At 68.5% G+C, this 55406-nt stretch carries 50 protein-coding genes and 2 tRNA genes (1 of these 52 only partly in view); 33 read left to right on the forward strand and 19 right to left on the reverse strand.

The window, feature by feature from the left end:
* The 7 genes from xylB to infB form a co-directional block, all read left to right on the forward strand.
* Positions 1–1005, forward strand: partial view of a xylulokinase gene (gene xylB, locus ACFOES_RS02765; protein ID WP_377831634.1) — the 3' portion only. Its footprint begins 438 nt before the window's first position; 1005 of the gene's 1443 nt are visible here — the last part of the coding sequence; the start codon falls outside the window, past its left edge; it ends in the stop codon at positions 1003–1005.
* The gene (xylA, locus tag ACFOES_RS02770) at positions 1002–2306 is read left to right on the forward strand and encodes a xylose isomerase (RefSeq protein WP_377831635.1); all 1305 of its coding nucleotides are present in this window, start codon (positions 1002–1004) and stop codon (positions 2304–2306) included. The genes xylB and xylA overlap by 4 nt, the downstream gene beginning before the upstream one ends.
* A 68-nt stretch (positions 2307–2374) precedes the next feature.
* A complete protein-coding gene (gene rhuM, locus ACFOES_RS02775; RefSeq protein ID WP_377831636.1) occupies positions 2375–3400 on the forward strand; it encodes a RhuM family protein in 1026 nt (341 codons plus the stop codon).
* A gap of 149 nt (positions 3401–3549) precedes the next feature.
* Entirely contained in the window at positions 3550–4146 is a 597-nt protein-coding gene (rimP, locus tag ACFOES_RS02780) for a ribosome maturation factor RimP (RefSeq protein WP_377831637.1), read from the forward strand.
* A 3-nt stretch (positions 4147–4149) separates the two neighbouring features.
* Positions 4150–5772 carry a transcription termination factor NusA gene (gene nusA / locus ACFOES_RS02785; RefSeq protein WP_377831638.1) on the forward strand — a complete coding sequence of 541 codons (1623 nt, stop codon included), beginning with the start codon at positions 4150–4152 and terminating at the stop codon, positions 5770–5772.
* A gap of 14 nt (positions 5773–5786) precedes the next feature.
* A complete protein-coding gene (locus ACFOES_RS02790; RefSeq protein WP_377831639.1) occupies positions 5787–6416 on the forward strand; it encodes an RNA-binding protein in 630 nt (209 codons plus the stop codon).
* Positions 6413–8932 (forward strand): translation initiation factor IF-2, encoded by a 2520-nt coding sequence (gene infB, locus ACFOES_RS02795; protein ID WP_377831640.1) that lies wholly within the window; start codon positions 6413–6415, stop codon positions 8930–8932. The genes ACFOES_RS02790 and infB overlap by 4 nt, the downstream gene beginning before the upstream one ends.
* A 145-nt stretch (positions 8933–9077) precedes the next feature.
* Here the strand turns inward: infB and ACFOES_RS02800 are convergent, their stop codons facing one another.
* From ACFOES_RS02800 to ACFOES_RS02815, 4 genes are all read right to left on the reverse strand, one after another.
* A complete protein-coding gene (locus tag ACFOES_RS02800; RefSeq protein ID WP_377831641.1) occupies positions 9078–9215 on the reverse strand; it encodes a hypothetical protein in 138 nt (45 codons plus the stop codon).
* 193 nt (positions 9216–9408) lie between these two features.
* Positions 9409–9807 (reverse strand): 8-oxo-dGTP diphosphatase MutT, encoded by a 399-nt coding sequence (gene mutT / locus ACFOES_RS02805; RefSeq protein ID WP_377831642.1) that lies wholly within the window; start codon positions 9805–9807, stop codon positions 9409–9411.
* On the reverse strand, positions 9807–11156 hold the full coding sequence (gene argJ, locus ACFOES_RS02810) for a bifunctional glutamate N-acetyltransferase/amino-acid acetyltransferase ArgJ (protein WP_377831643.1): 1350 nt from the start codon (positions 11154–11156) through the stop codon (positions 9807–9809). Before argJ ends, mutT begins: the two co-directional genes overlap by 1 nt.
* An 18-nt stretch (positions 11157–11174) precedes the next feature.
* Positions 11175–12050: a peptidylprolyl isomerase gene (locus ACFOES_RS02815; protein ID WP_377831644.1), complete on the reverse strand. Its 876-nt coding sequence runs from the start codon at positions 12048–12050 to the stop codon at positions 11175–11177.
* Between the two features lie 184 nt (positions 12051–12234).
* Here ACFOES_RS02815 and secA point away from each other — a divergent pair, with 184 nt between their 5' ends.
* Positions 12235–14934, forward strand: a complete 2700-nt coding sequence (gene secA, locus ACFOES_RS02820) for a preprotein translocase subunit SecA (protein WP_377831645.1) — start codon at positions 12235–12237, stop codon at positions 14932–14934.
* A gap of 244 nt (positions 14935–15178) precedes the next feature.
* Complete coding sequence (locus ACFOES_RS02825; protein WP_377831646.1) at positions 15179–16294, forward strand: hypothetical protein; 1116 nt, start codon at positions 15179–15181, stop codon at positions 16292–16294.
* Between the two features lie 55 nt (positions 16295–16349).
* Here ACFOES_RS02825 and radC read toward each other — a convergent pair whose 3' ends face one another.
* From radC to dnaK, 3 genes are all read right to left on the reverse strand, one after another.
* Entirely contained in the window at positions 16350–17102 is a 753-nt protein-coding gene (radC, locus tag ACFOES_RS02830; RefSeq protein WP_377831647.1) for a RadC family protein, read from the reverse strand.
* A 165-nt stretch (positions 17103–17267) separates the two neighbouring features.
* A complete protein-coding gene (gene dnaJ, locus ACFOES_RS02835) occupies positions 17268–18419 on the reverse strand; it encodes a molecular chaperone DnaJ (RefSeq protein WP_377831648.1) in 1152 nt (383 codons plus the stop codon).
* 72 nt (positions 18420–18491) lie between these two features.
* Complete coding sequence (dnaK, locus tag ACFOES_RS02840; RefSeq protein WP_377831649.1) at positions 18492–20417, reverse strand: molecular chaperone DnaK; 1926 nt, start codon at positions 20415–20417, stop codon at positions 18492–18494.
* A gap of 171 nt (positions 20418–20588) precedes the next feature.
* Here dnaK and ACFOES_RS02845 point away from each other — a divergent pair, with 171 nt between their 5' ends.
* Positions 20589–21233: an alpha-ketoglutarate-dependent dioxygenase AlkB family protein gene (locus tag ACFOES_RS02845; RefSeq protein ID WP_377831650.1), complete on the forward strand. Its 645-nt coding sequence runs from the start codon at positions 20589–20591 to the stop codon at positions 21231–21233.
* A gap of 46 nt (positions 21234–21279) precedes the next feature.
* Here the strand turns inward: ACFOES_RS02845 and ACFOES_RS02850 are convergent, their stop codons facing one another.
* Genes ACFOES_RS02850 through ACFOES_RS02860 form a run of 3 tightly spaced genes read right to left on the reverse strand, consistent with a single transcriptional unit; the run spans position 21280 to position 25690 of the window.
* Positions 21280–22155 (reverse strand): dimethyl sulfoxide reductase anchor subunit family protein, encoded by an 876-nt coding sequence (locus ACFOES_RS02850; RefSeq protein WP_377831651.1) that lies wholly within the window; start codon positions 22153–22155, stop codon positions 21280–21282.
* On the reverse strand, positions 22155–22892 hold the full coding sequence (locus ACFOES_RS02855) for a 4Fe-4S dicluster domain-containing protein (protein ID WP_377831652.1): 738 nt from the start codon (positions 22890–22892) through the stop codon (positions 22155–22157). Before ACFOES_RS02855 ends, ACFOES_RS02850 begins: the two co-directional genes overlap by 1 nt.
* Entirely contained in the window at positions 22889–25690 is a 2802-nt protein-coding gene (locus tag ACFOES_RS02860) for a molybdopterin oxidoreductase family protein (protein WP_377831653.1), read from the reverse strand. Before ACFOES_RS02860 ends, ACFOES_RS02855 begins: the two co-directional genes overlap by 4 nt.
* Before the next feature lie 206 nt (positions 25691–25896).
* Here ACFOES_RS02860 and ACFOES_RS02865 point away from each other — a divergent pair, with 206 nt between their 5' ends.
* From ACFOES_RS02865 to lpxK, 3 genes are read left to right on the forward strand one after another with little or no spacing between them, the layout of a single operon-like run.
* Positions 25897–26142: a DUF4170 domain-containing protein gene (locus ACFOES_RS02865; protein WP_377831654.1), complete on the forward strand. Its 246-nt coding sequence runs from the start codon at positions 25897–25899 to the stop codon at positions 26140–26142.
* Between the two features lie 11 nt (positions 26143–26153).
* Positions 26154–27383 (forward strand): 3-deoxy-D-manno-octulosonic acid transferase, encoded by a 1230-nt coding sequence (locus ACFOES_RS02870; protein ID WP_377831655.1) that lies wholly within the window; start codon positions 26154–26156, stop codon positions 27381–27383.
* The gene (gene lpxK / locus ACFOES_RS02875; protein ID WP_377831656.1) at positions 27383–28378 is read left to right on the forward strand and encodes a tetraacyldisaccharide 4'-kinase; all 996 of its coding nucleotides are present in this window, start codon (positions 27383–27385) and stop codon (positions 28376–28378) included. Before ACFOES_RS02870 ends, lpxK begins: the two co-directional genes overlap by 1 nt.
* Positions 28379–28432: 54 nt before the next feature.
* Here the strand turns inward: lpxK and ACFOES_RS02880 are convergent, their stop codons facing one another.
* Together ACFOES_RS02880 and ACFOES_RS02885 are read right to left on the reverse strand one after the other, a co-directional pair.
* Entirely contained in the window at positions 28433–29716 is a 1284-nt protein-coding gene (locus ACFOES_RS02880) for an acetylornithine deacetylase/succinyl-diaminopimelate desuccinylase family protein (protein ID WP_377831657.1), read from the reverse strand.
* 111 nt (positions 29717–29827) lie between these two features.
* Positions 29828–30748 (reverse strand): DMT family transporter, encoded by a 921-nt coding sequence (locus ACFOES_RS02885; RefSeq protein ID WP_377831658.1) that lies wholly within the window; start codon positions 30746–30748, stop codon positions 29828–29830.
* 99 nt (positions 30749–30847) lie between these two features.
* On the opposite strand from ACFOES_RS02885, the gene ACFOES_RS02890 reads away from it, so the two are divergent.
* Positions 30848–31714: a LysR family transcriptional regulator gene (locus ACFOES_RS02890; protein ID WP_377831659.1), complete on the forward strand. Its 867-nt coding sequence runs from the start codon at positions 30848–30850 to the stop codon at positions 31712–31714.
* Between the two features lie 12 nt (positions 31715–31726).
* Here the strand turns inward: ACFOES_RS02890 and ACFOES_RS02895 are convergent, their stop codons facing one another.
* On the reverse strand, positions 31727–32194 hold the full coding sequence (locus ACFOES_RS02895) for an Lrp/AsnC family transcriptional regulator (RefSeq protein WP_377831660.1): 468 nt from the start codon (positions 32192–32194) through the stop codon (positions 31727–31729).
* Positions 32195–32350: 156 nt separating this feature from the next.
* Here ACFOES_RS02895 and ACFOES_RS02900 point away from each other — a divergent pair, with 156 nt between their 5' ends.
* The 3 genes from ACFOES_RS02900 to ACFOES_RS02910 all read left to right on the forward strand — a co-directional run bounded on the left by ACFOES_RS02900 (position 32351) and on the right by ACFOES_RS02910 (position 33807).
* On the forward strand, positions 32351–32989 hold the full coding sequence (locus ACFOES_RS02900; protein WP_377831661.1) for a cysteine hydrolase family protein: 639 nt from the start codon (positions 32351–32353) through the stop codon (positions 32987–32989).
* Positions 32964–33272, forward strand: coding sequence for a YciI family protein (locus ACFOES_RS02905; RefSeq protein ID WP_377831662.1), 309 nt, complete (start codon positions 32964–32966; stop codon positions 33270–33272). The genes ACFOES_RS02900 and ACFOES_RS02905 overlap by 26 nt, the downstream gene beginning before the upstream one ends.
* 112 nt (positions 33273–33384) lie before the next feature.
* Positions 33385–33807: a DUF2306 domain-containing protein gene (locus ACFOES_RS02910; protein ID WP_377831664.1), complete on the forward strand. Its 423-nt coding sequence runs from the start codon at positions 33385–33387 to the stop codon at positions 33805–33807.
* A 58-nt stretch (positions 33808–33865) separates the two neighbouring features.
* On the opposite strand, the gene ACFOES_RS02915 is transcribed toward ACFOES_RS02910, so the two are convergent.
* Positions 33866–34813, reverse strand: coding sequence for a LysR family transcriptional regulator (locus ACFOES_RS02915; RefSeq protein ID WP_377831665.1), 948 nt, complete (start codon positions 34811–34813; stop codon positions 33866–33868).
* A 112-nt stretch (positions 34814–34925) separates the two neighbouring features.
* Between ACFOES_RS02915 and ACFOES_RS02920 the strand changes: the two genes are divergently transcribed.
* The 12 genes from ACFOES_RS02920 to ACFOES_RS02975 are packed head-to-tail and all read left to right on the forward strand — an operon-like array spanning position 34926 to position 48550.
* Entirely contained in the window at positions 34926–36404 is a 1479-nt protein-coding gene (locus ACFOES_RS02920; RefSeq protein ID WP_377831666.1) for an aldehyde dehydrogenase, read from the forward strand.
* Positions 36405–36407: 3 nt separating this feature from the next.
* Positions 36408–37241 carry a citryl-CoA lyase gene (locus ACFOES_RS02925; protein WP_377831667.1) on the forward strand — a complete coding sequence of 278 codons (834 nt, stop codon included), beginning with the start codon at positions 36408–36410 and terminating at the stop codon, positions 37239–37241.
* On the forward strand, positions 37238–38419 hold the full coding sequence (locus ACFOES_RS02930) for a CaiB/BaiF CoA transferase family protein (protein ID WP_377831668.1): 1182 nt from the start codon (positions 37238–37240) through the stop codon (positions 38417–38419). The genes ACFOES_RS02925 and ACFOES_RS02930 overlap by 4 nt, the downstream gene beginning before the upstream one ends.
* The gene (locus ACFOES_RS02935) at positions 38416–39870 is read left to right on the forward strand and encodes an FAD-dependent oxidoreductase (protein WP_377831669.1); all 1455 of its coding nucleotides are present in this window, start codon (positions 38416–38418) and stop codon (positions 39868–39870) included. Before ACFOES_RS02930 ends, ACFOES_RS02935 begins: the two co-directional genes overlap by 4 nt.
* Before the next feature lie 24 nt (positions 39871–39894).
* The gene (locus ACFOES_RS02940; RefSeq protein WP_377831670.1) at positions 39895–40182 is read left to right on the forward strand and encodes a muconolactone Delta-isomerase family protein; all 288 of its coding nucleotides are present in this window, start codon (positions 39895–39897) and stop codon (positions 40180–40182) included.
* A 55-nt stretch (positions 40183–40237) separates the two neighbouring features.
* Positions 40238–41482: a branched-chain amino acid ABC transporter substrate-binding protein gene (locus tag ACFOES_RS02945; protein ID WP_377831671.1), complete on the forward strand. Its 1245-nt coding sequence runs from the start codon at positions 40238–40240 to the stop codon at positions 41480–41482.
* A 58-nt stretch (positions 41483–41540) separates the two neighbouring features.
* Positions 41541–42476, forward strand: a complete 936-nt coding sequence (locus tag ACFOES_RS02950; protein WP_377831672.1) for a branched-chain amino acid ABC transporter permease — start codon at positions 41541–41543, stop codon at positions 42474–42476.
* On the forward strand, positions 42473–43681 hold the full coding sequence (locus tag ACFOES_RS02955; protein ID WP_377831673.1) for a branched-chain amino acid ABC transporter permease: 1209 nt from the start codon (positions 42473–42475) through the stop codon (positions 43679–43681). Before ACFOES_RS02950 ends, ACFOES_RS02955 begins: the two co-directional genes overlap by 4 nt.
* Positions 43682–43685: 4 nt before the next feature.
* Positions 43686–44459: an ABC transporter ATP-binding protein gene (locus tag ACFOES_RS02960; RefSeq protein WP_377831674.1), complete on the forward strand. Its 774-nt coding sequence runs from the start codon at positions 43686–43688 to the stop codon at positions 44457–44459.
* Entirely contained in the window at positions 44453–45148 is a 696-nt protein-coding gene (locus tag ACFOES_RS02965; RefSeq protein ID WP_377831675.1) for an ABC transporter ATP-binding protein, read from the forward strand. The genes ACFOES_RS02960 and ACFOES_RS02965 overlap by 7 nt, the downstream gene beginning before the upstream one ends.
* A complete protein-coding gene (gene acnA, locus ACFOES_RS02970) occupies positions 45145–47823 on the forward strand; it encodes an aconitate hydratase (protein WP_377831676.1) in 2679 nt (892 codons plus the stop codon). Before ACFOES_RS02965 ends, acnA begins: the two co-directional genes overlap by 4 nt.
* The gene (locus tag ACFOES_RS02975) at positions 47816–48550 is read left to right on the forward strand and encodes an IclR family transcriptional regulator (protein WP_377831677.1); all 735 of its coding nucleotides are present in this window, start codon (positions 47816–47818) and stop codon (positions 48548–48550) included. The genes acnA and ACFOES_RS02975 overlap by 8 nt, the downstream gene beginning before the upstream one ends.
* 305 nt (positions 48551–48855) lie before the next feature.
* On the opposite strand, the gene ACFOES_RS02980 is transcribed toward ACFOES_RS02975, so the two are convergent.
* Positions 48856–48932 (reverse strand) — tRNA-Arg (locus ACFOES_RS02980).
* Between the two features lie 74 nt (positions 48933–49006).
* A complete protein-coding gene (locus ACFOES_RS02985) occupies positions 49007–49678 on the reverse strand; it encodes a hypothetical protein (protein ID WP_377831678.1) in 672 nt (223 codons plus the stop codon).
* 289 nt (positions 49679–49967) lie between these two features.
* On the opposite strand from ACFOES_RS02985, the gene ACFOES_RS02990 reads away from it, so the two are divergent.
* Genes ACFOES_RS02990 through ACFOES_RS03000 form a run of 3 tightly spaced genes read left to right on the forward strand, consistent with a single transcriptional unit; the run spans position 49968 to position 52327 of the window.
* Positions 49968–50933, forward strand: a complete 966-nt coding sequence (locus tag ACFOES_RS02990) for a LacI family DNA-binding transcriptional regulator (RefSeq protein WP_377831693.1) — start codon at positions 49968–49970, stop codon at positions 50931–50933.
* Complete coding sequence (gene tsaA / locus ACFOES_RS02995) at positions 50930–51418, forward strand: tRNA (N6-threonylcarbamoyladenosine(37)-N6)-methyltransferase TrmO (protein WP_377831679.1); 489 nt, start codon at positions 50930–50932, stop codon at positions 51416–51418. The genes ACFOES_RS02990 and tsaA overlap by 4 nt, the downstream gene beginning before the upstream one ends.
* Positions 51419–51421: 3 nt before the next feature.
* A complete protein-coding gene (locus tag ACFOES_RS03000; RefSeq protein ID WP_377831680.1) occupies positions 51422–52327 on the forward strand; it encodes a DMT family transporter in 906 nt (301 codons plus the stop codon).
* Between the two features lie 47 nt (positions 52328–52374).
* Here ACFOES_RS03000 and ACFOES_RS03005 read toward each other — a convergent pair whose 3' ends face one another.
* From ACFOES_RS03005 to dapF, 3 genes are all read right to left on the reverse strand, one after another.
* Positions 52375–52782, reverse strand: a complete 408-nt coding sequence (locus ACFOES_RS03005; RefSeq protein ID WP_377831681.1) for a c-type cytochrome — start codon at positions 52780–52782, stop codon at positions 52375–52377.
* Positions 52783–52904: 122 nt separating this feature from the next.
* Positions 52905–54161 carry a tRNA (N(6)-L-threonylcarbamoyladenosine(37)-C(2))-methylthiotransferase MtaB gene (mtaB, locus tag ACFOES_RS03010; protein ID WP_377831683.1) on the reverse strand — a complete coding sequence of 419 codons (1257 nt, stop codon included), beginning with the start codon at positions 54159–54161 and terminating at the stop codon, positions 52905–52907.
* Complete coding sequence (gene dapF, locus ACFOES_RS03015; protein ID WP_377831685.1) at positions 54158–54997, reverse strand: diaminopimelate epimerase; 840 nt, start codon at positions 54995–54997, stop codon at positions 54158–54160. Before dapF ends, mtaB begins: the two co-directional genes overlap by 4 nt.
* Before the next feature lie 106 nt (positions 54998–55103).
* Here dapF and ACFOES_RS03020 point away from each other — a divergent pair.
* A tRNA-Lys gene (locus ACFOES_RS03020) sits at positions 55104–55179 on the forward strand.
* The last annotated feature ends 227 nt before the right edge of the window (positions 55180–55406 follow it).

The following is a 55406-nucleotide window of genomic DNA, read 5'->3' on the forward strand; positions in this document are numbered from 1 at the left end:
GCCAGGGTGCTGCTGCCCAAGGACTACCTGCGGCTGTGGCTGACCGGAGAGCATGTCGCCGAGATGTCGGATGCCGCCGGCACCAGCTGGCTCGACACCGGCGCGCGCGACTGGTCGGACGAGCTGCTGGCGGCGACCGGGCTGAGCCGGGCGGCGATGCCGCGGCTGGTCGAGGGCTCGGAGGTTTCCGGCACCCTGCGCCCGGAACTGGCGCAGCGGTTCGGCCTGTCGCCGGAGGTCGTGGTCGCCGGCGGCGGTGGCGACAACGCCGCCTCGGGCGTCGGCGTCGGCGTGGTCCGGGCGGGCGAGGCCTTCGTCTCGCTGGGCACCTCGGGCGTGCTGTTCGCCGCCAATGACGGCTACCGCCCGGCGCCGGAGACGGCGGTGCACACCTTCTGCCATGCCCTGCCGGGGACATGGCACCAGATGGGGGTGATCCTCGCCGCCACCGATGCGCTGAACTGGTATGCGCGGCTGACCGGCTCGGACGCGGCGGAACTGACCGGCGGGCTGGGCGACCTGCAGGCGCCGACCAAGACCCTGTTCCTGCCCTATCTCGGCGGCGAGCGGACGCCGCTCAACGATGCCGGCATCCGCGGCGCCTTCATCGGGCTGGAGCACGCGACCGACCGCGCCGCCGCCACCTGCGCCGTGCTGGAAGGCGTCACCTTCGCCATCCGCGACTGTCGCGATGCGCTGGCCGCGACCGGGACCACGATCGACAGCCTGCTGGCGGTCGGCGGCGGCTCGCATTCCGCCTATTGGCTGGAGTTGATGGCGACCGCGCTGAACGTGCCGGTGCAACTGCCCGTCGCCGGAGATTTCGGCGGTGCCTTCGGCGCGGCGCGGCTGGCGATCATGGCGGCGACCGGCGCCGGGGCCGAGATCGCCACCGCCCCGGCCATCGCCCGCACCTTTGAACCCGACCCGGCCCTGACCGGGGCTTTCGATGCCGCGCATGCCCGCTACCGGGCGGCGCAAACCGCGATCAAGGATCTGACATGACCGATTTCTTCAAGGGCATTCCCCAACTGCGCTACGAGGGGCCGGAGAGCGATAACGAATTCGCCTTCCACCACTACAATCCCGACGAGATCGTGATGGGCAAGCGGATGGAGGACCAGCTGCGCTTCGCCGTCGCCTGGTGGCACAGCTTCGCCTGGGAGGGCAACGACCCGTTCGGCGGCGCCACCTTCATCCGGCCCTGGCACCCGCAGGACACGATGGCGCATGCCCGGCTCAAGGCCGACATCGCCTTCGAGATGTTCCGCATTCTCGGCCAGCCGTTCTTCTGCTGGCACGACGCCGATATCCGGCCCGAGACCGGCAATTACGCCGACAACCTGCGGACCCTGAACGAGATCACCGACTATATCGGCGGCAAGATGGAGGAGGTCGGCACGCGCCTCCTTTGGGGCACCGCCAACATGTTCACCCATCGCCGCTGGATGGCGGGGGCGAGCACCAATCCCGACCCGGACGTCTTCGCCTTCGCCGCCGCGACGGTGAAATCCTGCCTCGACGCCACCCACAAGCTGGGCGGCGAAAACTACGTGCTGTGGGGCGGGCGCGAGGGCTACGAGACGCTGCTCAACACCGATCTGGGGCAGGAACTCGACCATATGGGGCGGTTCCTCACCATGGTGGTCGAGCACAAGCACAAGATCGGCTTCAAGGGCACGATCCTGGTCGAGCCCAAGCCGCAGGAACCCTCGAAGCACCAATACGATTACGACGTCTCGACCTGCTACGCCTTCCTGCAGAAATACGGCCTCGAGAACGAGGTGAAGATGAATATCGAGCAGGGCCACGCGATCCTCGCCGGGCACAGCTTCGAGCACGAGATCGCCACGGCGGTGACGCACGGCATCTTCGGCTCGATCGACATGAACCGCAACGACTACCAGTCGGGCTGGGACACCGACCAGTTCCCCAGCAACGTGCCCGAGGTGGCGCTGGCCTATTACGAGATCCTCAAGGCGGGTGGCTTCACCACCGGCGGCACCAATTTCGACGCCAAGCTGCGGCGCCAGTCTCTCGATCCCGAGGACCTGGTGCTGGCCCATGCCGGGGCGATGGACGTCTGCGCCCGCGGCCTGAAGGCGGCGGCGGCGATGCTCGAGGACGGCTCCCTGGAGGCGGCGCGCAAGGCGCGCTACGCGGGCTGGGAGACGGCCGAGGCCCAGGCGATGCTGAACTCGTCGCTCGACGAGATCACGGCGAAGGTGCTGGGGCGGGACCTGCGGCCCAAGCCGCAATCGGGCCGGCAGGAGCGGCTGGAGAACCTGGTCAACCGGTTCGTTTGAGGCGAACGGCATTTGACCTGAGAGTGCGGGGTGGCTAGGGTGTTCCTATTATGTTCACGGAACACGCGATGGCAGATCAAATGAGCGAAGGTCCCATCCATTTGATCGAAGACGAGGACACAGGAGACCGTTTCCTCGTTTACGCATCCAACAAGGGTATTCAACTCGACATCAAGTTCGAGGGCGAAACGCTGTGGATGACGCAAGCACAGATGGCCGAGATGTTCGGGCGGGATCGGACGTCAATTACCAAGCACATTCTTAACATCATCGAGGAAGGGGAGCTTGATGAAGAGACTTGTGTGAAGAAAGTGCACACAAGTTATGGGCGTCCTGCTTCGATATACAGCCTCGATATGGTGATCTCGGTCGGCTACCGGGTTTCCTCGGCGCAAGCGACGCTATTCCGGCGCTGGGCGACGGGTATCCTCGTCCAATACGCTAAGAAGGGTTTCGTGATTGACGCCGTTCGGCTGAAGAACCCGGAAAACGCCGACCGCATTGCCGAACTACGCGAAATCATCCGCGACATCCGCTCGGACGAAGCGAATGTCTATCGCGAGCTGCGGCGCATTTGCGCGATGTGTCAGGACTATGATGGCAGTTCGTCAGCTGCGCTGGACTTCTTCCAAAGGACACAAGCGAAGCTGGTCTATGCCGTCACGTCTCACACGCCATCCGAGATTGTCGCCACGCGCGCCGATCACGAGGATGAAAACATGGGCCTGCAGAGCTGGGCGAATGATAACATCCGCAAGTCAGACGTGACTGTGTCCAAGAACTATCTTGTGGAAGGGGAGATCCGGGAGCTTAACCGGTTGACGACGATCCTGCTGGACATTTTCGAAGACCAGCTTTCTGTCGGGCGTCTCGTCATGATGAGCGATGCGCGTGAACTTCTCGACCGGCAGTTGGCGCAGCTGGGACGATCTGTGCTGACAGCTGGTGGCAGCGTCTCCACGGAGGCCGCAAAGAACAAGGCCCACGGAGAATATGCCAAGTGGAATGTTGAGCGCAAAGCGCAACGTCATCGCGTGGCAGACGAAAGTATCGCAGCCTTGGCCAAGGAGGCCAAGAAGCTGCCAAGGCGCTAGACACTCACGTCGCCTACTCCCCCTTGCAGACTCGTCCCAAGATGCGTATATCGACCTCAACAAGCGGCGCTTGGGGGTCCAAACCTCAGGCACCACCGGAGACGTGTGACGGGCCGCAGCGCCCGTTTTTTTATTTCCGAAAGACCCGTATGACCGACCTGATCGCGAAAACCGCCATCGACCGGCGCCTGGCCGAGATCGTCACCCCCGCCATCGAAGGGCTGGGGTTCGAGCTTGTCCGCCTGCGCCTGATGGGCGGCAAGACGCGGACCCTGCAGATCATGGCCGACCGCCCCGAGGGCGGGATCGAGGTCGATGACTGTGCCAGGATCTCGACCGCCGTCTCGGCGGTGATGGATGTCGAGGACCCGATCGAGGACGCCTATGTCCTCGAGGTGTCCTCGCCCGGCATCGACCGGCCGCTGACCCGGCTGAAGGATTTCGACATCTGGCAGGATTACGAGGCCCGGATCGAGACCACCGAGCTGATCGACGGCCGCCGCCGCTTCAAGGGCATGCTGCGTGGCATCGAGGGCGACGAGGTGCTGATCGAGATCGTCGAACACGGCGAGCCGGTCACCATCGGGCTCAAGTTCGACTGGCTCTCCGATGCCAAGCTGATCCTGACCGACGAGCTGATCACCGAGATGCTGCGCCAGAAGAAGGCCGGCGGCGCGATCGACGAGACCCAGTTCGACGAGATCGAAACCGACAACAACGACGACACCGCTTCCGAGGAGGAGTGACCCATGGCGATTACCTCTGCCAACCAGCTCGAGCTTCTGCAGACCGCCGAGGCGGTGGCGCGCGAGAAGATGATCGACCCCGACCTGGTGATCCAGGCGATGGAGGAAAGCCTCGCCCGGGCCGCCAAGTCGCGCTACGGCGCCGAGATGGACATCCGGGTCGCCATCGACCGCAAGACCGGCCGGGCGACCTTCACCCGCGTCCGCACCGTGGTCGAGGATGACGCGGTCGAGAACTACCAGGCCGAGCTGACCGTCGACCAGGCCAAGCAATACCTGGCCGATCCGCAGGTCGGCGACGAGATCGTCGACGAGGTGCCGCCGGTCGACATGGGCCGGATCGCCGCCCAGAGCGCCAAGCAGGTGATCCTGCAGAAGGTGCGCGAGGCCGAGCGCGACCGCCAGTTCGAAGAGTTCAAGGACCGCAAGGGCACGATCATCAACGGCATCGTCAAGCGCGAGGAATACGGCAACATCATCGTCGATATCGGCCGCGGCGAAGGCATCCTGCGCCGCAACGAGAAGATCGGCCGCGAGAGCTACCGCCCGAACGACCGCATCCGCGCCTATATCAAGGATGTCCGGCGCGAGGCCCGCGGGCCGCAGATCTTCCTCAGCCGCACCGACCCGCAGTTCATGGCCGAGCTGTTCAAGATGGAAGTGCCGGAAATCTACGACGGCATCATCGAGATCAAGGCCGTGGCCCGCGACCCGGGCTCGCGCGCCAAGATCGCCGTGATCTCCTATGACGGCTCGATCGATCCGGTCGGCGCCTGCGTCGGCATGCGCGGCAGCCGGGTGCAGGCCGTCGTCAACGAGCTCCAGGGCGAGAAGATCGACATCATCCCGTGGAACGAGGATCAGGCGACCTTCCTGGTCAACGCGCTGCAGCCGGCCGAGATTTCCAAGGTCGTCATCGACGAGGAAGCCGGCAAGATCGAGGTCGTGGTGCCCGACATGCAGCAGAGCCTCGCCATCGGCCGCCGCGGCCAGAACGTGCGCCTGGCCAGCCAGCTGACCGGGCTCGACATCGACATCATGACCGAGGCGGACGAGAGCGCCCGCCGCCAGGCCGAGTTCGCCGAGCGGACCCAGCTGTTCATGGACACCCTTGATGTCGACGAGATGATTGCCCAACTGTTGGTGGCCGAGGGCTTCACCAGCCTCGAGGAAGTGGCCTATGTCGAGATGGACGAGCTGCTGGCGATCGACGGTTTCGACGAAGGCACCGCCGAGGAGCTGCAGGCCCGCGCCCGCGATTGCATCGAGGAGATGAACCGCAAGGCGCTGGAGCACGCCAAGGAACTGGGTGTCGAGGACAGCCTGGTCGCGTTCGAGGGCCTGACCCCGCAGATGGTCGAGGCGCTGGCCGAGGACGGCGTGCTGACGCTGGAAGACTTCGCCACCTGCGCCGACTGGGAACTGGCCGGCGGCTGGACCACGGTGAACGGCGAGCGGGTCAAGGACGAGGGCGTGCTGGAGAAGTTTGACGTCAGCCTGGAAGAGGCGCAGCATCTGGTGATGACCGCGCGAATCCTGCTGGGCTGGGTCGATCCGGCCGATCTGGAAGCCGAGGCGGAGGATGCGCCCGGCGAAGGGGAGGCCGAAGAGGAGGCAGAGGCCTGAGCCGGGGGCGCGCGGTGACCCGCGGCGGCCACAAGAGCCAGGGCGACGGCCCGGAACGGCGCTGCATCGCGACGGGCGAGACCGGACCCAAGTTCGGCCTCATCCGTTTCGTGGTGGCGCCGGACGGGCGCGTGGTGCCCGACGTGCTCGAACGCCTGCCCGGACGGGGCATCTGGGTCTCGGCCGATCGCAAGGCGCTGGAAAAGGCCGTCAGCAAGGGTCTTTTCGCACGTGCGGCAAAGCGGCCGGTGACGGTGCCTGACGATCTGGCCGACGAGACCGAGGCGGTGCTGGCCCGGCGCGTGGTCGAGCTGGTCTCGCTCGCCCGCAAGGCCGGGGAAGCGGTTTGCGGCTTCGAGAAGGTCAAGGACTGGCTGGCCAAGGGCGAGGCCAAGATTCTGTTGCAGGCCTCGGACGGTTCCGCCCGGGGAAAGTCCAAGCTCTGGACCCCCGAGGGCGGGCGCTATTTCGACTGCCTCACGGCCCAGGAATTGGGTTTGGCATTTGGACGTGAACATGCGATACACGGCGCGCTTGCCGCTGGTGGACTCGCGTCCCGTGTTGTACAGGATGCGGCAAGACTCGCCGGATTGCGCGGTGGGATCGGCGGCAAGGCCGTCGGGAAGGATACGAAAGACGTATGAGCGATACAGACGGTAAGAAAACCCTTGGTCTTGGCGGCGCCCGTTCGGGGCAGGTGAAGCAGAGCTTCAGCCACGGCCGGACCAAGAGCGTGGTGGTCGAGACGAAGCGCAAGCGCGTTGTCGTGCCCAAGCCGGGTGCGCAGTCGTCCGGTGGCCAGGGTTCCGCGCCGCACCGCGGCGATCCCTCGAAGCGCCCGGGCGGCATCAGCGATGCCGAGATGGAGCGCCGTCTGAAGGCGGTTCAGGCCGCCAAGGCGCGCGAGGCCGACGAGGCCGCCAAGCGGGCTGCCGAGGAGAAGGCGCGCGAGGAAGAGCGCCAGCGCCGCCGCGAGGAAATCGAGGCCAAGGAACGCGAAGAGCGCGAGCGCGAAGAGGCGCTGCGCCTCAAGGCCGAGGAAGAGGCCCGCGCCAAGGCCGAGGCCGAAGCCCGTGCCAAGGCCGAGAAGGCCAAGAAAGAGGCGCCTGCGGCTCCCGCTCCGACGCCGGCCGACGCCGAGGCGGCCGAGCAGCAGCAGCAGCGTGGCGGCGGCAAGGCCGCCCAGCCCGCGCGCAAGGCCCGCAGCCGCGATGAGCGTGCCGACCGTGCCGACCGCGGCAAGAGCAAGGGCGGCGACAACCGTCGCTCGGGCAAGCTGACGCTGAACGAGGCGCTGTCGGGCGAAGGCGGGCGTCAACGCTCGCTGGCCGCGATGAAGCGCAAGCAGGAACGCGCCCGGCAGAAGGCGATGGGCATGCCCCAGCGCGCCGAGAAGCAGGTGCGCGAGGTTCAGCTGCCGGAAACCATCGTCGTGCAGGAACTTGCCAACCGGATGGCCGAACGGGCCGCCGACGTGGTCAAGTCGCTGATGAAGATGGGCATGATGGTCAACATGAACCAGACCATCGACGCCGACACCGCCGAACTGGTGATCGAGGAATTCGGCCACAAGGCCGTGCGTGTCTCGGACGCCGATGTCGAGCAGGTCATCGACCAGGTCGAGGACAAGCCCGAGGACCTGCAGCCGCGGCCGCCGGTCATCACCATCATGGGCCATGTCGACCACGGCAAGACCTCGCTGCTCGACGCGATTCGCAACGCCAATGTCGTCTCGGGCGAGGCCGGCGGCATCACCCAGCATATCGGCGCCTACCAGGTGACGACCGAGAGCGGGGCGGTGCTGAGCTTCCTCGACACGCCCGGCCACGCGGCCTTCACCTCGATGCGCGCCCGCGGCGCCAACGTGACCGATATCGTGGTCCTCGTTGTCGCCGCCGACGATTCGGTGATGCCGCAGACCATCGAGGCGATCAACCACGCCAAGGCGGCCGGGGTGCCGCTGATCGTGGCGATCAACAAGTGCGACAAGCCCGAGGCCGACCCCCAGAAGGTGCGCACCGAGCTGCTGCAGCACGAGGTGATCGTCGAGGAGCTGTCGGGCGAGGTCCAGGACGTCGAGGTGTCGGCCAAGACCGGCAAGGGCCTTGACCAGCTGCTGGAAGCGATCGCGCTGCAGGCCGAGATCCTCGAGCTCAAGGCCAACCCGAGCCGGGCCGCCCAGGGCGCGGTGATCGAGGCGCAGCTGGATGTCGGGCGCGGCCCGGTGGCCACCGTCCTGGTCCAGAACGGCACGCTCAAGCGCGGCGACATCTTCGTCGTCGGTGAACAATGGGGCAAGGTGCGGGCGCTGATCAACGACCGCGGCGACCGGGTCAACGAGGCCGGGCCGTCGGTGCCGGTCGAGGTGCTGGGCCTGAACGGCACGCCCGAGGCCGGCGATGTGCTCAACGTCGTCGAGACCGAGGCCCAGGCGCGCGAGATCGCCGAGTACCGCCAGGAGGCCGCCAAGGACAAGCGTGCCGCCGCCGGCGCCGCGACCACGCTGGAACAGCTGATGGCCAAGGCCAAGGCCGACGAGAACGTCGCCGAGCTGCCGGTGCTGGTGAAGGCCGACGTGCAGGGCTCGGCCGAGGCGATCGTCCAGGCGCTCGAGAAGATCGGCAACGAAGAGGTGCGCGTGCGCGTGCTGCATTCGGGCGTCGGCGCCATCACCGACACCGATGTCGGCCTGGCCGAAGCCTCGGGCGCGCCGATCATCGGCTTCAACGTCCGCGCCAATGCCTCGGCCCGGAACGCCGCCAACCAGAAGGGCGTGGAAATCCGCTACTACAGCGTGATCTACGACCTCGTCGACGACGTGAAGGCGGCGGCCTCGGGCCTGCTGTCGGCCGAGATCCGCGAGACCTTCATCGGCTATGCCGAGATCCGCGAGGTCTTCAAGGTCTCCGGCGTCGGCAAGGTGGCCGGCTGCCTGGTCACCGAGGGTGTCGCCCGGCGCTCGGCCGGCGTGCGCCTGCTGCGCGACGACGTGGTGATCCACGAAGGCACGCTGAAGACCCTCAAGCGCTTCAAGGACGAGGTCAAGGAAGTGCAGTCGGGTCAGGAATGCGGCATGGCCTTCGAGAATTACGAGGACATCCGCGTCGGCGACGTGATCGAGATCTTCGAGCGCGAGGAGGTCGAGCGCAACCTGACCTAGGGTTGCCTCGTCCTGTCGTCCGAAATGAAAAAGGGCCGGAGCACACGCTCCGGCCTTTCTTCGTGGTGGTGGCAGTTGTGATGGCGGCGCTGTCCCCTCCGCCGCCCTCCATGCCCGCCATGCCTGCGGCGGGCGGGTCGCTTGATTACGCGGCCTTCTTGCTGATCGGATAGCCGACGAAGGTCTTGTCTCCGACCCGCACGGCGATCTTGCCATTCGCCATGTTGCGAACGAAAGTCCCCTGCACCGAGACGCAGCTTCCCAGCGTGATCGTCCGAAGCATGATGTTTCCTTCCCCAAAGAAACCGATGTCACAATATTATCGTAATCACGTTAAGAAATCATCAATAATTGGTATGTACTGCCTCACTCTTTAGCATAGTTTGAACATCTCGCCGCCGGGCCGGCCCTACCCGGCGATTGCGCTGGGGTGGCCCAATGCGCTCTTTGATGGAACTTCGGCCGGGCCGCGCCGGTCAGAGCCAGTCGCGCAGGATCGGGATCAACGGGATGTCGGCCGGGGGCATCGGGTAGTCGCGCAGGTCCTTCGCCCGCACCCATTTCAGGGTCTGGCCCTCGTGGCCATGCGGGATGCCCTCCCACTTGCGGCAGGCGAATAGGGGCATCAGCAGGTGGAAATCGTCATAGCCGTGGCTGGCGAAGGTCAACGGCGCCAGGCAGCTGGCCCAGGTGTCGATCCCGAGTTCTTCCTTGAGCTCGCGGATCAGCGCCGCCTCGGGCGTCTCGCCCGGCTCGACCTTGCCGCCGGGAAATTCCCACAGCCCGGCCATCGACTTGCCCTCGGGCCGCTGCGCCAGCAGCACGCGGCCGTCGACGTCGATCAGGGCGACGGCGGAAACCAGCAGCACTTTCATCAGGACCGGTAATCCGCGTTGATGTCGATATAGCCGTGGGTCAGATCGCAGGTCCAGACCGTCTGGGCGGCCTCGCCCAGCCCGAGATCGACCGAGATCACCAGTTCGTCGCGCTTCATGTAGGCGCTCGCCTCTTCCTCGCTGTATTCCGGCGCGCGCCAGCCCTTCTCGGCAACCAGGATGTCGCCGAAGCGGATCGTGAGCCGGTCGCGGTCGGCCTTGGCGCCGGACTTGCCGACGGCCATGACGACGCGGCCCCAATTGGCGTCCTCGCCGGCGATGGCGGTCTTGACCAGCGGCGAATTGGCGATGGCGAGCGCGACCTTGCGGGCATCCGCCGGGCCGGCGGCGCCGGTCACGCGCACCTCGACGAACTTGGTCGCGCCCTCGCCGTCCCGCACCACCTGATGGGCGAGATCGGTCATCACCTCGCGCAGCGCGGCTTCGAAGGCCTTGGCATTGGTGCTGCGCAGGTCCTTGATCTCGGTCGCGGCGCTGCGGCCGGTGGCGGCGAGGATCAGCGCGTCCGAGGTCGAGGTGTCGCTGTCCACGGTGATGGCGTTGAAAGTGTCGCCGACATTGCGCGACAGCATCTTCTGCAGCGTGGCCGGGGCGATCTTGGCGTCGGTGAAGATATAGACCAGCATCGTCGCCATGTCGGGTGCGATCATGCCCGAGCCCTTGGCGATGCCGGCGATGCGGATCGGGCCGCCCTCGGCCTCGATCTCGGTGCTGGCGCCTTTCGGGAAGGTGTCGGTGGTCATGATCGCCCGCGCTGCCGGCTCGATCGCATCGGCGCTCAGCCCGGCCTTCAGCTCGGCGATCCTGGCGGTGATGCGGTCATGCGGCAGCGGCTCTCCGATGACGCCGGTCGAGGAGGAGAAGACGCGTGTGGCCGGCATGTCGAGGGCTTCGGCCACCGCCCCGGTGACGCGATCGACCGAGGCCTGGCCGTTGGCGCCGGTGAAGGCGTTGGCGTTGCCGGAATTGACGATGATCGCGGCGCCGGCGGCGCTATCGACCGGCCCGGCCAGCTTGGCCTGGCAATCGAGAACGCAGGCGGCGCGGGTGGCCGAGCGGGTGAAGACGCCGGCGATGGCGGTGCCGGGGGCCATTCGGGCCAGCATCACGTCGGTCCGGCCGGAATAGCGCACCCCGGCCGCGACGGTGGCGAACTCGACCCCGTCGATCACCGGCAGCTCGGGAAAGCCGCCGGCGGGGGCGAGGGGAGAGACGGCGGGCGCGGCCTTGGCCGGCTTGGCTTCGGTGGCGTTCTCGGCGCGCAGCTTCTTCAGCTTCGCCTTGAGTTTCTTCGCCTCGGCCTTCCAGTTCCGGTCCTTCTTGGCCATGCCGTCTCTCCTGAGGGATCAGTCCTTCAGGAGGGTTTGATCCTTCAGCACGGCCGGGTCAATGCCCTTGTCGTTCTCGGTGATCTTGGCGCCGTCCTTGAGCTTGGCCAGCTCGGCGGCGACGGCCTCCTGGCCGATCTTCTTGCTCAGCTCGCCGCGCACGGCGTCCAGTTTCGGCGGCTTGGTCGGGCGGGTGTCCATCAGCTTGATCAGGTGCCAGCCGAACTGGGTCTTGATCGGGCCGACCACCTCGCCCGGCTTCATCTTGGTGACCGCGTCCTCGAAGGGCTTGACCATCATGCCCTTGCCGAACCAGCCCAGATCGCCGCCGCGCTTGGCCGAGCCCGGATCCTTGGAATCTGCCTCGGCCAGCTTGGCGAAATCGGCGCCGCCGTCGATCTTGGCCTTGAGATCCTCGGCCTCTTTCTCGGTCTTCACCAGGATGTGGGCGGCGTGATACTCGGTGTCCGGCTTGAAGTCGGCGTATTTCGCGTCATAGGCCTTCTTCAGCGCGTCCTCGGTGATCGCGGCCTTCTCGACCCGGTTCAGCATGGTGCTGGCGATGAAGGCACGCTCGCTGTTGGCCAGCGCGATCTTGTCCTTCTTGGTCAGCTTGCCCTTGGCCGACTGGGCCAGAAGCTCCTGCTGGACCAGTTGGTCGAGGATGCCCTTGAACAGCACGTCGTCGGGCAGTTGCTTGTACTGCGCCGGGAGCTGGTCACGCAGCGCGATCATGCTGCCCAGGGTAATGTCGGTGCCGTTGACGGTGGCCACCACGGTATCGGCGGTCGGGGCTTTGGCGTCGGTCGTCGTGGCAGCCGTGTCGGCCAGCGCCGGTGCCGCCAGAGACAGCGACAAAGCAACCCCGAGCCAGAATTTCGCCTGTTTCGACATCTCAGTCCTTTCCTGCGATCGCCGCGCGGTCCCGCGACGTTGACACTGTTCCGGCAGCCCCTTACATCGCAAACGTCGCGTGGCATGGACTTCCGGCCTGCACTGCCCTTCTAGGCAAGGCCGGACGGACCGGCAAGGCGTAGTTGCCACACGATGCTGTCAGGAACCGCCAAGCGGAGAAAACATGCTCGGGTTCGGAAGTCTCGCCAAGAAGGTGCTCGGCACCGCCAATGACCGCAAGGTCAAGGCCACCCGTCCGCTGGTCGCGAAAATCAACGCTCTTGAGCCCGAGTTCGAGAAGCTCTCGGACGAGGAGATCGTCGCCAAGACGGAAGAGTTCAAGCGCCGCTACCAGGAAGGCGAGAGCCTCGACAAGCTGCTGCCCGAGGCCTTTGCCAACTGCCGTGAGGGCGCCAAGCGGGCGCTTGGCCTGCGCGCCTTCGACGTCCAGCTGCTGGGCGGCATCTTCCTGCACCAGGGCAACATCGCCGAGATGAAGACCGGCGAGGGCAAGACCCTGGTCGCCACCTTCCCGGCCTATCTGAACGCGCTGGCCGGCAAGGGCGTGCATGTCGTCACGGTCAACGATTACCTGGCCAAGCGCGACGCCGACTGGATGAGCAAGGTCTATGCCCAGCTCGGCCTGACCACCGGCGTCGTCTATCCCTACCAGCCCGACGAGGAAAAGCGCGCCGCCTACCAGGCCGACATCACCTACGCCACCAACAACGAGCTGGGATTCGATTACCTGCGCGACAACATGAAGTCGTCGGTCGAGGAAATGACCCAGCGCGATCACTTCTACGCGATTGTCGACGAGGTCGACTCGATCCTGATCGACGAGGCGCGCACGCCGCTGATCATCTCGGGGCCGAGCCAGGACCGCTCGGATCTCTACGTCACCATCGACAAGTTCATCCCCGAGGTGACGCCCGAGCATTACGAACTGGACGAGAAGCAGCGCACCGTGACCTTCAACGAGGAAGGCAACGAGTTCATCGAGCAGCGCCTGCACGACAGCGGTCTGCTGCCCGAGGGCCAGTCGCTCTACGACCCGGAATCGACCACCATCGTCCACCACGTCACCCAGGCGCTGCGCGCCCACGTGCTGTTCCTCAAGGACAGGGACTATATCGTCCGCGACGGCGAGGTGATGCTGATCGACGAATTCACCGGCCGGATGATGAAGGGCCGGCGGTTGTCGGACGGTCTGCACCAGGCGATCGAGGCCAAGGAAGGCGTCGAGATCCAGCCCGAGAACGTGACCCTGGCCTCGGTGACCTTCCAGAACTACTTCCGCCTCTACGACAAGCTGGCCGGGATGACCGGCACCGCGCTGACCGAGGCCGAGGAATTCGCCGAGATCTACAAGCTGGGCGTCGTCGAGGTGCCGACCAACAAGCCGATCGCCCGGATCGACGAGCACGACCAGGTCTACCGCACCACGCGCGAGAAATACGACGGCATCATCGAGTCGATCAAGGAAGCCCATGCCAAGGGCCAGCCGATCCTGGTCGGCACCACCTCGATCGAGAAGTCGGAAGAGCTGTCGAACCTGCTGACCGCCGCCGGCGTGCCGCATAACGTGCTCAACGCCCGCCACCACGAGCAGGAAGCCAAGATCGTCGCCGATGCCGGCAAGCTGGGCGCGGTGACCATCGCCACCAACATGGCCGGCCGCGGTACCGACATCAAGCTGGGCGGCAATGTCGAGATGCAGGTGATGGAGGCGCTCGACGCCGATCCGGAAGCCGACCCCGACGAGGTCCGCAAGCGGATCGAGGCGCAGCATGCCGAGGAAGAGAAGAAGGTGATCGAGGCCGGCGGCCTCTACGTTCTGGCCACAGAGCGGCACGAGAGCCGGCGCATCGACAACCAGCTGCGCGGCCGTTCCGGCCGCCAGGGCGACCCGGGCCGCTCGGTCTTCTTCCTGTCGCTGGAAGACGACCTGATGCGGATCTTCGGCTCGGAGCGGCTCGATTCCGTGCTCTCCAAGCTGGGCATGAAAGAGGGCGAGGCGATCGTCCACCCCTGGGTCAACAAGTCGCTCGAGAAGGCGCAGGCGAAGGTCGAAGCGCGCAACTTCGACATCCGCAAGCAGCTCCTGAAGTTCGACGACGTGATGAACGACCAGCGCAAGGTGATCTTCTCGCAGCGGCGCGAGATCATGGAATCCGACGACCTCTCGGACGTGGTCGAGGACATGCGCCACCAGGTGATCGACGATCTGGTCGACATCTACCTGCCGCCCAAGACCTATGCCGACCAGTGGGACAGCGACGGGCTGCACAACGCCGTCATCGAGAAGCTGTCGCTGGACGTGCCGGTCAGCGATTGGGCCGACGAGGAGGGCGTCGACCAGGAAGCGATGCGCGAGCGGCTCTACGAGGCCTCCGACAAGATGATGGCCGAGAAGACCGAGGCCTTCGGCGCCGAGACCATGCGCAACATCGAGAAGCAGTTGCTGCTGCAGACCATCGACGCCAAGTGGCGCGAACACCTGCTGACGCTGGAGCACCTGCGCTCGGTCATCGGGTTCCGCGGCTATGCCCAGCGCGACCCGCTGAACGAGTACAAGACCGAGTCCTTCACCCTGTTCGAGTCTATGCTCAACAGCCTGCGCGGTGACGTCACCCAGCAGCTGTCGCAAGTGCGGCCGCTGAGCCAGGAAGAGCAGGAAGAGATGATGCGCCAGTTCGCCGAGGAGCAGGCCCAGCTTGGCGGCATGCCCCCGGGCGAGCCCGAGCCGGTCTCGCCGCCGGGCCCGCAGCGCCTCGGCTTCGACGAGAACGACCCGTCGACCTGGGGCAATCCCGGCCGCAACGATCCCTGCCCCTGCGGCTCGGGCCGGAAGTTCAAGCACTGCCACGGCCGGCTGGCCTGAGCGGAGCGGGAAACGCGGGCGGGCCCGGCGGGGGCCGCCCGGATCTGGCGTCCGCGGGGGCGTCCGGAATCGGGCGAAAGCGTGACACGCCCGGCGAGCCGGATGCATAATCAATTGGAATAATTAAAGAATTATGCCTCTGCGGCGTCGGGAAACGGTCTGTTTCCTGACACGGCCGGGTCATCGCCACGCCGTGATCGCTGCCTAGTCTGAAGAGAATGTCAGATGGGCAACGGAGGCAGCAATGAAGCTGATTCGGAAGGTTTCCCTGGTCGCCGCGACGTTTTTCCTGGCCGCGGCCACGGGACAGGTCATGCAGACGATGCAGCAGGGCGATCCGGCTCCGAAGCCGTCGGCCTCGACGGCATCTGTCATCAAGGCGCCGGTCAAGGCCCCGGTGGCGATGGCTCCGGTCGCGAAAAGCCCGGCCGCGCCCGCCGCCGCGACCAAGGTCGCCGATGCGGTGACGGCCGATGCCGTGACGCAAGGGGCGGAGATCAAGGTCGAGCCGCTCTCGGCCCAGGCGACGGCACCGATGCCGATGCCGGTGATGCCCAAGTTCATTTCGAGCCCGCCGCCGGCCCTGCGCGCGCCGGTGGCCCCCGCGCCGCATGCCGCCGACCAGCCGGTCGGGCCGCTGCCGGGCGGGACGGTCACGCCGGCGCCGTTGACGGCCAGCTGCGCGCCGGCCAAGGCGTCTCTGACCGTCACCCCCGGCGCGATGCTGAGCCTGACGCTCGCGGCGCCCTGTCACGCCTCCCAGCGGGTGGTGATCCGCCATGGCGGGCTGGCCTTCACCGCGCAGACCGACGCCAAGGGCGCGCTGACGGTCCAGCTGCCGGCGATGACCGAAAACGCCGAGGTCACGGTGCGGTTCGCCGGCGGTGACACGGTCGCGGCCAGCGCCGAGGTGCCCGAGCTGTCGCTTTACGACCGGGTCGCGGTGCAGTGGATCGGCGATGACGCCTTCGACCTGCACGGGCTGGAATTCGGCGCCGAATACGGCGGCCCGGGCGACATCTCTGCCGCCAATCCGGGCTCGGCCGCGCCGGCGACCGAGCCCGCCGCCGGCTTCCTGGTCTCGCTGGGCGATGCCTCTGTCGAGCTGCCGATGCTGGCGCAGGTCTATACCTACCCGACCCGGCTGAGCGCCAGGGACGGCGCGGTCAAGATCGCCATCGAGGCCGAGGTGACCGACAAGACCTGCGGCCGCGACATGCTGGCCGAGACCCTGCGGACGCGGCCGAACGGCGATCCCGTGGTCAAGGACCTGTCGGTCTCGATGCCCGGCTGCGACGCGACCGGAGGCTATGTCGAATTGACCGGGCTGCTGCCCGATATCCAGGTTGCCGGCAACTGAGTTTGCCGGATGGGCGGGGGACGGGCGCGGCCAGGTGGGGCCGCGCCCACTTTCGTTACAGGTAGCCCGAGGCGCGAAAGCTCAGCTCCTGCGATTTGCCGATGATCAGGTGGTCGTGCAGGGTCAGCCCCAGGGTCTGCGCCGCGGCGTCGATCTGCCCCGTCATCGCGATATCGGCCTGTGACGGCGTCGGATCGCCCGAGGGGTGGTTGTGGACCAGGATCAGGGCGCTGGCGTTCAGCTCCAGCGCCCGCTTGACGACCTCGCGCGGGTAAACGGGCACGTGGTCGACGGTGCCCTGCCCCTGTTCCTCGTCCGCGATCAGCACGTTCTTGCGGTCGAGGTAGAGGACGCGGAACTGTTCGGTCTCGCGATGCGCCATGGCGGTGTGGCAATAGTCGAGCAGCGCCTCCCAGCCCGACAGCACCGGCCGGTGCATCACCCGCGCCCGCGCCATCCGCTGCGCCGCCGCGGCGACGATCTTGAGCTCCTGCACCACGGCATCGCCGACCCCCTGGACCTCGGCCAGCCGGTGGGCCGGGGCGGCGAGGACGCGGTTGAAATCGCCGAAGCTGTCCAGCAGGCGGTGGGCGAGCGGCTTGACGTCCTGCCGCGGGATGGCGCGGAACAGGACCAGTTCGAGCAGCTCGTAATCCGGCATCGCCCCGGCCCCGCCCTCCATGAACCGCGTGCGCAGCCGGCGGCGGTGATCCTTGATGTAGGAAGGCAGCTTTCCCGGCCGCGCCGTGGCCTCGGCCTCGTCGGGGTCGAAGAGCGGCAGGGGGATCTCGTGAAAGGCGCGCGACATGGCGGCGAGGGTAGGGAGAGGACGGTGAAGGAAGGGTTAAGGGCGGCGCCCTCGATTCCGGGCCATTGGTGACCCGAAGCCGAAAAAGGTGCTCTTGCACGTCTTGCAAAAGAAAAACGCCCGGCGCAGCGGCCGGGCGTCGTTCCAAGTCCAGGGGGCAGGGCCTCAGCCCTTCATTCCGTCCCAGAACCCCTTGACCTTCGAGAAGAAGGAATTGCTCTCGGGGTTGTTGTCCTCGCTGAGTTCGTCGAACTCGCGCAGCAGTTCCTTCTGGCGGCTGGTCAGGTTGACCGGGGTCTCGACCGCCAGCTCGATCAGCATGTCGCCCGAGCCGCCGCCGCGCAGGGCCGGCATGCCCTTGCCGCGCAGGCGCATCTGGCGGCCGGTCTGGCTGCCGGCCGGGATCTTCACGCGGCTACGGCCGCCGTCGATCGTCGGCACTTCCAGGTCGCCCCCCAGCGCCGCGGTGGTGATGCCCACCGGCACCCGGCAGTAGAGGTTGACGCCGTCGCGCTGGAAGATCGGGTGGTCGCGCACCTCGATGAAGATGTAGAGATCGCCGGTCGGGCCGCCGCGCAGCCCGGCCTCGCCCTCGCCGGCCAGCCGGATCCGGGTGCCGGTCTCGACCCCCGCGGGGATGTTGACCGACAGCGCCCGCTCCTTCTCGACGCGGCCGGCGCCGCCGCAGGCCTTGCACGGGTTCTTGACGATCTGGCCGATGCCGCCGCAGGTCGGGCAGGTCCGCTCGACGGTGAAGAAGCCCTGCTGGGCCCGCACCTTGCCCATGCCCGAGCAGGTCGGGCAGGTGGCCGGCTCGGCCCCGCCCTCGGCGCCGGTGCCGTTGCAGACGGTGCAGGAGACAGCGGTGGGCACGGTGATCGTCTTCTGAACGCCGTTGTAGGCCTCCTCGAGCGTCACCCGCAGATTGTAGCGCAGGTCCGAACCGCGCTGGGCCCGGCTGCGGCCGCCACCGCCGCCGCGGCCACCCATGAAGTCGCCGAACAGGTCCTCGAACACGTCCGAGAAGGCGGAGGCGAAATCGCCCTGGCCGCCCATGCCGCCGGGCCCGCCGCGGGCCCCGCCCATGCCGCCCTCGAAGGCGGCGTGGCCGTAGCGGTCATAGGCCGCCCGCTTGTCGGCATCCTTCAGCGCGTCATAGGCCTCGTTCACTTCCTTGAACTGGTTCTCGGCGTCGGGATTGTCCGAGTTGCGGTCGGGATGCAGTTCCTTCGCCTTGCGGCGGTAGGCTTTCTTGAGCTCTTCGGCAGACGCGCCGCGCTCGACCCCCAGGACCTCGTAGTAGTCGCGTTTAGCCATCGAAACCCCCTTCCGGGAACGCCGAGACCGGCCCGGTTACCGGGCCGGTCCCTACGCATTCCATACGCGCGGTTACGACCGCTTCTTGTCGTCGTCGAGATCCTCGAAATCGGCATCGACGATGTCGTCATCGACCGAGCGCGGCTCGTCCGAATCCGCGGCCTCTTCCGAGCCACCCTCGGCTTCGGCCTGCTGGGCCTTGTAGATCGCCTCGCCCAGCTTCATCGAGGCTTCGGTGAGGTTCTGGATCGCGCCCTTGATCTTGCCGGCGTCGTCCGAGTTCACCGCCTCTTCCAGCGCACCGACGGCCAGTTCGATCGCCTCGACGGTCGACGGGTCGACCTTGTCGCCGTGCTCCTCGATCGACTTCTTGGTCGAGTGGATCAGGCTTTCGGCCTGGTTCTTGGTCTCGACCAGTTCCTTGCGCTCCTTGTCGGCATCGGCATTGGCCTCGGCATCCTTGACCATCTGCTCGATCTCTTCGTCCGACAGACCGCCCGAGGCCTGGATCGTGATCTTCTGCTCCTTGCCGGTGCCCTTGTCCTTGGCGCTGACCGAGACGATGCCGTTGGCGTCGATGTCGAAGGTCACCTCGATCTGCGGCAGGCCGCGCGGCGCCGGCGGGATGTCCTCGAGGTTGAACTGGCCCAGCAGCTTGTTGTCCGCGGCCATCTCGCGTTCGCCCTGGAAGACCCGGATCGTCACCGCGTTCTGGTTGTCCTCGGCGGTCGAGAAGATCTGCGACTTCTTGGTCGGGATCGTGGTGTTGCGGTCGATCAGCCGGGTGAACACGCCGCCCAGCGTCTCGATGCCCAGCGACAGCGGGGTGACGTCGAGCAGGACCACGTCCTTGACGTCGCCCTGCAGAACGCCGGCCTGGATGGCGGCGCCGAGCGCGACGACCTCGTCCGGGTTGACGCCCTTGTGCGGCTCCTTGCCGAAGAACTTGGTGACCTCTTCGATCACCTTCGGCATCCGGGTCATGCCGCCGACGAGGACGACCTCGTCGATGTCGCCTTTCGACAGGCCGGCATCCTTGAGCGCGGCGTCGCAGGGCTTCATCGACTTCTTGATCAGGTCGCCGACCAGGCTTTCCAGCTTGGCGCGGGTCAGCTTCATGACCAGGTGCAGCGGCGTGCCCGAGTTGGCGTCCATCGAGATGAACGGCTGGTTGATCTCGGTCTGCGACGAGCTCGACAGCTCGATCTTGGCCTTCTCGGCAGCTTCCTTGAGACGCTGCAGGGCCATCTTGTCCTTGGTCAGGTCGACGCCGTGCTCTTTCTTGAACTCGTCGGCCAGGTAGTTGACGATCCGCATGTCGAAGTCTTCGCCGCCGAGGAAGGTATCCCCGTTGGTCGACTTCACCTCGAACAGGCCCTCGTCGATTTCCAGGATGGTGATGTCGAAGGTGCCGCCGCCGAGGTCATAGACCGCGATCGTCTTGCTGTCCTTCTTGTCGAGGCCGTAGGCCAGCGCGGCGGCCGTCGGCTCGTTGATGATGCGCAGCACTTCCAGGCCGGCGATCTTGCCGGCGTCCTTGGTGGCCTGGCGCTGGGCGTCGTTGAAATAGGCCGGGACGGTGATGACCGCCTGGGTGACGTCCTCGCCAAGGTAGCTCTCGGCGGTTTCCTTCATCTTCTGAAGGATCATGGCCGAGATCTGGCTGGGCGAGTATTTCTCGCCGCGGACCTCGACCCAGGCGTCGCCATTGCCACCGTCGACGATGTTGAAGGGGACGAGCTTCTTGTCCTTCTCGACCTCGGCGTCGCTGGTGCGGCGGCCGATCAGGCGCTTGACGGCGAAGACGGTGTTGGTCGGGTTGGTCACGGCCTGGCGCTTGGCGGCCTGGCCGACCAGCCGCTCGCCTTCCGTGAAACCAACGATCGAGGGCGTGGTGCGCGCCCCTTCGGCATTCTCGATGACCCGCGGCTGCGACCCGTCCATGATGGCGACGCAGGAGTTGGTGGTCCCGAGGTCGATCCCGATAACTTTGGCCATATTTATCTACCTCTTCCTTCGGCGATATTGTGGAGCGCGGATCCGTTCGCGGCCTCCGGCTCCGATCCCAGGGTTTGACCGGGGAGGCCCCCCGGTCCAGCTTCTTGGCGTATATAAGGAGGGGCCGGGGACCCTGCAAGCGTCCGTGCGGGGCGAAAACGGGAGGATTTCGTGAATCATCGACACGGATCGGCATCGCGGCCGGACGCGCCGCCGCCCACGCTGCGGTTGCGCGGGGCCGAGGTCTGGCAGGGTTGGCTGGACGGCGCGGCGCAGGCGGCGCTGGTCGAGGATCTGCGCGGGCTGATCAAGGCGGCGCCGCTGTTCTCGCCCACCACCCGCTGGGGCAAGCAGATGAGCGTGCAGATGACCTCGGCCGGGCGCTACGGCTGGTTCTCGGACCGGCGCGGCTATCGCTATATCGACCGCCATCCCTCGGGCACGCCCTGGCCGCCGATCCCGGAACGGGTGCTGGCGATCTGGCGGGCGCTGGTCAGTGCCGAGCGGATGCCGGATTGCTGCCTCGTCAACCTCTACCGCGAGAGCGCCAGGATGGGCCTGCACCAGGACCGCGACGAGGCCGATTTCTCCTGGCCCGTGCTGTCGGTGTCGCTGGGCGACGACGGGCTGTTCCGGATCGGCGGCACCGAGCGCGGCGGCAGGACCGAGAGCCTGTGGTTGAAATCCGGCGACGTGCTGCGGCTGGGCGGCGAGGCGCGGCTGGCCTATCACGGCATCGACCGGATCCGGCCGGGCAGTTCGACCCTGCTCAAGGGGGGCGGCCGCATCAACCTGACGCTGCGGGTGGTGGACTGAGGCCCCGCTGCCGGCAGCACCGGGGCTGACAACACCGGGGCCGGCCTTACCGTGCCCCGTAATACAGCCCGACGACATGCTCCGCCTCGGCGAAGAACAGCCAGCGGGCGGCGAAGGCGCCCATGAGGTGCAGCGCCACGGCCAGCGCCACGGCGGCGAGGCTGTGCGGCAGGGTCAGCAGGATCAGCCCCGGCAGCACCGCGGCGAACAGCACCGCGATCGCCCGCAGCTTCTGCGAATGCTTGCGGCCGACGACATGGATCATCTCGCGCATCAGGTAGTTGCTGTTGGTATGCGGCGGCTCGTAGAGCCGCACCTTGCCGATCCCGCCCAGCCCGGTCGCCGTTTCCATCGTCGTGCCGCTCTCGGCCAGCGCCTTGTCGCCGCGGCGGAAGCTGACGACCAGCAGCACCGCCAGCAGGATGCACAGCAGCACCGCGATCAGGCTGCGGCCGGACAGCATCGCGCCGCCGGTCAGGGCGAAGGTCAGGAACAGCGCCGGCGTCACCCACTGGTTCCAGCGCGGCACGGTCTTGAGCTGGGCATAGATCATCGAGGTGCAGAACACCGTCACCAGCGCCAGCAGGGCGCCGGGCAGGCCGAAGGTGGCCGGGGTGAAGCCGGCGAAGATCGCCGCCAGCGCCGCCGGCGCCATCAACAGCAGCGTCGCCACCGAGGTCCAGGCCTCGCGGCTGAGCCAGCTGGTGCGCCATTGGGTGAAGGCGCGCCAGGCGCGCTGCGGATTGCCGAGGTGGAAGGTCGAGGCCAGCAGGCCGGCGACGGCGAAACCGTAGGCGAGGCCGTAGAGCAGGAAGGCGGCGAGGCCCGAGACCGGCACCGCGCCGAGGCCGAGGAAGGCGAGGAAGCCGAAACCGAGCCCCGACAGGGTGGTGAAGACGATGACGGATGGTGCGGGATGCATCAGAACTTCTCCAGAAGGCGGTCGAGCCAGCCGGCAACGCCGGTGGCCTTGACATCGGCGATGGGCTCGAGGGCCGGCGCGGCGGGGCGGTCCTTGGGCCGCGGCGGCAGGTACTTGTTGACCGGCTTGGTGCCCATCTCGGGCATCAGGTCGAAGCCGCCGCGCTCGGCGACCAGCCGGCTGACATCGCTGCCGGGATCGCCGAGATCGCCGAAATGGCGCGCCCCGGCCGGGCAGGTGCGGACGCAGGACGGCACCCGGTCGATCTCGGGCAGGTTGTCGTTATAGATGCGGTCGACGCAGAGGGTGCATTTCTTCATCACCCCGGCGGCCTGATCCATCTCGCGCGCGCCGTAGGGGCAGGCCCAGGCGCAGAGGCCGCAGCCGATGCAGGCATCCTCGTTGACCAGCACGATGCCGTCGTCTTCGCGCTTGTAGCTGGCCCCGGTCGGGCAGACGGTGACGCAGGGCGCGTCGTCGCAATGCAGGCAGGACTTGGGGAAATGGACGGTCTGGGCGCAGCCGCCGCTCTCGGGCTGGACCTCGAAGCTGTGGATGCGGTTGAGGAAGGTGCCCGAGGGATCGTCGCCATAGGCGTCGATGTCGGACAGCGGCACGCCGTAATTCTCGGTGTTCCAACCCTTGCAGGCGGTCACGCAGGCATGGCAGCCGACGCAGATGTCGAGGTCGATGACCAGTCCCAGCTTGCGCTTGGTGCTTTGCGGCAGTTCGGTCATTCCTCGGCCCCCTGCAGACGGTTCTTCGGCGCCGGCGGCACCGGCGAGTTGATCGGCGGGAAGACCGGCTCGGATTCATGCCGCTGCGCCACCCGCTCGATCCTGACGCGGAGGTCGAACCACGCCGCCTGCCCGGTCACCGGGTCCGAGTTCGACCAGCGCAGCCCGTCGCCCTTGGGCGGCAGCAGCTCGTGGATCAGGTGGTTGAGCAGGAAGCCCTTGGTCGCCTCGGGCGCGTTCTCGTCCAGCGCCCAGGCGCCCTTGCGCTTGCCGATCGCGTTCCAGGTCCAGACCGTGTTCTCGTTCAGCCCGGCCTGATGGGCGACCGGCACCACGATCTCGCCATGCGGCGAGGTGACCTTGGCCCAGTCGCCGTCCTGGAAGCCGTTGGCCTCCCAGATCTTGGTCGGCAGGTAGAGCGGGTTGCGGCCGTGGATCTGGCGCAGCCAGGCGTTCTGGCTGCCCCAGCTGTGATACATCGCCATCGGCCGCTGGGTCAGGGCGTGGACCGGGAACGCCTCGGCGCCCTCGTCGCCGAACGGCGTGTACCATGTCGGCAGCGGGTCCATCGCGAGTTTCAGCCGGTCGCGCAGATGCTCGGGCGGCTGGCGCTCGCCATGGCCTTCGGCGGCGAGCTGGAAGCGCCGCATCGGCTCGGAATAGAGCGTGAACAGGTAGGGCGCCGGCTTGTCGTAGAGGCCGAGGCCGACCGCCCAGTCCTGATAGGCGAGGTTCCACGGCTTGTAGAACTCGGCCTCCTCGGGAATATGGGCGACGAAGAAGGCGCCGTTCTCGATGTATTTCTGCAGCTGGTCCGGGTTCGGCTTGCCGCGCCCTGCCTCGTCGCCATTGCCGCGGAAGCCCATCAGCGGGCCGACGCCCGGCCGGCGCTCATGGCTGACGATGTAGTCGGCGTAATCCTTGTACTTGGCGCTGCCGTCCTCGTTGACGAAGCCGGGCAGGCCGAGCCTTGCCCCCAGCTCGATCAGCACGGTCTGGAAGCCGCGCACGTTGCGGTCGGGCTCGACCACCGGCCAGCGGATCGCGTCCGCGGCCGCGTCGGCCTCGCAGATCGGCCGGTCGAGCAGGCTGATGCAGTCGTGCCGCTCCAGATAGGTGGTGTCGGGCAGGATCAGGTCGGCATAGGCGACCATCTCGGAGGAATAGGCGTCGGAATAGATGATCCGCGGGATGACGTATTCGCCGCTGTCGTCGGTGTCGGTCAGCATCTCGATGACCGCGCGGGTGTTCATCGAGGAGTTCCAGGCCATGTTGGCCATGTAGAGGAACAGCGTGTCGATCTTGTAGGGATCGCCGGCATGGGCGTTCGAGATCATCATGTGCATCAGCCCGTGGGCCGACATCGGGTTCTCCCACGAGAACGCCTTGTCGATCCGCGCCGGGCTGCCGTCCTCCTTGAGCGCCAGATGCTCCGGCCCCAGCGGATAGCCCAGATGCGGGCCGTCCAGCGGCTGGCCCGGGGTGACGCCGCAATGCGGCTTGGGATGGCCCTCGACCGGCTTGGGGTAGGGCGGTTTCATCCGCCAGCCGCCGGGGGTCTCGACCGAGCCGAGCAGCACCTGCAGCATGTGCAGGGCGCGGGCGGTCTGGAATCCGTTGGAATGGGCCGAGACGCCGCGCATCGAGTGGAAGCTGACCGGGCGGCCGATCATCTTGTCATGCTTGTCGCCGCGGAAATCGACCCATTCGCGGTCGAGCACGATCTCTTCCTCGAAGGCGACGCGGGCCAGTTCGGCCGCCAGCCCCTTGATCCGCTCGGCCGGGATGCCGACGCGGTCGGCGACCTTTTCGGGCGCGTAGGTGTCGGCGAGGTATTTCTCGGCCATGTGCTGGAACACCGTCCGGGCGCCGTTATGGCTCGCGCCGAGATCCGGTTTGACGCCGGGGGTGTCGAAGGCGACGGGCTTGCCCGAATTGCGGTCGATCACCAGGAGCTTGCCGTCACCATCGCGCAGCAGCAGGCCCTTCTCGGGGCCTTCTGCTTCGTTCACCAGGCAGGGCGAATTGGTGAACTGGGCGAGGTAGTCGAGATCGACCTTGCCGGCCTTGAGCAGTTCGTGCACCAGCGCCAGGATCAAGAGCCCGTCGGCGCCGGGCGTCACCCCGTACCAGTCGTCGGCCACCGCGTTGTAGCCCGAGCGGATCGGGTTGACGCCGATCACCTTGCCACCGTTGGTCTTGAGCTTGCCGATGCCCATCTTGATCGGGTTCGAATCGTGATCCTCGGCAACCCCGAACAGCACGAACAGCCTGGTCCGGTCCCAGTCGGGCTGGCCGAATTCCCAGAACGCGCCGCCGATGGTGTAGATGCCGCCCGCCGCCATGTTGACCGAGCAGAAGCCGCCATGGGCGGCGTAGTTCTGCGTGCCATAGGCCTGGGCCCAGAAGCCGGTCAGGCTCTGCGACTGGTCGCGGCCGGTGAAGAAGGCCATCTTCTCGGGGTCCGCGTCGCGCAGCGGCTTGAGCCAGCTGACCGCCAGTTCCATCGCCTCGTCCCAGCTGATTTCCTCGAACTGGCCCGAGCCGCGCGGCCCGACCCGTTTCATCGGATGGCGCAGGCGCGACGGCGCGGTCACCTGCATGATCCCCGAGGATCCCTTGGCGCAAAGCACCCCCTTGTTCACCGGGTGGTCGCGGTTGCCCTCGATATAGGCGACGCGGCCGTCCTTGATGTGCACGTTGATGCCGCAACGGCAGGCGCACATGTAACAGGTGGTCTTGCGGATCTCGTCCGACACGCGGGGCGAGGTGTCGAGCGCGGGCTGGCGATAGGTCATTACGTGCAGCTCTCCTCCCGGCCTCACATGCAGGCCTAGAAATATCATAATCAGTAATTTTCGTTCGCGCCAAGCCGGACTCACGTTGCTGTGTTCCGTGGCGGCAGCTTGTGGGCCTGCAGCGCGCCGCGCAAGGCCCTGGCTTCGCCTTGACCCGCCGCCGCCAATGGCTAGGGTGCGCGCGATCACCGCAACAGGAGCCCGCGATGACCCAGCGCCTTCACCTTGTCTTCGGCGGAGAGCTCGTCGACCCGCAGAAAACCGTCTTCCGCAATGTCGGGGATATTCACATCGTCGGCATCTACCCGGATTACAAGAGCGCCTATAACGCCTGGAAGGCCGAGGCGCAGCGCACGGTCGATGACGCGCATACCCGGTATTTCATCGCCCACCTGCACCGGCTGCGCGACGAGGAAGCGGCAGCCAGTGCGACCGAGGAACTGGGCGACTAAACCGGGGCAAGATGGCATTTCCGCTCGGGCTGGGCCTGTATCTGCTGTTCACCGCACGGCGCGCGCATAGCGCGCCCGGGGAGGAACCGCCGCGTCCCGAGCGTCCGCCGGGGCCGCTGATCTGGCTTCACGCCGCGCCGGAGCAACCGGGCGGCCATGGCGCCCTGGCCGAACTGGTGCGGCGGTTGCGGGCCCTGCGACCCGGACTGACCGTGCTGATCTCCGCCAAGGGGGACAGCCATTGGCCCGAGGGCAGCCGCGTCGTGCCGCCACCACCCGAGACCCTGCCCGACATCCACGCCTTCGTCAGCCATTGGCGCCCCGACCTGGCGGTGCTGTCCGGCGCCAGCCTGCCGCCGGCGCTGATCCACGAGACCGACCGCTGCGGCGTGCCGATCTACCTGGTCGACGCGGTGCCGCCGCCGCCCGGCCGGCGGCCGCGCTTTCCCGGGGTCGTGCGGGCGCTGCTCTCCCGGCTGGCGGCGATCCTGGCCCGCGACGCCGAGGCCGGCCGCGGCCTGCGGCGTCTCGGGGCTGCGCCGGCGCGGCTCGATATCGCCGGCAAGATGCAGGAAGAACCGGCGGTGCTGCCTTATGTCGAGGCCGAGCGCGAGGCGCTGGCGGGGCTGGCCCGCAGCCGGCCGGTCTGGCTTGCCGCCGGGCTGCCCGAGGTCGAGGAGGCGGCCGTCATCGCCGCCCATCACGCGGCGTTGCGGCTGGCGCACCGGTTGCTCCTGATCGTCGTGCCCGAGGATCCCGAGCGCGGCCCCGCCTTGGCCGCGCGGGTGGAGGCCGAGCAGGGCTGGACCGTCGCCCTGCGCTCGGCCGACGAGGAGCCGGGCGAGGAATGCCAGGCCTATGTTGCCGATACCGAGGGCGAGCTGGGGTTGTGGTATCGGCTGGCCTCGATCAGCTACATGGGCGGCAGTCTGCAGGGCGCGGGCAGCACCCGCAGCCCCTACGAGCCGGCGGCGCTGGGCTCGGCGATCATCCACGGTCCGCGTCCCGGCGACCATGCCGGCGCCTACGAGCGGCTGGTCGAGGCCCGGGCGACGCGCGAGCTGCGGGTGCCCGGCGACCTGGGCGAGGCGCTGTCGGACCTGATCGCGCCCGACCGCGCCGCGCTGATCGCCCATAATGCCTGGGAGGCCTCGACCGCCGGGGCAGAGGTGACCGAACGGGTCGCCGCCCTGCTGCTGGCGGCGCTGGACGAGCGGGCGCCGGCGGAGGAGGAGAGCTGATGCGCGCGCCCGGTTTCTGGTTCACCCCGCCCGACCGCCCCGGATGGCGCGCCCGGCTGCTGGCGCCGCTGGGCCGGCTCTACGCCGCCGGCACCGCAAGGCGGCTGGCGCAGGGCGGCGCGGGCTATGCCCCGGGCGTGCCGGTGATCTGCGTCGGCAACCTCAACGCCGGCGGCACCGGCAAGACGCCGACCGCGATCTACCTGCAGCAATACCTGACGGCGCGCGGCATCGCCGCCCATGTCGTCTCGCGCGGCTATGGCGGGCGGCTGGAGGGGCCGGTGCAGGTCGACCCGATGCGCCACAAGGCGGACGATGTCGGCGACGAGCCGTTGTTGCTCGCCGCCTTCGGCCCGGCCTGGGTGGCGAAGGACCGGGCCGCCGGGGTCAAGGCGGCGAAGGAGGCCGGGGCACAGGCGATCCTGCTCGACGACGGCTTCCAGAACCCGGCCGTGGCCAAGGATCTCTCGATCGTCGTCGTCGATGCCGCCAAGGGCTTCGGCAACGGCTATTGCCTGCCCGCCGGGCCGCTGCGCGAGCCCGTGGCCACCGGCCTCAGCCGTGCCGACCTGTTGCTGTCGATCGGCGCGGCGGCGGCGCAGGAGAGCTTCGCCGCGACCTGGCGCGAGGCGATCCGCCTGCCGCATCTGAAAGGCGCGCTGGAGCCGTTGCAGACGGGGATCGACTGGCAGGACCAGGACGTGCTGGCCTTCGCCGGCATCGGCCATCCCGAGAAGTTCTTCGCCACCTTGCAGGGGCTGGGCGCGACCCTGCTGCGGGCCGAGGCGCTGGAGGACCACCAGCCGCTGACCGAGGCGCTGCTGCGCCGGCTGGAGACCGACGCCGCGGCGCTGGGGGCGCAGCTGGTGACGACGGAAAAGGACGCCGTCCGGCTGCCCGGCAGCTTCCGGCCCAAGGTTCTCACCCTGCCGGTGCGGTTGCAGATCGCCGAAACGGCGGCGCTGGATGCGGCGCTGGATCGGCTGTTTCCCTAGGCGAGAAGGGCGGCGCCCGGCGTGCCGCCGGGCGAAACGGCGGTTCCGAGTGCCCTATTCCGGCAGCAACAACTCGGCCAGCGTCAGCGCCATCACCCGCGCCGAATCCATCATGTCCTCGATCCCGATCCACTCGTCGGGCTGATGCGCCAGGTCGAGGATGCCGGGCCCGTAGGCGATGCAGTTCTTCAGCCGCCCGATCCGGTCGATATGCTTCTGGTCGTAGGTCCCGGGCGAGACGACATAGCCGGCCTCGCGCGACAGCACCTTTTCGATGGCCGAGGCGACCGAGCGCACCACCGGCGCCTCGCGGTCGGTCATCGACGGGATTACCTCGAACAGGTCGCGGATCTCGTAGTCGAAGCTCGGCCGCTCCGCCTTGACCTTCTCCAAGAGCGCCGAGACCTCGCGCTTCACCTCGGCCAGGTCCTCCTCGATCAGGAAGCGGCGGTCGAGGACGATGCGGCAGCGGTCGGCGACGCAGGGGGCCGGCAGCCCGGTATAGCCTTCGTCCTGCTCGGCCTCGCCGCCATGGATCGAGTTGATGTTCAGCGTCGACTGCTTCGCCCCTTCCGGGATCACCGGCATCTCGGTGCGCTTGGTGGCGAGCAGGGGATAGAGGGTTTCCTCGATCTCGTTCAGCACCGCGCCCATGTGGCGGATGGCGCTGTCGCCGAGGAAGGGCATCGAGCCGTGGGCGATGCGGCCCTTGGTCTCGATCTCGGCCCACCAGACGCCGCGATGGCCGAGGCAGATGCGGTCCTTGTGCAGCGGTTCGGGGATGATGACGTGCTGGACCCGATCCGGGCTGAAATACCCCTTCTCGGCCAGGTAGGCGACGCCGCCGAAGCCGCCCGATTCCTCGTCCGCCGTGGCGCTGATCTCGATCGCGCCGGCGAAATCGGGATGGGCGGCGATGAAGGCCTCGGCGGCGATGATGGAGGCCGCGATGCCGCCTTTCATGTCGCAGGAGCCGCGGCCGTAGATGCGGCCGTCCTTCACCTCGGCCCCGAAGGGGTCGACCGTCCAGCCGTGCCCGACTTCGACCACGTCGTGATGGCCGTTGAAATGGACGCAGTCGCCCGGCCGCGTGCCCTCGCGCCGGGCGACGATGTTCCAGCGCGGATGGGCGTTGCTGTCGGCCAGCGCGCCCTCGGCCCGGACCCTCTCGACGCTGAAACCGGCGGCGGTGAGATAGCCGTCGAGGTAGTCGCAGATCTCGCGGTAGTTGCGCCCCGGCGGGTTGAGCGTCGGGATCCGGATCAGGTCCTGCGTCAGCGCGATCAGCGCGTCGCGGCGGGCATCGATTTCCTGGGCAAGGCGGCTGTCGCTGGGCATGGCCGCAGCCTAGGCGCGGAGCGGCGTTGCCGCAAGCGGGATGCCGGCAGGGCACAAGCGCGCGGCGCCCCGGGACCGGGGCGCCACGGCCTTCCATGGCGGGCGTTGGTCTCAGCCTTTGCTCGGCAGGGGCAGCCGACCGCTGGCCAGCAGCACGCCGAGGATCGCGACGACGACGCCGGCGACCTGCGACAGCCCCGGCATCCGGCCACAGGCGGCGGCGACGAAGAGGGCGGCGACCGGGACGAGGTTGAACAGCACCGAGGTCGCCCCGGGGCCCCGCACCGCGATGCCGAGCTGCCAGAAGATGTAGGACAGCACCGAGCCGACCAGCGCCATGTAGACCACGATCAGCTGCGCGGCGGGGCCGGAATGCAGCAGGTCGTGCACCGGGCTTTCCAGCGCGAAGGCGATCGCCACCAGGCCGATGGCTCCGAAGACCATCGTCCAGGCGGCGGTCTCGATCGCGGCGGCCTCGCGCACCCAGCTGCGGCAGCCGATGGTGTAGAGCGCCCAGCCGAGGCTGCCGATCAGGATCAGCAGGTCGCCCGGGGCGAAACGGGTGCCCGAGAAGGCGCCGACGGTCAGCGCGACGCCGAGCAGGCTGATGGCCATGCCGAGCAGGGCGACGGCTTTCGGCCGCTGCCAGTGCAGCAGCGCATCGAGCAGGTTGGTGGTCAAGGGCGTCGTGCCCATGATCAGCGCGGCGGTGACCGGGCTCGAGGTCTTCATGCCGAGGAACAGCGCCGCGTTGAACCCGGCGACCCCGGCGATGCCGAGCCCCACGAAGGCCGGCCAGTTGCGGCGCAGGACGCGCAGGTTCAGCCCGCGGCTGAGCCACAGCCAGACGAGGATGGCGACCGCGGCGATGGCGAAGCGGCCGGCGGCGGCGGTCCAGGGCGAGAGGTGTTCGAGCGCCACGCGGGTGGCCTCGAAATTCGTGCCCCAGAAGATCGCGGCCAGCGCGCTGAGGGTCAGCGCGCCGCCGTCGGACAGGGCCGGTTTGGCGGGCGGGAAGTCGATTGCGGACATGGGAACCTCATCCGATGGAAAGACCGGCCCTGTTTGCGCTTTCCGGTATCGCAAAAGTAGTGCAAATATCGGCGTATCATTTTTCGGAAACGGAAGATCATGGAGCGGCTGAACTGGGACGATACCCGCGTCTTTCTCGCGCTGGCGCGGGCGGGGACGCTGTCGGGGGCGGCGCAGGTGCTCGGCGGCGGGGCGGCGACGGTCTCGCGCCGGATCGACCGGCTGGAACGGGCGCTTGGCGTGCCGCTGTTCCTGCGCCATCAGAGCGGCTACCGGTTAACCGACCAGGGCGAGGCGCTGCTGCCACGCGCCGAGGCGGCGGAACAGGCGATGCAGGGGCTGCAGGCCGAGGCCGGGACCCAGGACGAGGTGACCGGCCTCGTCCGCCTTGCCAGTTTCGAGAGCCTCGTCGCGCCGGTGATCGTGCCGGCACTGGTGCCGCTGCTGGCCCGTCACCCGCGGCTGGACGTCGAGATCCTGTTCAACACCGCCACCGTCAACCTGCATCGCCGCGACGCCGATCTCGCGCTGCGCATGGTGCGGCCGGAGCAAGGCCATCTCGTGGTGCGGCAGGTGGGCATGCTGGGCATCGGCCTCTACGGCCCGCCGGGCGGGGGCCGGCCCGAGCGGTTCGTCACCTGGCCCGAGCAGGAGGCGGTGCAGATGCAGCTCGACTGGGCGCGCGCCTTCGGCGCGGGGCGGGCGCCGCGGCTGGCGGTCAATACGCTGGCGGGGCAGGTCGAGGCGGTGGCGCGCGGTGCGGGCGTCGCGGTTCTGCCCCATCTGCTGGCCCGTCCGGCCGGCTTGACGCTGCTGGCCGCGCGCCTGCCCGACGGCGCGGCGATGGCGCGGCCGATCTACCTTGCGATCCACGCCGACCTCGCGGCCTCGCGCCGGGTCCGCACGGTGGCCGACGCGCTGGTCGCGGCGATCGGCGAGAGGCGGGCGGAACTGGCCGAGCCCTGAAGCGCGGCCTAGTCAGCCGGCCCCCGGGCCGGTCCGCGACGGCTTGCCGAAGGCGGCGAGGACCGGGCGCGCCTCGGCCTCGATACGGTAGGGACTGGCCGCCAGCCGGTCGGTCAGCTCGGACAGGGCGGCTGCGTCGCGGGTGATGACCTCGATCGTCGCATCCTGTGGCCCGGCAATCGACCAGACCTGGCGCACCTCGGGCTGGCCCATGAGATAGTCGAGCGCGGGCGCGCAGGGCCGAACGCCGATCCGCGCCATCAGCAACGCGCGCTGGCCGTCCTCGTCACCCGGCATGTGGATGTCGGCGTGGTAGCCGCGGATCGCGCCGTTGTCTTCGAGCCGGGCGATACGGGCCTGCACCGCGGGGCGCGACAGGTGCACCCGGCGGGCGAGTTCGGTCATCGAGATCCGCGCATCCGCCGACAGGGCGGCGAGGATCTTGCGGTCCAGCGCATCGGGCAAGCCGTCTGGCTTCATGAGCGTCTCCAACTTCCGGCGATCCGCAGGCGAAGTCCGACGGACCGCAACTTCCGCGGGGGGCCGCGGGGGGCTATGACGCGCTCAGGAAAACGCCGAACCGGGGCGGCTTGCAAGCCGTGGCGTCCGGTCGGCCCGGCAAATGGAGACGCCAAGATGCATCGCTTCGATCCCGCGGCCCTCGCCGGCGCGCTGTTGTTGATCGACTTCCAATGCGGCTTCGACCATCCGCGCTGGGGCGCGCGCAACAACCCGGGCGCCGAGGCCAACGCGCTGCGCCTGCTGGCGGCCTTCCGCGCCGCCGGGGCGCCGGTGATCCATGTCCGCCATCTCAGCACGGAGGCGGATTCGCCCCTCGCCGGGGCCGGCGCCGCACTCAAGCGCGGGTTCGAACCGGCCCCGGGCGAGCCGCTGATCGAGAAGTCGGTCAATTCGGCCTTCATCGGCACCGACCTCGAGACCCGGCTGCGGCTGGGCGGGATCGACCGGCTGACCATCTGCGGACTGACGACGCCGCATTGCGTCTCGACCACCACGCGGATGGCGGCAAATCTCGGCTTCGCGGTGACGCTGGTCCACGATGCCTGCGCCGCCGTCGCCCGGAACGCCGATGCCGGCTTCGACGGCGGCCCGGACTTCAGCCCCGCAGAGATCCACCGCGCCGCGCTGTCTCATCTGCACGGCGAATTCGCCGAGGTCGTCGCGACCGATGCCGCGCTTCGGCGGATCGGCAGAGCGCGCCGCGCGCCCGAATCCGAAGGAGAAACCCATGTTCATCGTCTCGCTGACCTATGAGGCCGCCTTGGCCGAGATCGACGCGCATCTTGCAGAGCACCGCGCCTTCCTCGACCGCCATTTCGCCAGCGGCGCCTTCCTCGCCTCGGGTCCCAAGGAGCCGCGCACGGGTGGCGTGATCCTCGCGACGCTCGCCGACCGCGCGGCGCTTGAGGCGATCCTCGACGAGGACCCGTTCCGCCGGCTCGGGCTCGCCCGCTATGCCGTAGAGGCGTTCCGGCCCACCCGCTTCGCCGACGCGCTGCCGGAAGCCTGCCGCCAGCGCCTGGGCGCAGCCGACTGATCCGCGCCGCGGCCGCTCACATATCCGTGATGCGAGATCCGGCATCTTGGCGATCACACGCGCGCCTGCGCATGTGATCGCGGTTTCAAAACGTAGAATCGAACCCCTCGCCATGAATTTCGCCCCGCTCTTCGCCGCCCCGCCGGCGATCATCGTGCACGCCCTGGCGGCGATGACCGCCTTCGTGCTCGGAACCGTCCAGCTTGCAGCGCCGAAGGGCACGCTGCCGCACCGCACCATCGGCTGGATCTGGGTCCTGCTGATGGCAACGGTCGCGGCCTCGTCCTTCCTGATCCACACCATCTGCCAATTCGGCCCGTTCAGCGTGATCCACGGGCTGTCGCTGGTGACGCTGGCGGCGTTGCCGGTCGCGGTGCTGCACGCGCGCAATCACCGCGTCGGCCAGCACCGGCGGGTGATGGTGCTGCTGTTCCTCGGCGCGCTGGTCGTCGCCGGGCTCTTCACCCTCTCGCCCGGCCGTATCATGCACGACGTGGTGTTCGGCACCTCGACGACCCACGGCGCCTGCCGCTAGCGTCAGGCACGACGCCCCGGCCCGACGAGAAGGACCGCCGGTCCAGCCGGAGCCTGCGCTAGGTCACCGGGGCAGGTTCTGCCGACACGGAAACGGCCCGGTCGGGCGATTCGCCCGCGGAGGTCGCGAACAGCTTCTGCACGGCCCCGAGCAGGGGGCCGTGGTCATGGGCGCGCCACAGGGCGTGGAGCGTGACGCGCATTGGGAACCACGGCACCGGATAAAAATCGATCGCGGGGTCCCTGAGGCGTTCGGCGCTGAGTTGGAGGAAGGCACAGCCGCGACCCGCGGCGACGAGCCGGCGCACCAGGCTCTGGTCGGCGGCCTCGTGGCGGATGTCGGGAATGAAGCCGCATTCCGCGCAGCGCTCGAGGAAGCGATCGCGCAACACCGGACTCATCGCCTTGGGAAAGGCGATCCACGGCTGGCGATCAAGTTGTGCGGGTTCGATCGGCTGCTCCGGTGCGAATGTGCCCTTCGGTGCCGCCAGGACCAGGGGTTCGTCGGTGACGAGGCGGGTTTCCAGCCGCGCATTGCCCTCGGGCGGGAGCGAATAGGCGAAGCCGAGGTCGATCTCGTGCTGCTCGAGAGCCTCCCATTGCGCCTGCGACCGCATCGGCCGGAATTCGAGCTGGCGCGCCGCCGCGTCGTCCAGCGCCGTCAGCCCGTCGATGACCCGGCCGATGAGATCGGTGGTCACCGCACCCTCGACATAGCCGATTCGCAGCCGCCCGGTGGTGCCGCCGGCGATGTCGCGGGCGAAGGCGTCGAGCGCCCTGGCCGACGCCAGCAGGGCGTTGGCGCGCTTGAGAAAAGCCTGGCCCTCGCGGCTCAGCACCAGCCGCTTGTTCACCCGCTCGAAGAGCTGGAAGCCCAGGGTTTCCTCGAACTGGATGATCTGGCGGCTGAGCGGCGATTGCGAGACATGCAGCTCTTCCGCGGCCCGGGCGATGCTGCCGGTCTGGGCGACGGTGACGAAATAGCGAAGCAGGCGCAGATCGAGCATAAGACCTCGTGTGTCCGATAATGGATATATTAAGTCATTTTGTGACTTAATTGAAGCCTTTAGAAGCGGTCACGTTCTGACCGGCAGAACGCCATTCTGGAAACGTGACGCGATGCAACACTACCAACACCTGATCGACGGAAGCTGGATCGAGCCCGCCTCGGGCGCCTATTTCGACAGCGAGGAGCCGTTCTCGGGCAAGGCCTGGGCCCGCATCGGCCGCGGGACCGAGGCCGACGTCGACCGCGCGGTTCGCGCCGCCCATGCTGCCTTCACCTCGGGCCCCTGGTCGCGGATGACGGCGACCGAGCGCGGCGCGCGGTTGCGCGCCCTTGCCGACCTGCTGGAAGCGAATGCCGAGCGCATCGGGCTGATCGAACAGCGCGACAACGGCAAGCTGATCACCGAGGTGGCGGGCCAGGCCCGGGGCGCGGCGCAGTGGTTCCACTACTACGCCGGACTGGCCGACAAGGTGCAGGGCCAGGTCGTGCCGATGCCCAAGCCGGGCGTGCTCAACATGGTCAAGTACGAACCGCTCGGCGTCGTCGCCGCGATCACCCCCTGGAACTCGCCGCTGTCGCTGACGACCTGGAAGGTCGCGCCGGCCCTCGCCGCGGGCAACACGGTGGTGATCAAGCCCTCGGAATTCACCTCTGCCTCGATCCTCGAATTCGCCGCGCTGTGCGAGGCGGCGGGCATCCCGCCCGGCGTGGTCAACGTCGTCACCGGCTTCGGCGCCGAGGTCGGCGCGCCGCTGGTCGGCCACCCGCTGGTCGCCAAGGTCGCCTTCACCGGCGGCGACATCGCGGGCCAGAAGGTCTATGAGGCCGCTGCCGCAGACTTCAAGAAGGTCACGCTCGAACTGGGCGGCAAGTCGCCCAACATCGTCTTCGACGACGCCGATCTCGACCAGGCGGTGAAGGGGGCGATCGCCGGCATCTTCGGGGCGACGGGGCAGACCTGCATGGCTGGATCGCGCCTGCTGCTGCAGGACACGATCCACGACAGCTTCGTCGAGCGGCTGGTCGAGACCGTCGCCCGGGCCCGCATCGGAGATCCCTCCGATCCCGAGACCCAGATCGGGCCGATCGCCACCCGGCCGCAGTTCGAGAAGATCCTGTCCTATATCGAGATCGCAAAGGCCGAGGGCGCCCGGCTGGTCCATGGCGGCCATGCCCTGAGCGGCGAAGGCTACGGCCAGGGCCAGTTCGTCGCTCCCACCATCTTCACCGAGGTGACGAACGGCATGCGGATCGCCCAGGAAGAGGTCTTCGGCCCGGTGCTCTCGGTGCTCCGCTTCCACGACGAGGACGAGGCGGTCGCGATCGCCAATGACGTCAATTTCGGCCTCGCCGCCGGGATCTGGACCCGCGACCTCGAGCGGGCGCTGACGGTCTCGGACCGGGTCAAGGCGGGCACGGTCTGGGTCAACAACTACCGCGCGACCAGCTTCGCCACCCCCTTCGGCGGCTACAAGCGGTCGGGGATCGGCCGCGAGGGCGGCACCGAGGCGATCAAGGAATACCTGCAGCCGAAGAGCATCTGGATCACCCCCCGCCCGAACCGGGCCAATCCCTTCGTGCTGGGCTGAGCCATGACCGATCCCGCGACAGACCCGCTCGCCGATGCCCGTGCCTGGTGGCGCACCGCGATCATCGACATGGAGCCCGACCATATCCGCCTGCGCGGCTACCCGATCGAGCAGCTGATCGGCGCGGTCACCTTCCCGCAGATGATCTGGCTGATGACGCGGGGCGAGCTGCCCTCGCGGTCCCAGGCCGATCTGCTGCAGGCGGCGCTGGTCGCCTCGGTCGATCATGGCCCGCAGGCGCCCTCGATCGCCATCGCCCGGATGGCGATGACCTGCGGCATCGGCCTCAACAACGCGATGGCCTCGGCGGTCAACGTGCTGGGCGACGTGCATGGCGGCGCCGGGCAGCAGGCGATGGAGCTTTACGCCGCCGTGCTCGACATCGCCGATGGGGGCGCCATCGAAACGGCCGCCCAGGCCGAGGTCTCGGTCCGGCTGGCCCGCAAGCAGATCGTGCCCGGTTTCGGCCACCGCTTCCACCGGGTCGATCCCCGCGCGACGCGGCTGGCGCGGCTGATCGACGGCGCGGTTGCGGCGGGAACCGTCGACGGCCGCGCCCTGGCCGCCGCCCGCGCGGTGGAGGCGGCGCTGCGGGCGCGTAAGGGCAAGCCGGTGCCGATGAACATCGACGGCATCACCGCCGCGGTCTACGCCGAACTCGGCTTCTCGCCGCTGCAGGGCCGCGGCCTGTTCATCTTGTCGCGGGCGGTCGGGGTGATGGCCCATGCCTGCGAACAGGCAGGGCAGGGCGGCCGGATCAAGGGGCCGATGCCGGTTTCCGTTCCCTATGCCTACGACGGCCCGGCCGAGCGGCCCGTGCCGGGAGGGCAGTCATGAGCCTGCAACCTCTCGACGGGCTGACGGTGCTCGACTTTGGCCACACCGTCATGGGCCCCTGCGCCGGGATGATCCTGGCCGATCTGGGCGCAGAGGTCATCAAGGTCGAACCCGCGCCCGAGGGCGAGCCGACGCGTCGGCTCAAGGGCTTCGGCACCGGCTATTTCGGCTACTTCAACCGCAACAAGCGTTCGGTCGCGCTCGACCTCAAGACGCCCGAGGGGCTGGCCGCGGCCGAGGCGCTGGTGGCGCGCGCCGACGTGCTGATCGAGAATTTCGCCCCCGGCACAATGGACCGCCTCGGCCTGGGCGCCGGGCGGGCGAAAGAGATCAACCCGCAGCTCGTCTACGCCAGCCTCAAGGGCTTCATGCCAGGCCCCTACGAGAACCGGCTGGCGCTGGACGAGGTCGTGCAGATGATGACCGGTCTGGCCTACATGACCGGACCGACCGGCCAGCCGCTGCGCGCCGGCAGCTCGGTGATCGACATCGTCGGCGGCATGTTCGCGGTGATCGGCATCCTCGTCGCCCTGCGCGACCGCGATGGCAGCGGGCGCGGCCGCCATGTCCAGTCGGCGCTGTTCGAGAGCAGCGTTTTCCTGATGGGGCAGCACCTGTGCTATGCCGCCCAGAGCGACAGGCCGCTGCCGCCGATGCCCGAGCGGGTCTCCGCCTGGGCGGTCTACGAGACCTTCACCCTGAAGGACGGGCGTCCGTTCTTCCTCGGCATCACCACCGACAGCCACTGGCGCCGGTTCTGCGAGGCGCTGGGGCGCGATGACCTGCTGGCCGATCCCGGCCTTGCCACCAACAACGACCGCATCGCCGCCCGCCCGCGGCTGATCCCGCTGGTGCAGGAGATCTTCGCCAGGCTCGGCCTCGACGAGGCGGTCGTGCTGTGCGAGGCGGCGCGGCTGCCCTTCGCCCCGGTGGCCCGGCCCGAGGACCTGTTCGACGACCCGCATCTGCAGGCGACCGGCGGGCTGCTGCCCACCACCTTGCCGAACGGCACCCGCACCCGGCTGCCCCGGCTGCCGCTGACCCTCGATGGAGAGGGGTTCGACCGCCTTGAGGACCCGCCGGCGGCAGGCGCCGACACCGCCGCGATCCTGCGCGCCTGCCGGGGCGCCGCCGCGGCCGAAGACACTGATCAATCCCTGGGAGGAACGACCCGATGACCGAGACCAAGATATCCGACCTGCTGATCGTCGGCTGCGGCGTTGCCGGGCTGTCCGCGGCCGTGACCGCGTTGCAGGCGGGGCTGTCCGTGACACTGCTCGAACGCGCCGATGCCGAGAACTTCGGCGGCAACTCGCGCTGGACCGAAGCCTATATGCGGATGAAGAACGACGCCGAGATCGCCGACGACTTCGAAGAGCATTTCGCCGAGAACGCGGGCTGGAACATCGACCACAACGTGCTCGACGCGCTGGGCCGCTCCTACGAGGACTGGCCGGCCAATGTCCGCGCCCATTCGCTGCCCGATCCCGAGGTGATCTCGACCTTCGCCGGGCAGGTGCCGGAGACGCTCGACTGGCTCAAGGGGCTCGGGCTCAGCTTCGGGCCGCAGCCGATCTACCTGCTGACCCAGAACACCAGCCGGATCGCCGCGATGGGCGGTGGCCTGGGCATCATCACCCGGCTGATGGAAGAGGCGCAGGCGCTGGGGGCCGAGGTCCTCTACCGCACCACGGCGACCGATCTGTTGCGCGGCCCCGACGGCACCGTCTGCGGCGTGCAGGCGAACGGCCCGGAGGGCACCGTGCGCGACATCCCGGCCAAGGCGGTGGTGCTGGCCAGCGGCGGCTACCAGGGCAATCCCGAGATGATGACCCGCTACATCGGCCCCAAGGCGCGCCACATCCGGCCGGTCGCGCCCGGCGGCTACTACAACCGCGGCGAGGGCATCCGCATGGCGCTCGACCACGGCGCGGCGCCGGCCGGCGAATTCGGCTCGTATCACGCCGAGCCGGTCGATCCGCGCTCGCGCCAGCCCGAGGCGGTGGTGTTCATCTATCCCTACGGCATCCTGGTCAACCGCGACGGCAGGCGCTTCGCCGACGAGGCGCCGGGCACGGTGGATGCGCATTACGACAATATCGGCCGCTCCTTCGCCGATCAGCCCGACGGCATCGCCTGGGTGATCTTCGACGCGCAGGTCGAGGACATCCCGCGCTGGAAGACGGCGATCCGCTCGGACGTTCCGCCGGTCGAGGCCGCCAGCATCGAGGCGCTGGCCGCGGCGATCGGTCTCGACCCGGCGGCACTGGCCGGCACCGTCGACGACTTCAACGCCGCCTGCCCCGGGGACGACGGCGGTTTCGATCCCTTCGCGCTCGATCACCGCCGGGCGGCACTGACCCCGCCCAAGAGCCATTGGTCGCGGCCCATCGTCAAGGCGCCGTTCCGGGCCTACCCGATCATCTCGTCCAACTGCTTCACCTTCGGCGGGCTCAAGACCGACCCGTCCGCCCGGGTGATCGACGTCGACGGCAAGATCGTCCCCGGCCTCTACGCCGCCGGCGAGACCCAGGGGATCTACCACCGGGTCTACACCGGCTCGACCTCGGTGCTGCGCGGGCTGGTCTTCGGCCGCCAGGCCGGGCGCCATGCCGCCGGCCTCAACTGAAGCCGCCAATCACAGGAGCATCCGATGCAGTTCCTCGTCGTTTCCCGCCGCCGCACCGAGAGGTTCAGCGAGGCCGAGATCGCCCCCAAGCTCGAACCCGAGGCGCAGATGGCGCGCGCGCTCTATCTCGAGGGCTTCATCCGCCAGATCTGGCATCGCGACGACGCGCCCGGCGCGGTGCTGCTGATCGAGGCGGCCGACCGCGCGGCGCTCGACGCCGGGCTGGCGCGGCTGCCGATGTACCAGGCCGGAATGCTGGAAGCGGTGCAGATCGTGCCGCTCGCCCCCTATCGCGGCTTCGGGCCGCGCTAGGCGGTCCGGGGCCGGCGAAATTCCGCACGAAAACAACACCAAGGGAGGACTTGAAATGAAATTGCGTACAGGATTTGTCGGATTCGCGGTCGCCGCGGCGCTGGCCATGGCCTTGCCGGCCCGGGCGGACGTCCGCATCGCCCAGCTCGACGGGTTGTCGGGCGCTTTCGGCAATGTCGGCGAGCAGCAGCGCGCCAGCCTGCAGGCCTCGATCGACGCGGTGAACGCCGCCGGCGGGGTCAAGGGCGAGAAGCTCCGGCTCGTCTCGATCGACGGCAAGGGCAATCCGCAGGAAACGCTCAAGGCCTTCCGCGAGGCGGTCGATCAGGGCATCCGCATCGTCACCCAGGGCAACTCGTCCTCGGTCGCGGCCGCGCTGGTGAAGGCGGTCGACAAGTACAACCGCCGCCACCCGGACGATCCGGTGCTCTATCTCGACCATTCCGCGCTGGACAACGATCTGACCGGCAAGGATTGCAGCTTCTGGCACTTCCGCTTCGACGCCAGCGTCGCGATGAAGACCCGCGCGGTGATGAAGAAGCTGGTCCCCGACCAGAGCGTCCACAAGATCTACCTGATCAACCAGAACTACGCGCTGGGGCAGCAGGCCTCGGAGGACGCCAAGGCCGAACTCGCCAAGCTGCGGCCCGACGTCAAGGTGGTCGGCGACGAGCTGCACCCGGTCGGGCAGGTGAAGGATTTCGCGCCTTACGTTTCGAAAATCGCCGAAAGCGGGGCCGATACCGTCTTCACCGCCAACTGGGGCAACGACCTGTCGCTCTTGGTCAAGGCGATCAAGGATGCCGGGCTGAAGCTGCATATCTACACCTTCTACGGCTCGGGCTACGGCGCACCGGCGGCGATGGGACCGGCGGCGATCGGTCGGATCTATGTTGCCAGCGAGTGGAACCAGAACATCCAGCCCGATCCGATCGAGGGCTTCATGGATGTCTACCAGCGGAAGACCGGACACGACTGGCTGTTCCAGCGCATCCGGACGATGGTCTTCCTGCTCGATGCCGCGATGGAGAAGGCCGGCACCAGGGACGTGAAGGCCATCGCCTATGCGATGGAAGGCCTGCAGGTCGACGCCGGCACCGGCCCGGCCTGGGCGCGCAAGTCCGATCACCAGATGTTGCAACGCCTCTACATCTCGCGCGCGGTCAAGACGGCGGCGGCGGGCGGCCCGGCCGACGCCAAATACGACGCCGAGCATTCCGGCACCGCCTTCGTCACCGACATGGTGCTCGAGCCGCAGCAGACCGCGGTCGAGACGTCCTGCCGGATGAAACGCCCCTGAGCGGACAACATGCCGGGGGGCGGGCTGGTCCTGCCCCCGGCCTCGCAGGGAGGGAGAGATGGATTACTTCGCGATCAGCCTGCTGCACGGGCTGTCCTACGGGCTGCTGCTGTTCATGCTGACGAGCGGCCTGACGCTGGTCTTCAGCCTGATGGGCGTGCTCAACTTCGCCCATGCCAGCTTCTACATGCTGGGCGCCTACCTGGCCTACACGCTGATGCCCCATCTGGGCTTCGTCCCGGCGCTGATCGTCGCGCCGCTGCTGGTCGCGGGGCTGGGTATGGCGGTCGAGCGGTTCCTGCTGCGCCGGGCGCATCGCCACGGCCATGTCGCCGAACTGCTGCTGACCTTCGGGCTGGCGCTGCTGATCGAGGAGGGGGTCAAGCTGATCTGGGGCACCGCCTCGGTCTCCTACCAGTTCCCCGCCGCGCTCAGCGTCCCGTTGCTCCGCGTCGGCGGCACCGGCTTCCCGGTCTACAAGGCGCTGATCGCGGCGATCTCGCTGGGCATCGTCCTCGGGCTGCACCTGCTGGTGCGCCGTACCCGCGTCGGCCTGGTGATCCGTGCGGCGCTGCGCAATCCCGGCATGGTCGAGGCGCTGGGCCACAACGTGCCGCGGGTCTTCATGCTGGTCTTCGGCCTCGGCGCCGGGCTGGCGGGACTGGCCGGCGTGCTGGGCGGCGCGGCCTTCGTCACCGAGCCGGGCATGGCCAATGCCGTCGGCACCATCGTCTTCGTCGTCTGCGTGCTGGGCGGCATGGGCTCTCTGCCCGGCGCCTTCCTCGCCAGCCTGCTGATCGCACTGATCCAGACCTTCGCAGTGGGCATCGACGTCTCGCTGGCCGACGGCTTTCGCGCGCTCGGTGTCTCGCTTCCCGATCTGCCGCTGGCCGGGATGACCCTGTCGCAGATGGCGCCGTTCCTGCCGTTCCTGCTGATGGTCCTCGTTCTCGCCCTGCGTCCCGCCGGCCTGCTTGGAAAGGCTTCCCAATGACCTCCGCGCTCCGCTGGAACATCGTGGCCGCCGCGATCGGCGCCCTGCTGCTGATCGCGCCCTTCGTGCCGGGCGGCGACGCGACGGTGAACCTCGCCTGCATGATGGCGACGATGGTGGTCGCCACGCTGTCCTACAACATCCTGCTGGGCCAGACCGGGCTGCTGTCCTTCGGCCACGCCCTCTATGTCGGGCTGGGCGGCTTCGCCGTCGCCAACCTTGCCAACATGGCCGAGGCCGGCGGCTGGAGCTGGTTCTCGATCGCCTACGCCCCGCTTGCCGGCGGTCTGCTCTCGCTTGCCGTCGCCGCGGTGCTCGGGCTGCTCAACACCCGCCGCACCGGCGTCGTCTTCGCCATGATCACCCTGGGCTTCGCCGAGATGGTCCATGCCTATGCGCTCACCCGCGACGGCTTCTTCGGCGGCGATGCCGGCGTCTCCTTCGACCGGACCTCGGGCGGCCGCTTCCTCGGGTTCGACTTCGGCCCCCAGGTCGAGGTCTACGGGCTGATCGCGGTCTGGCTGGTCCTCGTCCTGGTCCTGGTCGCGGGCTTCCGCGCTTCCGTGCTGGGCGACCTGTGCCGGGCGGTGCGCGACAATGACGAGCGGGTCGAATTCCTCGGGCTGAGCGCGCAGGGCATCCGCTATCGCGCCTTCTGCCTCTCGGCCTTCGTCGCCGGGATCGCCGGGGCGCTGATCGCGATCAATTTCGAGCTCGTCTCGGCCCAGATCCTGTCGCTCGACCAGTCGAGCGCCATCCTCGTCGCCACCTATATCGGCGGCGTCGGCTCGCTGGCCGGCAGCGTGGTCGGGGCGCTGGTCTACGTGATCTTCTATTCCGTCGTCTCGTCGCTGACCGACGCCTGGCCCTTCCACCTTGGCGTGATCTTCGTCGCCACCGTGCTCTTCGCGCCGGGCGGGCTGTCGGGCTTGGCGGCGGCGCTGCCGCAGCGGCTGCGCCAGCGCCGCGAGGCGATCGGCCTGGCGCGGCTGGCGCTGGAGGCGGCCGCCGTGCTGTCGGCCGCGGCGCTTTATGTCGTGCTGGTCGAAGAGGCCTATGCCGTTGCCCGTGGCGCGGCCGGGACTCTGAGCGGCCCGCGCGGCTGGGGGCTTCTGCTCCTGCTCGCCGTCCTCGCCGCCGCGCCCTTCTTGCCCTTGTGCCGGAAGCCGTCGGCGGCCTGCTCCCGTGAAGCCCTGGAAAGGTGAGGCCATGACCCCCGCGCTGCAACTGACCGACCTGTGCAAGTCCTTCGGTCCGACCCGCATCTTCGACGGCGTCAGCCTGAGTGTCGCCCCCGGCGAGCGCCACGCCGTCATCGGCCCCAACGGGGCGGGCAAGTCGACGCTGTTCCACCTGATCAGCGGCCGGCTTTCCCCAAGCTCGGGGTCGATCCGGCTTTTCGGGCGAGACGTCGCCGGGGCGCCCCCGGCGCGCATCTTCGCCTCCGGGCTGGCGCGCAACTTCCAGATCAACAGCCTGTTCGCCACCTTGTCGGCGCGCGAGAACCTGCGCTGCGCCGCGCTGATCGAGACCGGCCACCACCGCGCGCTGTGGCGTCGGGCGGCGGGGATCCGCGACCTGGCCGACAAGGTGACCGAGATGCTCGACAGGATCGGCCTCGGCCGTCGCGGCGATATCCCCTGCGACCAGCTCAGCTATTCCGAGCAGCGCGCGATCGAGATCGGCATGGCGGCGATCTCGGGGCGGCAGGTGGTGCTGCTCGACGAACCCACCGCCGGCATGAACCATGCCGAGACCGATCGTTTCATCGACCTGATCCGGGGCCTGACCGAAGGCCGGACGCTGATGGTGGTCGAGCATGACATGGGCGTCGTCTTCTCTCTGGCCGACCGCATCACGGTGCTGGCCGCCGGGAAGGTCGTCGCCAGCGGCGCGCCCGACGAGATCCGCGGAAACAACGAGGTGCGCGAGGCCTATCTCGGGCAGCACGCACCGGCCGGGAAGGAGGGCGCGGAATGCTGACGATCCGCGACGTGGAAGCGTTCTACGGCAAGAGCCAGGTCCTGCGCGGGGTCTCGCTCTCGGTGGCTGGCGGCGAGATCGTCGCGTTGCTCGGGCGCAACGGCTCGGGCCGCTCGACCCTGGCCAAGGCGATCGTCGGGCTGGTCGAGCGGCGCGGCTCGATCCATCTGGGCGCAGAGGAACTGATCGGCGAGAAGACCTTTCGCATCGCCCAGCTCGGCGTCGGCTATGTGCCCGAGAACCGCGACGTCTTTCCGGAGCTGACGGTCGAGGAAAACCTGCGCCTTGGCGAATCCGCGCGCGCGGCAAAGGTCTGCTGGCGCCACGAGGACATCTTCGCGCTGTTCCCGCGGCTGAAGGAGCGGCTGAAGGTGCCGGCCGGCGTGCTGTCGGGCGGCGAACAGCAGATGCTGACGCTGGCCCGCGCCCTGCTCGGCAATCCCGACGTTCTGGTGATCGACGAGCCGACCGAGGGGCTGGCGCCCAAGGTGATCGAACTGCTGGCCGAGTTCTTCCACGCCGTGCGGGCGCGGGGCGTCGCCATGCTGCTGATCGAGCAGAAGATGTCGCTGGCGCTCGACGTCGCCACCCGCGTCGCGGTGATGGGGCATGGCCGGATCGTCTTCGAGGGCAGCCCGCGGGAGCTGACCGAGAGCTCTGACATCACACGGGAATGGCTCGAGGTATGACGGATTTTCCCTATATCCGCAGCGATGCCGACGGGGACCGCTACGTTGACGTCGCGGCGCTGTTCGCGGCCCATGGGCAGGATGCGGGGCAGGTGCCCCGGACGATCCGCCTGCTTGCCGAAGCCGCCGCACGGGCCTGCGCCGAAGGACGGCTGTCGGCGGCCGAGCTGGCGACGGCGGTCGGCTGGACCCCGCAGGCCGCCGGCACGGGGCAGGAGCTGCGCTTTCCGGTGGGCCGGGTCGTGCTTCAGGATGCGTCCGGCCTGCCGCTGCTGACCGACCTGGCCGCGCTGCGCGATGCCGTCCGGCGGGCAGGGGGCGACGCTGCGCAGGTGAACCCCGCCGTGCCCGTGACCATGGTGATCGACCACTCGGTGACCATCGAGCAGAACCGCGGCCCCGGCGCCTTCGCCCACAATCTGAAGCGCGAGGCGGAGGTCAATGCCGAACGCTACCAATTCGCCCGTTGGGCGGCGGCGGCCTTCGACAACCTGTCCATCGTGCCTCCGGGGAACGGCATCATTCACCAGATCCACATGGAGACCCTGGTCGAGGTGGTCAGCCGCCGCGATGGCTGGCGCTTCAGCGATCTGGTGATCGGCACGGATTCCCATACCACCATGATCGGCGGGCTCGGCGTCCTCGGCTGGGGCACGGGCGGGATCGAGGCCGAAGAGGCGGTGCTGGGGGGCTTGCTGTCGCTGCCTGCGCCCGAGCTCGTCGAGGTCGAACTCTGCGGCAAGCTGCCGCCGGGGGTCAGCGCGACCGATGCCGCCCTGACGCTGACGCAGTGGCTGCGGCGCCAGGGCGTTGTCGGGGCGCTGCTCGAATTCCACGGTCCGGGCGTTGCCGCGCTCGGCATTGCCGACCGGGCGACCATCGCCAACATGGCGCCGGAATACGGGGCGACCTCGGCGCTGTTCCCGCTCGACGCGGAGGTCCTGACCTATCTCGAGCGGAACGGCGCCCCCCGGGAACACCTGCAGACCATTCGCGCGCATCTCCTGACCGACGTGCAGCCCGGCGAAGGGGTGGCCTACAACCGGCGCCTGCACTTCGACCTGGACCTTGTCATCCCGTCGGTGGCCGGACCCTCGCGCCCGGATCAGCGGCTGCCGCTCGCCGCCTTGCCCTCCGTGATCGAGGGGCCGGGTTCGCCCGCCGCCTTGCCGACCGCTTCGGACGAAGGCTTGCGTGCCGGCGATATCGTCATCGCCGCGATCACCTCGTGCACCAACACCGCCAATCCCGACGCCATGATCACCGCCGCTCTGGTGGCGCGAAACGCGCTGCGGCGCGGGATGAAGGTTCCGGCCCATGTCCGGACCTCGCTGGCGCCGGGGTCGCGCCGGGTGGCCGAATACCTCGGCCAGCTCGATCTGCTCGCCCCGCTGGAGGCGCTGGGCTTTGCCGTCTCGGCCTTCGGCTGTGCCACCTGCGTCGGAAATTCGGGCCCGCTCGCCCCGCAGATCAGCCGCCAGATCTCCGGGCGCGGTCTGAATGTCGCCGCGGTCCTGTCGGGGAATCGCAACTTCGAGGCACGGATTCACCCGCTGGTGCGCTCGAATATCCTGATGAGCCCGGCGCTGGTCGTCGCTTTTGCCCTTTGCGGGACCCTGTGCCGGGACCTGACACGGGACCCCGTCGGCACGGATGCCGCAGGCCATCCTGTGCTGCTCTCCGATCTCTGGCCCGACGAGGCGGAGGTCAGGGCCCTGCTCGGCAGGATCGGTTCCGGGCCGGCCCATTTCGTCACCCCGGAAAGCTGGACGGAACAGGCCGGGCCCGTCGGCCCGTTCTGGCCGTGGCAACCCGGCTCGACCCATTTCATCGAGCCGCCCTTCTTCGCGCCGGGCTTCTCGGCCCAGGTCCGGGAACTGGCCGGGGCGCGGCCGCTTCTGGTTCTCGGCGACGGGGTTACGACCGATCACATCAGCCCGGTCGGGCCGATCGCGAGCGAAAGCGAGACCGGCCGGTACCTCGCGGCCAAGGGCGTGGCAACGGGGAGGCTGGGCACCTATGCCGGTCGTCGCGGCAACCACGAGGCGATGCTGCGCGGCACCTTCGCCAATGCGCGGCTGCGCAACCTGCTGGCCGACGGGCGGGACGGGCCGTGGACCAGGCATATGACGAGTGGCGAGATCGTTCCGGTCACGTCGGCAGCCGCGCGCTATCGCCGCGACGGGGTGGCGGCGGTCATTCTCGCCGGGGACGGCTACGGCATGGGCAGTGCCCGCGACTGGGCGGCGAAGGGGACCCGGCTGCTCGGGGTGCGCGCCGTCGTCGCCCGAAGTTTCGAGCGCATTCATCGAACCAACCTGATCCGTGTCGGCGTCGTGCCGCTGCGTCCCGTAACGGGCGGGCTCGAAGGGATCGACCTGACGGGAGAGATCGAGATCTCGAGCACCGGCCTGACACCTCTGCACCAGCCGGGGCAAGCGGTCACGCTGACGATCACCTCGGCCGCGGGCACGGCCACGCTGGACTGCGTCTTGGAGGCCCGGACGGAAACCGAGCTGGACCTGCTGCGTGCCGGGGGCCTGTTCGAACGCGTGCGCCGCGATTTCCTGGCCAATGCCGCGGGGCCGGAGCAGGATGTCCCTGAAAGCGCCGGCATGCCGCCGGGCCGGGCGGCCGTCGCAGATCCCGAACGGAAGATCGTCCAGGATGGCTGACGCGACTCCGGATAGCTCCGACGACCAACCCACGGGGGTCGCGGCCGTCGACCGGGCCTTGTCGATCCTGCTGTGCTTCGACCAGGAGCGCGAGCCCCTCTCCCTGGTGGAGTTGAACCGCCGCACGGGTCTCTACAAGAGCACGATCCTGCGCCTGCTGGTCTCTTTGGAGCGGGCGGGGCTGGTGGAGCGTCTGGACAGCGGCAACTACACCCTGGGCTGGTCGATCGGGCGCCTGGGGGCGAGCTATCGCCAGGCCTTCGGCCTCGAAGCCCGGATCCGGCCCTTCCTCAGGGCGCTCCGGGAAGAGACGGGGGAAAGCGCCTCCTTCTACCGTCGCATCGGCGAGGCACGGGTCTGCCTTTTCCGCGAGGAATCGCGACAGATGGTGCGCGATCATGTCGAGGAGGGCGCGATCCTCCCGCTCGGGCTCGGGGCCGCAGGCCATGTCCTGACAGGGGGCGAGCGGCCCGGTGGCCAGGGCACGGGCCCCGCTCGCCCGGCCCTGCCCGCGATGTCGTTCGGCGAGCGCGATCCCGATGTGGCCGCCCTGGCCGTGCCGGTCTTCGGGGAAGGCAACGTGCTGCTCGGGGCCCTGACGGTGTCGGGGCCGATATCGCGCCTGACGCCCGACAGAGCGCGCGCGATCTCGGGGTTGCTGATCAGCAAGGGGAAGGTCCTCTCACGTCACCTGGGTGCGCCCCGGCCGCTCGGGACGCCCGAGTGACAGGCCTCCAACTGTCGGACGAAGGAAACGCATCTCGGGGAACGCCGCGTCGTTCGGGCCGGCCGGAGCGGCAAGGTGGTGGTGCCCAAGCCTATATCGCCGACCTGTTCGCCGCGGTGCCGGAGCCGATCGAGAAGCTCTGAGGCCTTTCGCGACGCCAGTGCCTGCGGTCAGCATTCCTGCGGCATCCGGGAGGATCTTGTGACGGAGGGTTTCCGGCTTGCCGCGACCACCCGGGAGTGGAGATGCGACAGAGACTCGAAAGCGCGCACTCTTCTGCCCCATTGGCAACGGCCGTCGAGAGATGGTGACCCCGGCAGGACTTGAACCTGCAACCTATCCCTTAGGAGGGGATTGCTCTATCCAGTTGAGCCACGGGGCCGCTGCGCCTCTTTTGCGGGGAAACCGCGCGTCGTTCAACCCGCTGGGACGGGCCGGGAGCGAAAAATGCGCGTTTCAATCGACCGGGACCCAATCGGCGGGCAATCCATGGGCCGGCCTTTCGGGAAAGCACCGGGCGAACGCCTCTCTCTGAATACGCGCCCTCCAGATCGGGCCGCCGACATGCCAGGCGGCCGGCTCGGCGCCGGAATCGGCGGTCAGCCGTTCGGGAATGTGCTGTTCCGCGTCCCAGGCCGCGATGACCTCAAGCGCCTGTATCTCGGGATCGCGGGCCTTTGTATCGTGGAGGGGGTGCTCCATGTCCCAGATGGTTACCGTCGTGGTGAACGGCGGCCATTGCACCACCCGGCGCGCGGTCGCCACCGCTTGGCTGATCGCGAATCGCCCCAGTTTCTTCCACCTGCCCGAGCGCAGCGCCCGTGCGATTGACGGGGGCGCGACAAAGACCAGGGACATGACCGGCGAGGACAGGACGGAGTTTGCATCCGCGATGGCGCGGTCGCGCCGCTGGAAGAAGGCGACAAGCCGGTGCGGATTGACCTGTCCGTAGTAGATCCAGCCGGGCTTGCCTGTGACGGCATAGAGCGTGCCGGCAGTCAGGTCTGCCCTTGCGTTGGGTTCCGGGGCGAAAATCGGCATTCGCACTGGGCTCTCGGCCGCACGTCCCGCCACGATCATGGCTTGAAGGGGCAAGGGAACCAGCCGTTTCGGCTTTCTGGCGTCCATGCCGGGCCGCAGGCAAAGAAAAAGGGGGAGTGAATTTGGCCCGCCACTCCCCCCTTGGGTCCGGGCGTCGCGCTTTGAGAGCTTGCAGGACAGGCCGGATATCGCCGGCGCCACGCGCCGTTAGCGTTAACATAGCCGCATTGCGGGGCTTGGACAAGCGAAAGCTTTGGCGCTAACAAGGGATCAGACCCAGCGACAACAGAGTTCACCGGTGACCACACAGCAGCCGCCCGTCCCGCGCCGCACGCTGACCCTGCGCGACGTCTCCGAAGCCTCCGGCGTCAGCGAGATGACCGTCAGCCGGGTGCTGCGCAACCGCGGCGACGTCTCCAAGGCGACGCGCGAGAAGGTGCTGAGCGCGGCCAAGGCGCTGGGCTACGTGCCCAACAAGATCGCCGGCGCGCTGGCCTCGCAACGGGTCAACCTGGTCGGCGTCATCATCCCGTCGCTGTCCAACATGGTCTTTCCCGAAGTGCTGGCCGGCATTTCGGCGGTGCTGGACGAGACCCCGCTGCAGCCGGTGGTCGGCGTCACCAACTACCGGCCCGAGAAGGAAGAGCGGGTGCTCTACGAGATGCTGTCCTGGCGGCCCTCGGGGGTGATCATCGCCGGGGTCGAGCACAGCGCCGCCTCGCGGGCGATGCTCGAGAATGCCGGCATCCCGATCGTCGAGATCATGGATGTCGACGGCGAGCCGGTCGACTCGATGGTTGGCATCTCGCATCGCCGCGCCGGGCTGGAAATGGCGCGGGCGATCATTGCCGCCGGCTATAGCCGGATCGGTTTCCTCGGCACCAAGATGCCCGACGACCACCGGGCGCGGAAACGGATGGAAGGGTTCGAGGAGGGGCTGGCCGAGGCCGGGCTGGCGCTGGAGGATCGCGAATTCTACTCGGGCGGCTCGGCCCTGCTGAAGGGGCGCGAGATGACCGAGGCGATGCTGGCGCGCTCGCCCGATCTGGATTTCCTCTATTACTCCAACGACATGATCGGTGCCGGTGGGCTGTTGTGGTGTCTCGAGAAGGGCATCGACGTGCCGGGCCGGCTGGGGCTGGCCGGTTTCAACGGGGTCGAGTTGCTCGACGGCCTGCCCTGCCAGCTGGCGACGATGGATGCCTGCCGGCGCGAGATCGGGCGCAAGGCGGCCGAGATCATCGCCGGCACCGCGCCCGAGGGCGCGGCGGGGGTGCGCCTCGAACTGACACCGCGGCTGGAGCTGGGCGACACGATCCGCAAACCGGGACAGACAGCATGACGGAAGAACGCAACCCGATGCGGCCGGGCGAGGTTGCCCTGGCCTTCGATCCGGCCGAGCGGGCCGAGGCCGGGATCACCTTCATCGGCCGGCTGCGCACGCCGTGGAAAAAGGGCGACTGTCCGCGCAACCTGCGCAAGGCGCGCGAGCGCGGCGGCGCGTTTAGCGTCGAGCTCGACCCGGCCTATCGCGACGGGCTGACCGGGCTGGAGCCGGGCCAGGCCATCATTCTGCTCTACTGGATGAATCAGGCCCGGCGCGACCTGATCGTGCAGACCCCGGGCCATGCCGACGGCCCGCGCGGCACCTTCGCCCTGCGCTCGCCGGTGCGGCCCAACCCGGTCTCGCTGGCCACGGTGCGGATCACCGCGCTGGAGCTCGAGGAGGGGCGGATTTCGGTCGACGCGCTCGACTGTTTCGACGGCACGCCGCTGGTCGACATCAAGCCCTGGCGCGACACGATCGACGTGCCGCCCACGTCCTAGGGAATGGCCGAAGCCGCCGCCCGCCGCACCGCGCTGCCCTCGGCCATCGCCCTGCGGCTGTTCGCGGCGGCGATGGTCGCGGCGATGTCGGCGCTGGTTCACGGCCTGGGCGGCAGGGTCGAGCTGGGCCAGGTCATCTTCTGGCGCTCGGCCGTGGCGCTGCTGCCGATCGGGCTCTATGCCGCCTGGCGCGGCGGCTTCTCGGCGCTGGCGACGCGGCGGCCCGGGCTGCATGTCGCCCGCGGGGTCCTCGGTGCGCTGGCCATGGGGTGTTACTTCTTCGCTCTCACCAGGCTTTCGGTTGCCAATGCCCAGGCGCTTTCCTTCCTCGCGCCGCTGTTCAGCCTGCCGCTGGCGGCGCTGCTGCTGGGCGAGAGGCTGGGCCGCCGGGTCCTGCTGGCGGCGCTGCTGGGGTTCGGCGGTATTCTGGCGATGCTCTGGCACGCGCTGAGCCTGCCCGGCGGCGGGGCGCTGGCCGGGGTGCTGGCCGGCCTGGGATTCGCCGCGGTGATGGGGGTGCTGCGGGTCCATATCCGGGCGATGACCGTGACCGAGCCAGCCGTCGCCATCGTCTTCTGGTTCGCCCTGGCGACGACGCTGCTCGGGCTGGCGACGGCCCCGTTCGGCTGGTCCGTGCCCGCCGCGCGGGACATGGCGGCGCTGGTCGGCACCGGGCTGGTCGGCGGCATCGGCGCCATTGCCATGACCGAGTCGGCGGCGCGGGCGCCGGTCGCGCTGCTCGCGCCCTTCGACTATTCGGCGCTCGGCTGGGCGCTGCTGATCGACGCCGCGATCTTCGGCACGGTGCCGGGCGCGAACGGGGGGATCGGGCTGGCGGCGATCACGATGGCCGGGTTGCTGGTCGCGCAGCGACGCGGCCGCGCACAAACGCCCGGCGGGGAAGGCTGACCCTTCCGCCGGGCGTCGTGCCGGCCGGCCCGACCGTCTCTGGCGCGCTACTGCTGCTGGATCGACTCGAGATACATCGCCAGCGACAGGATGCGGCCGCGTGCCTCGACCACGCTCTGGTAATCCTCCGGGCCGCGCATCGCGCTGTCCGAGAACACCCGGCCGAAGACCGGCATCGCCCCGCCATGGGCCCTCACCCCGGTGCGGCCGTCGATGACATGGATGACGTTCAGCATCGGGAACGTGCCGCCATTGTTCTTGGCCAGCAGCGTCAGGTTCGAGGCCGGGATCGTCATCACGCCGGACATGTCGCCGTCGCCCTTGCCCTGATCACCGTGACAGGTGGCGCAATAGTCCATGTAGAGCCCCTTGCCGAGTTCGGCATCCTGCGCCCATGCCGCGCCCGCGCCGAGAACCGTCATCGCGAGCGCCGTGAAAATCGCCTTCCCCTTCATGCCTTCCTCCAAAATGAACCGCAGTAACGCCGTTCAGAATGACACCGCTGCGGCGACTGGCATTGACGCGCGTCAAGGCGGATTCCCGAGGGACAGAGGCGGGATCGGCGGGAATCGGGCGCTCAGGCGGTCAGGCGCTGGCCGTTGATGCCGGTGATCGCGGCGGTGACGATCCGGCCCTCGGGCTGGTCGGCGGCGAATTCGACCTCGGCGAATTGCGGCGTGCGGCCCAGGCGCGGGCCCTCCATCAGCACCGCGTGGCTCTGCCCCAGCTGGGCGGCCAGGTGGGCCGTGACCTGCGCTTCGCCGGCCGCCCGCAGCCGCGCCGCGCGCTCGCGGATCGCCGGGCCGGGCACCTGCGGCATGCGGGCGGCCGGGGTGCCCTTGCGCGGGCTGTAGGGGAAGACATGCAGCCAGGTCAGGCCGCAGTCCTGCACCAGCCTGAGCGAATTCTCGAACATCTGTTCGGTTTCGGTCGGGAAGCCGGCGATGATGTCGGCGCCGAAGGCGATGTCGGGGCGCAGCTTGCGGGCTTCCTCGCAGAAGGCGATGGCGTCGTCGCGCAGGTGGCGGCGCTTCATCCGCTTGAGGATCATGTCGTCGCCGGCCTGCAGGCTGAGATGGAGATGCGGCATCAGCCGCGGCTCGGTGGCGATCGCCTGCATCAGCATCTCGTCGGCCTCGATCGAATCGATCGAGCTGATCCGCAGCCGGGCCAGGTCGGGCACCAGCTTGAGGATTCGCATCACCAGGTCGCCCAGCTTGGGCTGGGCCGGCAGGTCGGCACCCCAGGAGGTCAGGTCGACCCCGGTGAGGACGACCTCGTTGAAGCCGCGATCGACCAGCCGCTTGATCTGTTCCACCACCACCCCGGCGGGGACCGAGCGCGAATTGCCGCGGCCATAGGGGATGATGCAGAAGGTGCAGCGGTGGTCGCAGCCGTTCTGGACCTGGACATAGGCGCGGTGGCGGCCGAAGCCGTCGATCAGGTGGCCTGCGGTCTCCTTCACCGACATGATGTCGTCGACCTGCACCTTCTCGGTCTCGCCGATCAGGTCCGGGGTCGCCATCGCGGTCCAGGTGCCCGCCTGCATCTTCTCGACATTGCCGATCACGCGGCTGACCTCGGGCATCGCGGCGAAGGTCTCGGGCTCGGTCTGGGCGGCGCAGCCGGTCACCACCAGCGTCGCGTCGGGATTGTCGCGCCGCAGCCGCCGGATCTCCTGCTTGGCCTTGCGCACCGCCTCTGCGGTCACGGCGCAGGTGTTGACCACGACCATGTCGCCCAGGCCGGCGGCCTGCGACAGCTCCTTCATCGCCTCGGTCTCGTAGGCGTTGAGCCGGCAGCCGAGGGTGGCGAAGATCGGCGGATTGCTCATGCCAGGCCCGCGAGGAACGCCGGCGTCAGCACGCCGTCGAAGACATGGGCGGTGGGGCCTGTCAGCCAGACCCCGTCGTCGCGCCAATCGACCTCGAGCCGGCCGCCATCGACATCGACGAGGACGCGCCGCCCGGTGAGGCCGCGCCGCGCCGCCGCCACTGCCGTGGCGCAGGTGCCCGAGCCGCAGGCCAGGGTGATGCCGGCGCCGCGCTCCCAGACCCGCATCCGCAGGTGATCGGGCGCGACCAGCGCCGCGAACTCGACATTGGTGCGTTCGGGGAACAGCGGGTCATGCTCGAATCGCTTGCCCTCTGCGGCGACGTTCACCGCCTCGGCATCCTCGACGAAGAAGACGCAATGCGGGTTGCCCATGCCGACGGCGACGGGTGCGCCCGGCAGCGGCAGCTCCAGGGTGTCCATCGCACGGGCCAGCGGCACCTCGGTCCAGTCTAGCTGCGGCGCCCCCATGTTGACCCGGGTCAGCCCGTCGCCGGCATCCTCGGCCAGCAGCAGCCCGCGCTCGGTGCGCAGCGTCAGGCGCTCGGCCCCGGTTTCGCGCATGACATGGGCGGAAACGCAGCGGGTGGCGTTGCCGCAGGCGCCGGCGATCGAGCCGTCGCTGTTGTAGAAGGTCAGCCGGATATCGGCCTCGTCATCCTCCTCGATCACCGCGAGCTGGTCGAATCCCACCCCGCGATGGCGATCGCCGAGTGCGCGCGCGAGTCCGGCCGAGACACGGTTCTCCCGCCCCCGCTGGTCGATGACCACGAAGTCGTTGCCCAGCCCGTGCATCTTCATGAAGGGCAGGCCCTGGGGGGAAGCGGCGTCTGTCATGGCGGGCGATATAGGCCGCGCGGAAACTTTTTGCCAGAGCGTGCGGTTTTTTCCGCGAACGCCCTTGACCACCCCGGGCGTTCTTTCTAGAGAAGCCGCCGTGAGTGGGCCGTTAGCTCAGTTGGTAGAGCAACTGACTTTTAATCAGTGGGTCACAGGTTCGAATCCTGTACGGCTCACCACTGATACCAAGGGCTTGGCCAGAAAATGGCTGAGCCCTTTGTCTTTCTCTGCTATGCTGGAGCTGTTGCGAATCCCCGATTCAGGTCTTGCAAGGGCGGGCCGGGGCGGTCGGATGAGCTGCGAATCATCATCAAGTGTGCCACGCTGCCCGAATAGTTGGCAGGATCGCTCAGATCGGGCTTGTCAGGGCTAGCCGGCAGTATCACAAATGGTTAATGATGCGATG

Origin of the sequence: Acidimangrovimonas pyrenivorans (assembly GCF_042643245.1) — a bacterium.
Classification (GTDB): domain Bacteria; phylum Pseudomonadota; class Alphaproteobacteria; order Rhodobacterales; family Rhodobacteraceae; genus Acidimangrovimonas; species Acidimangrovimonas pyrenivorans.

Excerpts from the sequence above, each read along its gene's own strand:
- xylA (WP_377831635.1), top strand. The coding sequence starts at position 1,002 with ATGACCGATTTCTTCAAGGGCATTCCCCAACTGCGCTACGAGGGGCCG.
- rhuM (WP_377831636.1), top strand. The coding sequence starts at position 2,375 with ATGGCAGATCAAATGAGCGAAGGTCCCATCCATTTGATCGAAGACGAG.
- rimP (WP_377831637.1), top strand. The coding sequence starts at position 3,550 with ATGACCGACCTGATCGCGAAAACCGCCATCGACCGGCGCCTGGCCGAG.
- nusA (WP_377831638.1), top strand. The coding sequence starts at position 4,150 with ATGGCGATTACCTCTGCCAACCAGCTCGAGCTTCTGCAGACCGCCGAG.
- infB (WP_377831640.1), top strand. The coding sequence starts at position 6,413 with ATGAGCGATACAGACGGTAAGAAAACCCTTGGTCTTGGCGGCGCCCGT.
- ACFOES_RS02800 (WP_377831641.1), bottom strand. The coding sequence starts at position 9,215 with ATGCTTCGGACGATCACGCTGGGAAGCTGCGTCTCGGTGCAGGGGACT.
- mutT (WP_377831642.1), bottom strand. The coding sequence starts at position 9,807 with ATGAAAGTGCTGCTGGTTTCCGCCGTCGCCCTGATCGACGTCGACGGC.
- argJ (WP_377831643.1), bottom strand. The coding sequence starts at position 11,156 with ATGGCCAAGAAGGACCGGAACTGGAAGGCCGAGGCGAAGAAACTCAAG.
- ACFOES_RS02815 (WP_377831644.1), bottom strand. The coding sequence starts at position 12,050 with ATGTCGAAACAGGCGAAATTCTGGCTCGGGGTTGCTTTGTCGCTGTCT.
- secA (WP_377831645.1), top strand. The coding sequence starts at position 12,235 with ATGCTCGGGTTCGGAAGTCTCGCCAAGAAGGTGCTCGGCACCGCCAAT.
- ACFOES_RS02825 (WP_377831646.1), top strand. The coding sequence starts at position 15,179 with ATGAAGCTGATTCGGAAGGTTTCCCTGGTCGCCGCGACGTTTTTCCTG.
- radC (WP_377831647.1), bottom strand. The coding sequence starts at position 17,102 with ATGTCGCGCGCCTTTCACGAGATCCCCCTGCCGCTCTTCGACCCCGAC.
- dnaJ (WP_377831648.1), bottom strand. The coding sequence starts at position 18,419 with ATGGCTAAACGCGACTACTACGAGGTCCTGGGGGTCGAGCGCGGCGCG.
- dnaK (WP_377831649.1), bottom strand. The coding sequence starts at position 20,417 with ATGGCCAAAGTTATCGGGATCGACCTCGGGACCACCAACTCCTGCGTC.
- ACFOES_RS02850 (WP_377831651.1), bottom strand. The coding sequence starts at position 22,155 with ATGCATCCCGCACCATCCGTCATCGTCTTCACCACCCTGTCGGGGCTC.
- ACFOES_RS02855 (WP_377831652.1), bottom strand. The coding sequence starts at position 22,892 with ATGACCGAACTGCCGCAAAGCACCAAGCGCAAGCTGGGACTGGTCATC.
- ACFOES_RS02860 (WP_377831653.1), bottom strand. The coding sequence starts at position 25,690 with ATGACCTATCGCCAGCCCGCGCTCGACACCTCGCCCCGCGTGTCGGAC.
- ACFOES_RS02865 (WP_377831654.1), top strand. The coding sequence starts at position 25,897 with ATGACCCAGCGCCTTCACCTTGTCTTCGGCGGAGAGCTCGTCGACCCG.
- ACFOES_RS02870 (WP_377831655.1), top strand. The coding sequence starts at position 26,154 with ATGGCATTTCCGCTCGGGCTGGGCCTGTATCTGCTGTTCACCGCACGG.
- lpxK (WP_377831656.1), top strand. The coding sequence starts at position 27,383 with ATGCGCGCGCCCGGTTTCTGGTTCACCCCGCCCGACCGCCCCGGATGG.
- ACFOES_RS02880 (WP_377831657.1), bottom strand. The coding sequence starts at position 29,716 with ATGCCCAGCGACAGCCGCCTTGCCCAGGAAATCGATGCCCGCCGCGAC.
- ACFOES_RS02885 (WP_377831658.1), bottom strand. The coding sequence starts at position 30,748 with ATGTCCGCAATCGACTTCCCGCCCGCCAAACCGGCCCTGTCCGACGGC.
- ACFOES_RS02890 (WP_377831659.1), top strand. The coding sequence starts at position 30,848 with ATGGAGCGGCTGAACTGGGACGATACCCGCGTCTTTCTCGCGCTGGCG.
- ACFOES_RS02895 (WP_377831660.1), bottom strand. The coding sequence starts at position 32,194 with ATGAAGCCAGACGGCTTGCCCGATGCGCTGGACCGCAAGATCCTCGCC.
- ACFOES_RS02900 (WP_377831661.1), top strand. The coding sequence starts at position 32,351 with ATGCATCGCTTCGATCCCGCGGCCCTCGCCGGCGCGCTGTTGTTGATC.
- ACFOES_RS02905 (WP_377831662.1), top strand. The coding sequence starts at position 32,964 with ATGTTCATCGTCTCGCTGACCTATGAGGCCGCCTTGGCCGAGATCGAC.
- ACFOES_RS02910 (WP_377831664.1), top strand. The coding sequence starts at position 33,385 with ATGAATTTCGCCCCGCTCTTCGCCGCCCCGCCGGCGATCATCGTGCAC.
- ACFOES_RS02915 (WP_377831665.1), bottom strand. The coding sequence starts at position 34,813 with ATGCTCGATCTGCGCCTGCTTCGCTATTTCGTCACCGTCGCCCAGACC.
- ACFOES_RS02920 (WP_377831666.1), top strand. The coding sequence starts at position 34,926 with ATGCAACACTACCAACACCTGATCGACGGAAGCTGGATCGAGCCCGCC.
- ACFOES_RS02925 (WP_377831667.1), top strand. The coding sequence starts at position 36,408 with ATGACCGATCCCGCGACAGACCCGCTCGCCGATGCCCGTGCCTGGTGG.
- ACFOES_RS02930 (WP_377831668.1), top strand. The coding sequence starts at position 37,238 with ATGAGCCTGCAACCTCTCGACGGGCTGACGGTGCTCGACTTTGGCCAC.
- ACFOES_RS02935 (WP_377831669.1), top strand. The coding sequence starts at position 38,416 with ATGACCGAGACCAAGATATCCGACCTGCTGATCGTCGGCTGCGGCGTT.
- ACFOES_RS02940 (WP_377831670.1), top strand. The coding sequence starts at position 39,895 with ATGCAGTTCCTCGTCGTTTCCCGCCGCCGCACCGAGAGGTTCAGCGAG.
- ACFOES_RS02945 (WP_377831671.1), top strand. The coding sequence starts at position 40,238 with ATGAAATTGCGTACAGGATTTGTCGGATTCGCGGTCGCCGCGGCGCTG.
- ACFOES_RS02950 (WP_377831672.1), top strand. The coding sequence starts at position 41,541 with ATGGATTACTTCGCGATCAGCCTGCTGCACGGGCTGTCCTACGGGCTG.
- ACFOES_RS02955 (WP_377831673.1), top strand. The coding sequence starts at position 42,473 with ATGACCTCCGCGCTCCGCTGGAACATCGTGGCCGCCGCGATCGGCGCC.
- ACFOES_RS02960 (WP_377831674.1), top strand. The coding sequence starts at position 43,686 with ATGACCCCCGCGCTGCAACTGACCGACCTGTGCAAGTCCTTCGGTCCG.
- ACFOES_RS02965 (WP_377831675.1), top strand. The coding sequence starts at position 44,453 with ATGCTGACGATCCGCGACGTGGAAGCGTTCTACGGCAAGAGCCAGGTC.
- acnA (WP_377831676.1), top strand. The coding sequence starts at position 45,145 with ATGACGGATTTTCCCTATATCCGCAGCGATGCCGACGGGGACCGCTAC.
- ACFOES_RS02975 (WP_377831677.1), top strand. The coding sequence starts at position 47,816 with ATGGCTGACGCGACTCCGGATAGCTCCGACGACCAACCCACGGGGGTC.
- ACFOES_RS02985 (WP_377831678.1), bottom strand. The coding sequence starts at position 49,678 with ATGGACGCCAGAAAGCCGAAACGGCTGGTTCCCTTGCCCCTTCAAGCC.
- ACFOES_RS02990 (WP_377831693.1), top strand. The coding sequence starts at position 49,968 with ATGACCGTCAGCCGGGTGCTGCGCAACCGCGGCGACGTCTCCAAGGCG.
- tsaA (WP_377831679.1), top strand. The coding sequence starts at position 50,930 with ATGACGGAAGAACGCAACCCGATGCGGCCGGGCGAGGTTGCCCTGGCC.
- ACFOES_RS03000 (WP_377831680.1), top strand. The coding sequence starts at position 51,422 with ATGGCCGAAGCCGCCGCCCGCCGCACCGCGCTGCCCTCGGCCATCGCC.
- ACFOES_RS03005 (WP_377831681.1), bottom strand. The coding sequence starts at position 52,782 with ATGAAGGGGAAGGCGATTTTCACGGCGCTCGCGATGACGGTTCTCGGC.
- mtaB (WP_377831683.1), bottom strand. The coding sequence starts at position 54,161 with ATGAGCAATCCGCCGATCTTCGCCACCCTCGGCTGCCGGCTCAACGCC.
- dapF (WP_377831685.1), bottom strand. The coding sequence starts at position 54,997 with ATGACAGACGCCGCTTCCCCCCAGGGCCTGCCCTTCATGAAGATGCAC.